The organism is Paenibacillus sp. FSL R7-269 (assembly GCF_000517865.1).
Classification (GTDB): Bacteria; Bacillota; Bacilli; order Paenibacillales; family Paenibacillaceae; genus Paenibacillus_AQ.
The window spans coordinates 57672-115342 of sequence record NZ_ASPS01000025.1; the positions used below are offsets into that span (position 1 = coordinate 57672).

A 57671-nucleotide genomic window follows, 5' to 3' on the forward strand; every position below is an offset into this window, starting at 1 on the left:
ACTGCTATTAAATCTACCAATTGGGGAAATATAGAGATTAGCTCGAAGGTAATCGAAGGATATGTTCAGATTGAAATTCGGGATACAGGAGTGGGGATAACGCCGGAGAGGTGTGAAATCATCGAGAGCTGTGTAGAAGCGGATACCCAATTCTTTGCTGATGGAGGAGTAGAGGAAGTAGGTCTGGTAATCGCTAAACACTTGGTTCAATCCCACGGCGGCGACTTTCATCTCATCTCAGACCTGGGAGCGGGAACCACCGTGATATTTACACTCCCCATCTTTTCGGAGCCTAACGGCTGTTCGGTTCACCTTCCTGAGGAAGGCATAGCTGCAGATACATATGATATGACGGACCCGGCTGCAGAACACAATCTGCCTAATGATGCTGGATATTCTCAGAAAACGTTTATTCTCATTGTTGATGATGAGCCAATTAATGCTCAAGCTTTGCTCAACTTTTTGTCATCTGAGCAATATCTGGTTATGTTCGCATTAAGCGGGAGTGAGGCCATTGAGCTGATCAATAAAGGATTTGAGCCTGATCTGATTATATCGGATATTATGATGCCGCAGATGTCAGGATTTGAACTCTCCCAACGATTGAGGCAGATGTATTCTCCTAGAGATCTGCCAATCATTATGTTGGCTTCCTCCAATCTTGAGCAAGACCTGGCAAAGGGCCTGGATGCCGGAGTAAACGATTATTTAGTCAAACCCGTGTCAAAGCAGGAGCTGTTGGCACGTATAAAAATGCATACCCAGTTAACCAAGAGCAACAAAAATATAGAACTTATGCTATCTGAAAGAATAAGTAGAATCAGAAACATGTTAGATCATGCGGGACAAGGATTCTTGCAATTTGAAGACGATCTTCAGGTTCAAGCGGACTACAGCCGGGAATGCCTGGCGATATTCGGTTTTTCTATTGAACAGTATGATTTCCCCAGATTAATTTGCCCGCATCATGCGGAGAATCAACAATTTGTTAGGGATCTTCTTAAGAAGCTTTTTCATTCACAACTTAAAAAAAATCAGTTAGATACCTATCTTGCCCTATTGCCGGATACGTATGAAGCAGATGATCTGCTCTATAGAATTCAGTACCGGTTCTTTACTTGCAAACAGACAAATAAAAAGATTTGCCTAGTTACCATCAAGGACATCACCCAGCAACGATTGTTGGAGCAGCATCTGGAAAAGGAACGGCAGCAATTGAGAATGATAGTACAGGTAAGAAGCAATCATAATCTCTTTTGTGATTATTTACAGCAATACCGTGAGTACTCCCTTTCTCTAAACTACCTGATTGAAGGCAGACACGAATTGTTGTTAGAGGAGGTGATGGGGATATATAAGACCATACATACGTTCAAAGGATATTTTAAATCATTTCATATGCATACAAGTTCATCCAATATTTACGAGATGGAGAAACGATTATATGAATTCACAAGGAGAGCACATAAGGAGCAAGGCGATTTAACAACAATAATAGATGAATTGAAATTATTTGATACATGGATTCAGAAGGATATGGAGCTGCTTGAAGAAATTTTTGGGGAAACCTTCTTGGAGCAGGCGCATGTGTCTGGGAATGAAACAACAAGCTTAAAAAGTATTTCAGAGGTAACAGATTTAAATTCAAAAGAATTGTTAACACTGGCAAGAGAAATTGGCAAGAACATAAATCCGTTAGTCGTTACAGGCGCGGATATTGAAATTAATGTGGACCTTCACCGCGGAATCTCACAGATCCTGACCCATCTGCTGCGAAACTGTATTGTACATGGAATTGAGATTTCGGGTGAGCGGATAAGCAGGGGCAAGAGCCCTTACGGCACCATTCAATGTCATTTTTCACTACACCACGATAATGAAAGGCTTCACTGCATAATTATGGATGACGGACAAGGCATTCGAGAAGACTTAGTCAACAATATTTTTGAAGAAGGTGTTACAACAAGCTTTGGGCTGAATTCTTATGCTGGTCATGGGCTCGGGTTATCAGTAGTCAAAGAATTGATTGAACGGCTAAATGGTTCTATTATAGTGATCACCGAACCGGGTGCAGGAACAGAAATGCTGATAGACCTTCCGTACCTTATTCATGATTATTCAAGGCGAAAGCTTAACGTATATTAAAAAAATTCAAATAAGAGAGTGGGAGAATATCCTGCTTTCTTTTTTTATGGAGTCTTCCGAAGCATCCATTCTACCGAAAGAGGTCGAATTTCCAGCCTAATTGTCCATTTTTAGTCCTATCTGGACAAAGGGGTTATTTATACCTACTTCTCCCTTTATAGTTAGTACATTGGGAGCGGAATACAGATTTTTCTGGAAAGAGGGAGGAGGTCACTGGTATATGAAGTTATTTTGCTTTTCTTATGCAGGCGGCTCGGCCATGTTTTACGGGAACTGGAAGGATTATTTTCAAGGCGTGGTATCCGTTATTCCAATGGAATTGCCAGGTAGAGGCAGCCGTTTTACAGAACCGTTATGCCGCAGTATTGAGGAAATGGTGGATGATGCCTTTAATAAGGTTCGGAGGCAGCTGGATGGCTCTGCGTACATATTATTTGGTCACAGTATGGGGACTATTGTCGTTACTGAGCTTATTAACAGGTTATTGCTTGCAGGATACTATGAACCTCAGCATGTATTTCTCTCCGGGAGATTTCCGCCACATTTGGGTACTAAACGTCCTATAAGTGAATTCCCTGAAGAGCAGTTCATCGACGAAATCTACCGGATAGGAGGAACTCCACGGGAGCTTATTGAGAACAAGGAGTTATTTCAGATGTTCATCCCGATTTTGCGGGCCGATTATAGAGCGTTAGAAACATATTCATATAGAGATAGGGGCTTTCTCTGGAACTCGGATATCACTGTATTAACTGGGGAGGAGGATGCAACACTTACCGAATCCGATAACAAAGCCTGGAAGAACTATACTCTTGGAAGCTGTAGCTTCATCGAATTCCCGGGAGGGCATTTCTATCTTTTTGAGCAAGCCAAGAGCGTTACAACATTAATTAATGAGACACTGCTGAGCAGAAAATATGCTGAAAGGAGTATGAGTTACTAATGAGAACAATAACTGCGCATAAAAAAGAAACCGCACCACTGAATTATCTTTCGGATGAGGAGAAGAAGTTTCAGAATCATGTAAAGCATTTTGCCCAGATAGAAGTTAGCCCGCTTATCCATCAAATGGATAATGACGCGAAGATGGATAAAGGACTTATAAATAGTCTGTTTACAGAAGGGCTGATGAATATAGAAATTCCTGAGGCGTATGGGGGATCAGCACATCCCTTTTTCTATTCGATCCTGGCGATTGAGGAAATGGCAATTGTTGATCCGGCAGTAGCCGTCTTTATCGATGTGCATAATACACTGGTAGTTAATGCACTTATACGCTGGGGAACCGAGTTGCAGAAAGAAAGGTTTTTGCCAAGATTGGCGAACGGCACTGTAGGTGCATTCTCCATTACGGAAGAAGAAGCGGGCAGTGATGCGGCCTCTTTGACCTGTCGGGCAGAGAAGGTAGACAACGGGTATATTTTGAACGGTAAAAAACACTGGGTAACCAATGCGGCTGAAGCCGAATTGTTCATCATGTTCGCGAAGGTTCCTTCCTCCAATCCAGCACAGTCATCCAGCAGCGGGCATTTAACCGCATTCATCATTGACAAGAACGTATCTGAAGGAATAACTGTTTGTGAGCCGCAATTAAAAATGGGAATCCGGGCAAGCTCCACCTGCGACATGATTATGGATAATGTGTTTGTACCCGATGAGAATGTTTTGGGTTCTCGAAGCAAAGGGCTAATGATCCTGCTTGAGACGTTGTCAGATGGAAGAATTGGTATAAGTGCTCAAATGTTGGGCCTTGCGCAAGGCGCTTTTGATGAAGCTGTGAAATATTCAGGAGAACGAATTCAATTTGGAGAATATATCTCCACTTATCAGGGGGTACACTTTCCTCTTGCTCAGCTGGCAACGGAAATTCAGGCAGTTCGATTAATGATCTACAATGCGGTGCGGATGAAACAAGCTAAATGTAACTTTAGAGAGCTTGTCCTTCATTCAAGCATGGTTAAGCTGTACGCTTCTCAGGTGGCGGAAAGAGCTGCCTCGCAATGCCTGGAGATTATTGGCGGGAAGGGATACATGAAAGGAAATGTATTAGAAAAGTTATATAGAGATGCTAAAATCGGAACGATTTATGAAGGCACATCGAATATACAGCTTAGTAATATAGCAAGGCATTATGTGAAAATTAAATAGTGGAGGGTATATTGCATGAGAGACTTATATGCTGTGGTCCAAGCGTCGGATACTCTTGATTCTGAGGAATTGAAAAAGAACTCAACAATTGTCGAGATACTGCAAAAACGTGCAGCGATCCACCCGGATCAACCAGCTTTTTGTTTTCTCACATATTTGAGTAACAAAAGACAGGAGCATAAGCTGAACTTTAAACAACTGGATACAGGAGCACGCAAGGTAGCTGCTTATATGCAAAGCTTGGGGTTGTCCGGGAAACGGGCCATTCTAATGTATCCGGATGGTTTGGATTTTATTGTCGCTTTTTTGGGTTGTCTTTACGCGGGAGTAACTGCCGTCCCTCTCTATCATTTCATTACTAGAAGAAAGTCTGACCGGATGTTGTCTATCATAGAGGACTGTGATCCCCAAATCTTTATGAGCGATAGCAAGCGCATTTCAACGATCAAAAAATTTACCGATAATCAATTCTCCGGCACAACCTTTAATTGGTTAACAGTGGAACAGGCGGAGGAAGTGAATCCGGACGATTTCAAGCCAATGAACTACCAGCGAGATGAACTGGCTTACCTGCAGTATACTTCAGGCTCCACCTCTACACCTAAGGGAGTCATGATCACGCATAACAACATCATGCACAATATGGATGTTAACCAATGGAGCTTTGACCTTACACAGGATTCCATTGGCGTGTCATGGATTCCTCATTATCATGATATGGGACTTGTGCTCACGATCTTACAGCCCATTTATTCAGGATATCGCCAAGTCTTCATGCAGCCGGCAGATTTCGTATCAAGACCGTTCCGGTTTTTGAAAGCGATATCCGATTTTAAGGGTACCATGACACTTATGCCCAACTTTGCCTATGAACATTGCGTTCTCCATGCTACAGCCGAACAGAAGCAGGAGCTAGATTTATCCAGCATTGTTATAGCCATTAACGGTGCTGAACCTGTTCAATATTCTACTCTGGAAGTGTTCAATCAGGCCTTCCAAGTATGCGGCTGGAAGGAGAATGCTATGGCCCCTGCATGGGGTCTGGCAGAGGTGACACTTACGGTAACAGCCCATAAGCCGACGGGTGGTCCGGTCCGGGTATTGGATGTAGATCAATATAAGCTTGAGCAGAATATCGCTGAACCGGCCGGCAAGGATTCAGGTACGATACGTTACTGCAGTGTGGGAGCAGCGAGAGCGGATACACAGGTGGTGATTGTTAACCCTGATACCCTGACAGAGTGTCCCGAGGGGCATGTCGGAGAGCTTTGGGTATCATCAGATAGCGTCGCTATTGGATATTGGAATAAACCTGAGAGCACTAACGATACGTTCGCAGCTTATTTGGCTGTAACGGGAGAAGGACCTTTTATGCGTACAGGCGACTTGGGTTTTGTATGGGAAGGGCAGCTATACATTAGCGGCAGAATAAAAGACGTAATTATTATCCGGGGTTCGAACTATTATCCAAATGATATTGAGTTTACGGCAGCCCATTGCCATCCCCAGCTTGTACCTAACAGCTGCGCAGCATTTGCTGTCACGGAGGGGAATCAGGAATGCTTATATATCGCCCAAGAAATTAAACGGACGGAGACCAACCGGATAGATGCACTGGGGATCTGTGACAGCATACGTAAATCTGTTGCTGAAATTCATGGATTACAAGTACAAGGGATCTTGTTATTGCGCTTTGGAGGGATACATAAGACATCCAGTGGAAAAGTTCAGCGCAAGCAGTGTAAAGAAGCCTACTTGCAGGGTGAGCTTGATGTGTTGCATACCAGTATCGCCGGTCAGGACAATAATGATGTGAAAGAACCATCCGCTGAATTAAAGCAAATCGAGAAGTGCCTCCTTGAGCTAGTTGGCAGTTCAACCCGTATAGACTGCAAGCAAGTCCGTATTACAAGCAGTATGGTGACTATGGGACTCGATTCAATGGCGATGATGATGCTCAAGCAAAAAATCGAAGATATGTTCCTGTGCCAGCTTGAACTGGCTGATCTATTCAACTGCACGTTAGCGGAATTGGCATGTATTATTAAGGATTTCACCCATTCGAAAGAAGGGTCAATACATCCATTAGAGGATTTGGCAGCGCTCGGTTCTATTAAGGACGTAGAGAGTGAAACCTTCCCTTTGACGGAGCTTCAGAATGCCTATTGGATGGGGCGTAATGAAGGCTTTGAGATAGGTGGAATTGCCGCTCACGGGTACCTCGAAATAAAGGTGAAACGAATGGATGTGGATCATAAGCGATTAAACCTTGCATGGCAGAAAATTGTAAAGCGCCATGAAATGCTCAGAGCTATGATCACTTCAGACGGAAAACAGCTTATAGTAGATTCGAACTCAAGCTATGATATTACTTACCACGATTTAAGTACACTGCATTCAACCCTTCAACAAGATCACTGCGAAGAAATAACACGCAAACTCAGTCATCAGGTTATCCCTCTGGATACTTGGCCGATGTTTGAAATTCATCATAGCAAGCTAGGCCCACAGGAAAGTATTTTGCATTTCAGTATTGATCTAATGATTGCGGATATCTGGAGCATCAATCTGCTATTTAAAGAGTGGTACCAGACGTATGTAGATCTGGAAACATCGCTCAATGAATTAAATTACACCTTCCGGGATTATTGCCATGCGTTAGAGCTGCTTAAGGGAACTGAGTTATATCGGAAATCTGAGATTTATTGGAAAAATCGTGTGGAGCAGCTGCCTCAGGCCCCCGTCCTGCCATTGGTTAAGTCGTTAATGAATCTGGGTGAAATCAAATTCCATCACCGGAGTTACACACTTCCTTCACACCTGTGGAACAAGTTAAAGGAACAGTCTTCCTTACACGGAGTGACGCCCTCTGTAGTTATTCTTTCGGCGTACTCCAAAATACTCGGAATGTGGAGCCAATCGGCACAATATTCACTGAACTTGACGCTCTTTAACCGGCAGCCCCTTCATCCCGATATTCACCTGCTCGTTGGCGAGTTCACTTCAGTTCTGGTATTTGGAGTAGACCTGGCACGAGCCGAATCCTTTGCGGACTATGCGCAACGGATACAGCGCCAACTGGCTGAAGATATGGATCACCGTTATTACAGTGGTGTTAATGTAGTTAGGGATCTTGGTCATAAGTGGGGGAAATCACCATATGAGTCTGTTCTGCCAGTAGTCTTCACAAGTGCGATATCCAGCGAATCCTCCATGGTATTCGGTGGAGGCGACAATTTTTTTGGAAAGGTAGAGACCCAATCCCAGACGCCTCAGGTGTACCTGGATCACCAGGTGTATGAAGAGGGAGACGATTTGATTCTAAGCCTGGATGCCATAGAAGAATTGTTTCCAAATAAGATGCTGGATGATCTATTCCATGTGTACATTAAATACCTGGAGGAACTGGCCTTACATTCAGAGAGATGGAGCAGTCTGGACGGCGGTCTTCTGCCTGAGAAGCAGCTGGAGCGGAGAACTACGTATAACCGGACCGAAGCACAGTTGTCCGAAGTGCCTGATGAGATGCTGTACAGCCGGTTTGTGAAGCATGCGATTCAAAAGCCGGGGAATGCAGGAATCATTACATCTGCACGTACATTAACGTATGGGGAAATATTGAACGGTGCCAGTTTTATTGCAGCTTCATTAAAAGCACAGGGAGCTAGGCCGAATGAATTAATTGCTGTATCTATGGAAAAATGCTGGGAACAAATCGTAGTTGTTCTAGGAGTTGTAATGGCAGGAGCCGCTTATGTGTGCATAGATCCTGCATTGCCTAAAGCGCGTCAAGAATATGTGATGGAGCATAGCAGTGTCAGGTTTATTTTCGCCCAACGCCTCCTTAAGGGCCTGCCTCCCGGCATAACCTGTTGTGTCGTGGATGAGACTATTTTACAGGAGCAGGTCAAAATTGTAGAGACTGATGCCAGTCCGGATGATTTGGCCTATGTGTTATATACTTCGGGATCAACAGGACTGCCTAAAGGGGTGTCCATCTCTCACCTGGGAGCACTTAATACGATTCTGGATATTAATCATAAGTTTGAGATTCATGAAAAGGATCGGATTTTGGCATTGTCTTCTCTCAGTTTTGACTTGTCGGTGTACGATATTTTTGGAATTCTCCTGGCGGGAGGAGCTATTGTTATCCCTGATCCGTCTACGGAACGCAACCCTGCACATTGGTTAGAGATGATGAAGCGGCATAAAGTTACGATTTGGAATTCGGTTCCATCCTTGATGGAGATGCTGGTGGAGACAGTAGAAGCGATGCGATGCAGCATCCAATTAAGGACGGTACTAATGAGTGGTGACTGGATTCCATTACATCTTCCTGAGCGTATTTGGCGGCTTGGGCCTGCTACGGAAATTATCAGTCTCGGCGGAGCTACTGAAGCATCTATCTGGTCGATCTACCATCCTCTCCGTTATATAGATTCTTCTTGGAGCAGTATTCCGTACGGGAAACCTTTGTCCAATCAAAAGTTTTACGTGCTTCACCCGGATTTAAGTGATTGCCCGGAATGGGTGACAGGCGAATTGTACATTGGCGGTGCCGGAGTCGCTTTGAATTACTTTGGGGATCAGGAAAAGACGAAGAGGTCATTTGTGCAGCATCCTGTTACAGGTGAACGGATCTATAGAACAGGAGATTTAGGGCGTTTTCATCCTGAGGGTCATATCGAATTCCTGGGCCGTGAAGACTTCCAGATTAAGCTGGGCGGCTTCCGTATTGAACTGGGCGAAATCGAGAGCGTGATTCATCAGCATCCGAAGGTAAGAAGAGCTGTAGTTAAGAAGGTCTTAGGTAAAGAAGGAAACGCCAGCTTAGCCTCCTATCTTGTTCTGCATTCAGCGGTTGAGTCAGAGGACATGGCAAAACAAGGCGGAGATGATTTCGGCCGCAATATGTCACAAGAGCTGCGGGACGACAGCTTCATTACTGACAAGCAGGAAAGGATTCTTTTTAAACTAAGCCACAAGGGACTTAGAGCGCCTGAAATGTTAATGCGTGAATCCGGAGAAACGGGAGAACACACGATAATGCTGGAGGCGCAACCATTCGATCATGACGATTATATTAAACGGTCCAGCTCCAGACGTTTTCTGGATACTCAGGTGTCTCTGCGGACTCTTTCCAGCTTCTTAGGGTGTCTGCAAGGCAGGGAAGTTGGGGATGCAGAACGTTTCCGCTATGGTTCGGCAGGACATTTATACCCTGTGCAGGTGTATTTATGTATTAAGGACAATAAGGTAGCTGGATTAAGCGGAGGTACTTATTATTATCATCCTTTGGATCATACGCTGATTCCTCTCCGTACCTCCAAGGAAATGAATGGGGATCTGCATGTCATTGAGAATAGAATGATATACGAATCGGCGGCCTTTACGATTTTCCTGATAGGAAAGCTCCCGGCGATTGAACCCTTGTACGGCAAACGTTCCAGAGACTATTGCCTGATTGAAGCGGGTCTAATCATACAGCTGCTGGAGACCTCTGGTATTCAGAATGAAATTGGAGTATGCCAAATCGGTGCATTAACCGATGAGCGTCGGGTTCCCGAACTATTGGCGTTGGATTCAGATCATATCCTTCTTCATACTTTATTGGCTGGAGGGGTTGATTATGCAGATCCGCTGCGGGGAGTTCCTACGGAAGCGAAAGACAACTTACCCATTGAGTCCTTCCCAGAACGAGTAGAAGAGGAAATTCGTAAATATTGTACTCAAAAGCTCCCGCATTATATGGTGCCTTCATCCTTTACATTTATGGACAGATTGCCGCTCACGCCGGTTGGCAAGGTCGATTTGAAGGCATTGCCGGAACCGGCAATTGAACGGCCAACGGATCAGGGGAACACGAACCCGGCAATGAATGAGATGGAAGCTCTAATCCATCGTATATTTTTCGCGAAATCAGGCATGAATGCCCAGCTTGATGTCCACAAAAGCTTCCTGGAGCTTGGGATTGATTCATTGACAATCACCCGGGCTTGGAGAGAGATCGTACAAGAGACCGGGATTCAGTTCCCCGTTGTCCGCGTTTTTGAAAAACCTACGATCGCCAGCTTGGCCGCGTTCCTAATGCAGCAAGATGCAGAATCGCAGAGTAAACTGCTTGTAAATGAAGCCATTGCGGATACAGCTGTTAGCGAGAAAGCGGCGAAACAGAGACAAGCATTAATCAATCGAAGCAAACGCCGCTGACATTATATGGGCAAGCCACAGAAAAGGAGAGAGTCATGGATAATAATTTTGGTGCATTAGATATAGCCGTAATTGGTATGGATTGCCGATTTCCTGATGCTGCAAGCCCGGAAGAGTTCTGGGGTAACCTGGTAAGCGGATTAGAGTCTGTAATTCCCATATCGGATGAAGAGCTACTATACTCAGGCATTCGGCAGGAGACGTTAGAACATCCGAATTATGTGAAATACGGCTCCTTTATAGATCATTATGATAAGTTTGCCGCCTCCTTTTTTGGATACAGTGCCAAAGAAGCGGCTATGATGGACCCCCAGCATCGAATATTTCTGGAGCTGTGCTGGCATGCTCTGGAGAAATCCGGTTGCGATTCTGAGCAATACAATGGAAGTATCGGGGTATTTGCCGGCTCGACCTTTAATTCCTATTTGCTGAACAATGTACTGAATGGAAGGGGGGCAGGCAGTAGTGCTGATAATTTCTTTGTACAAATCTCCAATGATAAAGATAATTTGGCAACCCGTGTTGCTTACAAGATGAACTTATCGGGTCCTGCTCTATCCATTCAGACAGCGTGTTCTACTGCCTTGGTGGCCATCCATTACGCTTCCCAGAGTCTGCTGAATCAGGAATGCGATGTTGCATTGGCGGGCGGAGTTACTGTGCGCAGTCCTCACAAGACAGGTTATATGTATCAGTCAGATATGATCTTATCTAAAGACGGACATTGTCGCCCTTTTGATGCTGATGCTTCAGGAACTATATTTGGCAGTGGAGCAGGGGTAGTCGTCTTGAAACGGTTGGAAGATGCTGTTCGGGATGGCGACATCATTCATGCTGTGATCAAAGGTTCCAGTGTTAATAATGATGGCGGCGAAAAGGTGGGTTATACTGCACCAGGAAGAAAAGGGCAGGAGACGGTTATTAAGACTGCGTTGGCACTCGCGGACATTCCGCAGCATAGTATTACCGCTGTTGAGGCTCATGGTACCGGTACCTTTTTGGGAGACCCGGTCGAGTTCGAATCGCTAAACCAGGTGTATGGTTCCAGTCATCATCAACAGCAGATTGCTCTCGGCTCGGTAAAAAGCAATTTGGGACATTTGGAGTGTGCAGCGGGAGTTGCGAGTTTTATCAAGATGGTGCTGTGCCTGAAGCATAAAATACTTGTTCCGAGCCTGAACTATCAGACGCCTAATCCTCATTTGCAAATCGAGAAATCACCGTTTTATGTGAATACGCAGGTCAAGGATTGGGAGCGGGTAGAGGGAGAACCGCTAAGGTGTGCCATCTCATCTTTTGGGATCGGAGGAACGAATGCACACTTGATTTTGGAGGAATGGACCGAAACGAAGAACTCCGCGGCTTCCTCTCCAGAGCTTGTGCTGCTGTCTGCACGAAGCCAGCACGCATTAAGCGAAATGTCAGCAAGTATGGCCTGCTTTTTAAGGTCAAATCCAGAGGTGAATTTGGGCGATGTAGCTCATACCCTAAGAGTTGGGCGCAGAGCATTTGAGTATCGGCTGGCAGCTGTTGGCTCCACTGCCTCAGATTTGGCTGGTGTACTTGAGGATTACGAGACAAAAAATAAATGGATAGGCTTCATCAAACAGACTAAACCGAGAATTGTGTTTATGTTCCCGGGACAAGGTTCTCAATATATTCATATGGCGAAGGAACTGTACGATAGTGAGCTTGTATTCAAACAGTTGATTGACCAGGGAGCTGATCTGTTACAGGAATTTATGAAGATTAATGTGCTGGCCGTGCTCTTTCCGTCAGAGGGGGAAGAAGCAGAGGCAGAACGTCTGCTCACATTAACTCATATTACACAACCGGTGATATTCCTGATTGAATATGCGCTAGCCAAGCTCTGGATGAGCTGGGGAATCAACCCGGATGCATGCATAGGACACAGTATTGGTGAATATGCTGCTGCCTGTCTGGCAGGTGTATTTACATTTGAGCAGGGACTGATGCTGACGGCTAAAAGAGGCGAGTTCATATGTAATCTTCCCGCTGGCTCTATGTGCGGTATTTCGGCCTCTGAGCAGGATATAACTCCTTACTTGACTGAGAAACTATCTGTTGCTGCTGTGAATGGGCCGGGGTTTACGGTTGTAAGCGGACCGGAGAATGACATAAGAAAGTTCATGCAGACCATTGAGGAGAATGGCATAAGCTGCAGTAGGCTGCACACCTCTCATGCTTTCCATTCATGGATGATGCAACCGGCTTATGAGCAATACTTACGGTTTATGCAAGGAATAACACTCAATCAGCCAACAATTCCTTACCTGTCTAATGTAACCGGTGATTGGATTGAAGCCGGACAAGCTACATCACATGAATACTGGGCCAGTCATATTATCTCTTCGGTACGTTTCAGTGATGGGGCGGACAAGTTATTGGAGAATGAGGAGAGTCTCTTTATTGAAGTTGGGCCTGGAAACGTCTTGAGTATCTTTATGAAAAATATTCAACCGACGACTAAGGTGTTCGCTTCTCTGCCGCATGCCAGGGAAAAAAGCCATTCTGTGAAATACATTTACGGTTCAGCCGGGAAGCTGTGGACTAATGGTGCTGTATTCCATTGGAATGAATTCTCGGAAGAAGGCACCCGGCGTAAAGTTGAACTTCCTGTGTACCCGTTTGAGCGGAGACGGTATTGGATGGAGCCCCACACCCATGACCTGGACACTGATTTTGATGTGGTGATAAGCGATTCGGAGTCCGGGCTTGATGAGCAGGATAAGGTGCTGTACAGCAGCGGACAAGCCCCTCGTAATGAGCTTGAACAGAAGACGATGTATGCTTTTTCAGCTGTGCTTGGCTTCCATTCCATCGGCATTTACGATAGCTTCTTTGAACTGGGCGGACATTCTTTATTGGCAATTCAATTGCTGTCCAGGATAAACGAGCAATTCGGAATTGAAATTAAATTGAATGAGTTTTATAAATTTCCTACGGTTGAAGCTTTAGCACAAGAAATCGGGCTTGCTATTTCTTCAAGAGCAGATCAGCCTTCTGAACCCGCGCAAGAGCTTTGGAAGCTCAATAATGTTATTGAGGATGTGGAAAGGAGAGCTGATCCGTTCCCATTAACCGAAATGCAAGAAGCACAATGGCTGGGACGGATATCCAGTTTCGGTGTGGGCAACATAGCGGCGCATGTCTATTACGAATCGGAGAAAGAGGGACTTGATATTCAGCGACTGGAGCAAAGCTGGCAAGCGTTGATCGACCGCCATGAGATGCTTCGTTCAGTCCTGTTACCCGACGGAGGCCAGCGCATCCTTACGGAGAGATTAACCTATAACATTCGGAATTTGGATGTGCGGAAACTGGATCACGAGTCGGCTGAGGCAGAAGCGCTAGTTGTCCGGTCCCAAATGGACCACGTTGTCCGTCCTGTAACGGAATGGCCTCTCTTTGAGATTCGTACAACGCAGTTACCCGAGAACAAGGTGCGTATTCATTTCAGTATGGATTTGGTGATTTGCGATGTGGGCAGCATGCGGATTCTGCAGAGCGAGTGGGCGCAGCTGTACAGGGGAGAAGCTCTTCAGCCTGCGGTGTTAGACCTTTCCTTCAGGGATTATGTTCTGGCAGAGAAGCAACTGAAGGATTCACCGCCATACGTCAAAGCGGATGAATTCTGGGAGCAGAAGATAAAGAGTCTGCCAGCGAATACAGCTCCTGAGCTGCCAGTGGCTAAGGATATTTCATCTATAACAGAAATCCGGTTTAAACGTTGGAGTTTTGTTGTTGAAACCTCCAGATGGGATCAAATTAAAGAGGCTGCTGTAAAACGGGCGTTATCTCCTTCCAGCGTGATTCTAACCGTGTTTGCTCAGGTACTCGGTCTTTGGAGCAAATCCAATGAGTTTTGTATTAATACACCGATCATTAACCGCTTGCCTATTCATGAGCAGGTCAAGCAGATTGTAGGGGAATTTGCCTCCTTTGCTCCGGTTGTTGTCAGCCTGAATAAACAGAAGACCTTTGAAGAATGTGCCAGAGAATTACAGCAGAATAGTTGGGAGAATCTCGATAACCGGTATATAAGCGGAACTTCTATCTTACGTAAGCTGGCAAAGCTGCGAGGCGGGAGTTCAGGACCAGTGTTTCCGGTTGTCTTTACTAGCACCATCGTACAAAAGGTTGCAGGTGAAAAAGAGTTCTTCGAGACATTGGGTGATTATTCCTACCTGATATCTCAGACTCCTCAAGTATGGCTGGATCATACGGCAATGGAGATGGAGAATGGCCTCTTGCTAAGCTGGCATGCGCTGGAAGAGATGTTCCCGCAAGGAATGCTGGACCAAATGTGGGAGACTTACGAAGGAATTATGAATCGGTTAGCTACTGATGAGTCTACATGGAGCAGTACTTATAATCAGCTACTTAGAGAGGTTGATCTGTCTATCGTTCTTGAGGCCAACGCCACGGATCAGCCAATAGATTGTGAATTGTTACACGATCCAATCTTCCGTTATGCCAAGGCGAATCCCAATCAAATCGCGTTAGTGACCTCCCGGAAGGAAATAAGCTATGGAGAATTGGATAAGCTGGCAACAGCAGTAAGCTGCAAATTGATGGAGAAGCAATTACGGCGTGCGGAGTTGGTTCCTGTCATCATGGAGAAAGGGTACGAGCAGGTAGTTGCGGTATTGGGCATTCTGCAAGGAGGCGGGGCTTATCTGCCGCTGGACCCGGAGCTGCCCCGGGAAAGATTGCAATATATATTGGAGAGCAGCGCGGTCAGAGTGATTCTGATACAGGAGAAATATCGTGCTTCTCTTCAGTGGATTCAGGACTTGGGAATTGCAGTCGAAACGATTACCTCACATAATGCAGTGTCCCCGGATAAGGTTACACGGCGGGATTCTTGTCAGGAGCTGGATGATTTAGCTTATGTCATTTTTACATCGGGTTCTACGGGAATGCCCAAAGGCGTTATGATCACCCACCGGGCAGCACAAAATACGATCATGGATATCAATGCCAAATTCCAGGTTAGTTCAGAGGATATAGGGTTTGCACTCTCCGAGCTGAATTTCGATTTATCGGTATACGATATATTCGGCATCCTGGGAGCAGGAGGGGAATTGGTGATTCCTGATGCCCATTCCTCACGTGACCCTAAGCATTGGCTGGATATGCTAAGTCTTCATAAGGTGTCTGTGTGGAATTCTGTTCCTGCACTGATGGCGATGCTGGTCGAATATACAGCGCTCTTAGAGGCCAGTCTTCCCTTTAGACTTGTTCTTCTGAGTGGTGACTGGATCCCGTTGAATTTAGCTTCCCGCATAAAGAAGCAGGCGGCATTGGCGCAGGTAATGGGTCTGGGAGGTGCGACGGAGGCTTCAATCTGGTCCAATTATTACCCGATTCAGGAAGTAGACCCTTCATGGAGGAGTATACCTTACGGTAAACCGTTATCCAACCAAAAATTCCACGTATACAATAAGGAGTTCGTTGATTGTCCGGTGTGGGTACCTGGCGATCTGTATATTAGCGGAAGAGGGTTGTCACTGGGATATTTGAATGATGTCACGCTCACAGACCAAGCTTTTATAACCCACCCTGATACAGGTGAACGGTTGTATAGAACAGGCGATATGGGGCGTTATCTTCCCGATGGGAACCTGGAGTTTATGGGACGCGAAGATTTTCAAGTGAAAATTTCCGGATTTCGGATTGAGCTGGAAGAGATTGAATCCGTGTTGTTAAAGCATATAGCCGTAAAAGGGGTCGTTGTCCATCTTGCAGGCAAGGATACGGATAAGAAAACTCTGACCGCTTACATCCTTGTAAAGGACGGAATGACGCTTGATACGAAAGAACTGAAATTATTCACTGCAAATGCTCTACCCAATTACATGGTACCGAATCAATATATGATTCTTGATGAATTCCCGCTTACTGTGAACGGTAAAATTGATCGTAAATCGCTTCCCGTTCCGGAGAATACCGGCAGAAAGTCGAAAGCTCAAGACCTGTCGGACAATAAAGTACTGAATATCTTAATCCCCATATTTGCAGAAGTGCTTCGTCTAGCGGAGGAGAAGGTTGATATCCATACCAATTTCTTTACGCTTGGAGGGGATTCGATTAGGGGAATTCAAATTATTAGTCTTGCTTCCAAGGAAGGCATAGAGATTTCACCGCAGTTATTCTTTGAACATTCTACACTAGCTGAGCTAGCAGAGGTTCTGAACAATAGTATGGTTGAGCTGGAAGATGGAGAGGAGCAGTATGTTGGAGAATTGCCTTTAAGTGCTGGTCAACAGCTTCTACTGGAAAGGTATGAATCTCTCCCAGCCTTAAATCAATCGCTTCTGTTCAAGGTGGAAAAGTTAATGGAACCGGAAAAATTGGAAAGTGCGTTTCAGTATGTAGTATCCAGGAATGCAGCATTGCAAATGCAGTTCAACCATAGTGACGGAGTCTGGACACAAGCTCTTTACAGTAAGGTAAAGAAGCCAGAGATTGATTATGTAGATTTGAACGGCCTGGAGGAAGAGGAGGTTCATAAATTGACCGAACAGATTCGTTCTGACCAGGAGCAGCAGTCAGCAGACATCCTGATCAAGCTAATTTTGTTGGATCAGCCAGATCAGAGATTGCAGTATATACTGCTGGTTTGGAATGAGCTGATTATGGACCAGCGTTCCGTAGGGCTATTCCTGGAACAGATCTATGATTGCTACAATCAGATCTCTGCGGGAGAGAAGATTAAGCAAATTCACCGTACCAAGCAATTTAGGGATTGGCTGAATCTGAACAGGGAGGAGCCTGCAGAACAAAGCCTGCAAGATTGGGATGACTCATCCGTAGCCCTTCACTTGGGTAATCCAACAGAAACCTCTGACCGTATGTGTACCCTAAACTTTACATTTATGAAAGAACCCGTCTGGAGTGCCGTGCTTGAGGAAGCAAAATTACAGGATTATGAGCTTCTCCTCATTGCAATGGGGTATTCAATGCAAGAGCTGGGTTATGCGCAGCAGCTTTGGGTTGATTGTATGTGTGAGGCGGAGCAGAAGGTGCTCGTGCAAAATGAAATGAATCATATCTTGGGCCAATTAGGCAGCATACATTCCGTTCTCTTCCGCTCAGATTATAGATCAGGATTGAGCGAATACATTCGAGCAGGCAAGACAACTATGCGTAATTGTAAAAAGTGGACAGAGGGTAAGCCCTCAATCCATCCAGAGATCAAGTTCACCTACAGTGAAGCACTGGAAAGGTTGAAACCCGGAATTGGTGTGAGCAGCGCAGTTTCATTGATCACGTCAACCAGCGAAAGAGCTTACCGTAGTCCCTACTTACTAGAAATAAGTGCATCTGCTGATCAGGAAGAATTGTTATTTCAAATCCAGTTTAATGCTGCCCAAGTAGATGATAGACGAATGGAGAAGCTGGGATACAGTCTATTACAGAATTTGCAGTCCTTATTCCTGTCTATCAAAAGTGAGGATTTGGATATGTATGTTGCAAGTGATTATCCTGACATGAGTTGGAGCGATGCAGAATTTGAATCATTCATGGGGATATTGGCAACCAGCCATTAAGAAGGGGAGGAAGTTTATGATGTCAACTGAACTTGCAGAAACAAGGAGTCCATCTGCAGCGATGAGGAACCTGGAAGATATTTATGAGTTAAGCCCATTACAGCTGGATAACTTTAACCGCTACCTTACTTCTCAGGGGGATGGTTTGTTTCACGAGAATCTGATCTTTAACTTTGTTGGGGAAATCGACGACAGGATTTTTACTCAGTGCTGGAACGAAATATTGAAGCGTCATTCGATTTTACGAACAGCCTTTATTAATAAAGGTATTGGGAAGCCTATACAGGCTGTATTAAGGAAGGCCCTGTTTCCTATTCAAATACACGATTGGACAGGCATAAGTGAGGAAGAACAAGCACACAGGATGGAGGTGGTGATAGAGGCGGACCGGTTAATCCCATACTGCATGGAGGAAGCGCCATTAATGAGAGTAACGCTAATCCATCTTAATGATCGTAAGTTCCGTCTCTGGTGGCGTTTTCACCATATGATCATGGATGGATGGGCGTTTACGGTAGTATTGTTTGATTTCCTGCAGCTCTACAAGCAGTTAAGCAGTTCAGGGGAGGTAGCACTCATGCTTCCAGGATATCCATATAAGGACTACATTCGTTATCTTAAAAATAGGGATACTGCTGAGGAAAGTGCTTTCTGGCCCGAATATTTACAAGGATGCACGCATCAGCCTCCGCTGAGCCTGCTGAAGCCTCCAGCACCAGAAGCTCCTGTGAGTCAGATACGCCAAGGAAGGCTCGATTATCATATATATGAATTGTTTCAACCTTTACAAGAAGTGATCAAGGCGAGCAAAGTAACGATGAATGGTGTATTTCAAGGGATCTTCTCGTTATTAATAAGTCATCTGAGCGGTGGGGGAGCTGACGTTGTCACCGGACAGACAGTAGCAGACCGGCCGATGCTGCTTGAGAATGCTCAAGCACGCGTAGGTTTGTTCGTTAATACCTTGCCGATTCGTTGTCAAATTCGGAAGGAGGAGGGTTTCGTTGAGTGGGTCAGAGGAATTCAGACGTCTATGATGAATACGTTTCGCTTTGCTTCTTCTTCAGAGCAGGAGATTAAGCATTGGTGTGGTATGTCCGATGACCGGGACCTGTTCCATAGTGCTTTGGTATTTAAGAATATCCCGCTTGCTGATGATCCGTTTGTAGGTTTGCCCTTCCGGACGGATGATTACAATCTGGAGAGTCGCCCGCATTTCCCGCTTTCATTATTTGTGTGGCCGGAAGCTAAGCTTGAGCTTAAGCTAATTTATGATAATAGTCTTTACAGCAGCGAATCTGCTTGGAGTGTTCTGAACAATGTCAGAGCTGCGCTCGTGAAATTTATTGAACATCCTGACATCTCGGTCTCATCCATGATGGATTTCGATATTTAGCAAAAGGAGTAGAGATGATGCGAGTACGTACTAATAACGGCAGGCTCACGGTAACATCCAGCCCATTATTTGTTGCTCCAAAGCTTAATCCCCAGGCGACTTGTCGTATATTCTGTCTGCCCTATGCCGGAGGGATGGCCGAGATTTATTGTCCCTGGTTGAATGTTCTTCCGGAAGAGTTCGAATTGGTGGCAGTGCAATACCCGGGTCATGTCCCGGGAACTGGGGATGAACTGTATACCTGTCTAAATTCGCTTGCTGAAGAGATAGCGAATGAGATTAGCGCCTTCAGTGATAAGAAATATATTATATTTGGACATAGTATGGGTGCTCTCATAGCATATGAAGTAACCAGACGGTTAGCCGGGAAAAAAGTCAGACAACCGGAGCATTTATTTATTGCTGCCCGCACTCCGCCGCATCTTCCTGTAGTTGCCCCCATGATCCACAAAATGTCGGACAGCGAAATTATTCAGATTGCGAGGGCTTTCAATGCTCTACCCGAAGAGGTGCTTCAGAATGAAGATATCCTCCAAATGATTATTCCTACATTAAAAGCTGACTTCGAGATGATTGGGACATGGAAACATGATCACAATGCACCTCCGCTTAATATTCCGCTGTGTGCCTTTACGGGGGTGTTTGACAGTTTAGGGTTTCCAGAACAGATGAAAGAATGGAGCAACTATACCAGCAATTCATTCAGGATGATAACGATGCCGGAGAAACACTATTTTATTCTAAACCCCGCTGTTCAGGAAGACATTATTCGTATTATTCAAGATTGCATACGTTAGACAACAAGGCTGGAAGGAGGGAAGATATGAACACAAATGATAAAAAAATATTTATACTTGGGGAGGAGGCCATTCCTAAGGCACTGTTAAAGCTCTCCACACCAATGATATTGGGAATGCTGATAAATGCAATCTACAATGTAGTTAACGCTTTGTTTGTAGGGGGACTTGGAACAAGCCAAATGGGGGCCGTGTCTGTTGCCTTTCCGATCTCTATGCTCGTAGTGGGGGTGGGCTTGACCTTCGGGAGCGGGGCCGGATCTTATATTTCGCGTCTTCTTGGTGAAGGAAGACATGATCAGGCGAGCAGGACTGCATCTACCGCAGTATTAACTAGTATAGTAGCCGGCGGGTGCTTGATAGCGGTCATATTAGGTTTTCTGGAGCCTGTGCTTACTTTCCTGGGGGCAACGGATACTATTATGCCTTATGCGACGGCTTACGCTACCCTTTATATCGGAAGTTCGATGCTTAACGTATTTAATGTTACCATGAATAACATTGTGGCATCAGAAGGCGCTGCAAAATTTAGTATGATTGCAATGCTGCTTGGTGCAGGGTTGAATATTATACTGGACCCCATTTTTATATATGGTCTGAACTGGGGAATAAGAGGTGCAGCAATTGCCACAATGGTTGCCCAGGGAACCACTACCATCCTTTATTTATGGTACATTCTGAGCCGGAAAAGCTTCGTGAAGATTTCATTTCATAACTTCTCCCTGGATGGAGAAATCTACCGACAAATCTTGAAGGTTGGTGTTCCTACCTTTATTTTTCAGATCCTCACCAGTGTGTCCATAGGGTTGACTAACACGGCAGCAAGTCATTATGGAGATACAGCTGTGGCATCTATGGGCATCGTGACCCGGATTTATTCCATTTTTTCTTTTGTGGTATTTGGATTTACCAAAGGATTTCAGCCGCTTGCCGGATATAGTTATGGCGCTAAAAAGTATGACCGTCTGCAAGACACGATTCGAATTGGGATTAAATGGTCAAGCTGGTTTTGTGGAATAGGGGCGTTCATCCTAATTGTGTTCTCAAGGCCGATTATTGCTCTGTTCTCTAACGATCCAGATGTAATTCGAATAGGGAGTCAAGCTCTAATTGCAAACTGCTCGATGTTTATCTTCTTTGGGTTCCAAATGGTATACATCACCTTATTTCTGGCTATTGGAAAGGCGAAAGAAGGAGCCATGCTCAGCATGTGCAGGCAAGGCGTGTTCTTTATTCCGACCCTATTGATCTTGCCCCAATTTATGGGGCTGAACGGTGTCATTATTTCACAGGCTGTAGCTGATTTCCTGACAGTGCTCTTAACGGTGTCTTTTGCCTGGAAGATGAGAAAGAACGTTTCTGGGGTGGTAACAGGATAGTTGGTAATAGGATAATTAAAGAGAACCAGCCAGTCCTCCATTATTGGGGATTGGCTGGTTCTTTGTTTATTCAAATACCAAGGTCTCTTTAACCTTCATCTTGGCTGCCTTACGTGAGGAGAAGATACTAGACATGTAACCGACGAGAAGCAGAATAACAAACCAAATGATATTTGGCAATATGAACGAGAATAGGTCAACAGTCAACGGAGTTTTGATTGTAACGTTCCCGATGACTATGGAGCCTAGATATTCAATCGGAATCCCCAGAATCAATGTGATACTCCAACTGATCAGGGCGATGAAGATGCTCTCCGCGGTTATAATTCGTTTGATTTGTTTCGTGGTAGAGCCGATAGCCTTCATGATCCCGATTTCTTTGGTACGTTCGACTACTTGAATGCTCATCGTAGAGGTGAGTCCAATGGCCCCTACAATCACTACAATGATAGCGACGAATAGAAAGGTGTACATCGTCATCAGTGAATGTTTTTTGACGACCGTGTAGAAATTCGTCTTACTCTCGCTGGAGTAAGTGTTGATTCCTTCTTGTTCGAGTTTCTCCTCAATGAGGGAAAGGCCGCTGTCTTGTTTTACGAGTTCGGGTGATGTCATTATTTTAATATGATTATTCGTCTCAATAGCGGGGCTTAACTGGTCAAAGCCTTGCTTGTTGATGAACATCGTAGAGCCACCCAACTCTTTAACAATTCCCACAATGTGGAGTGAATGAATCTCTTCTCCGATCCTGACGTTAATCTCGTCTCCCATCTTTACCGAAGGCTCCGAGTCGAAGAATCTATATCCGATAACGACCTCATTGGTGTCGCCCTCCTTCAGCCAACGGCCCTCCATTACATCAGGAGTATAGGTTTTCGTATCGAAGGGAGGGGCTAAAAGGTGGTAACGGCTACTCATCCTTCCATCAGCATTAATCAGATTTACGCTGCCGCCTCCCCATAATTCATGATTCTTTATTTCTGGAATATTTTGCATTACCTGATCTAAGGTTCCGCTATCTACAGGGGCTTTGGTATTTATTTCATAATCATAACCGAGCTTATCCATCGACTGGTCTATTGTATAATTCAGGGAAATGATTGAGGTCACGACAGCTATAAAAAGTGCTCCCCCAAACGTTAACGTTACAATATTCAGATAAAAACGTCCTTTCCGCTTCACTGCATTTCGAATAGAGAGACGGATGGGTCTGGACAGAAACCTTATCCCTGTTGCCCACTTCATCATAGGTCCTTCTTTAATATAAGCATCATCGCTTGAATGGCTGTTCAGCGAATCTTTCACTGACATAGCGACCCCTTTTCGTATAGGAATGAAAGCTATTACCAGAGGGACGAATAATGCCAATAGAGCAAATAACAAGAGCAGGCTGTTAGGGATACTGGAGTTTGGAAGGTCCATATTACTGATTCTCATCAGAAACTTGGAAAAGCTCTGGCTGAGTACGGAAGAGAGTGGTAATGAAATCGCGATGTTGCCCGCAACCAGCAGCAGAATAATACATAAGTAGGCTGAAAATATGTTATTGGTCTTTGCGCCGATAGCCTTTAATATACCAATCTGCTTAACCTGTTGAGTCAGAATAGTTGAAAGCAGACTGGTAATAATCATGCAACCTAATACAAAGGCCAGGCCGCTAAATATCCGAATTATAAAAAGCACGGCATTGTACTCAGCCTTGTGGGGGCTTTGTCCAGGAGTAAGAGAAACCTCAATGTTACTCACGGCGTATCCCTTGTTAACAATCTCCTTCATGTAATCTCTGGTTGTGCTCAGAATATGCTCACGGTTATAAGGATGTTCGGACAAGGTGATATCTAATCGGTTGGGTGTGAGGCCAAGCTGGGCAAGAGTCTCAAATGACACATAAGCGTATACCGTTTGATGCATAGAGGCAGGGTGAACATGGATATCATTAACCGAGCCTACGACCTTCAACTCCTTGATGCTTGAATCCGGTAGGGTGAATACGATGTTTTCATTAATAGCTGTTTTGGCCACACCCAGCGCATCCCGCTCAATTAGTACTTCATTTAGACCCGGGTTGAAGGAGCCGTCAATACTGGAGATTTTATTGCTTTGAATATTCTTGAAATCTTTTATCCCGTATAAATAAAGGGTTTTCCATTTATCCTCCCCGATCTTGATGCGCAGCGGGTATACCGCCTTTTCTTCAACTTTACCAATGCCTTCAAAGTTCTTGGTCAATTGGATCAGGTTGTCTTCAACACGGTCTAACATAATATTTGCTGATGAAGGCTGGGTGGGTACGAATACATCCACTAGCTCCCGGTCTAGAATGAAATAGGTGAACAACATGATCCCAAAAGCTGAAGTGCCGACTAGCATGGCGAGCAACGACAGGATCGTTCGGAATTTATCCTTGGCTAAATCACGAAAAACTTTTAAAAGTAATAATTTCATATCGCTGCTTCCTCCAGCTGAATTGTTTTATCTTCTATGATAGCGCCGTCCTTCAGCAGAATTTTTCGGGAAGCCCCCTGAATCATTTCTCTTTCGTGTGTAACCATAATGATGGTCTTCCCCTCCTGCTGAAGTCGCCCAAAGAGCGTGTGAATAATTTCCGCATTTCTGGAGTCCAGATTACCTGTAGGTTCATCCGCTACAAGAATCTTCACATCGTTTGCGATGGCTCTGGCGATGGCTACGCGTTGCTGTTCCCCGCCTGAGAGAGCACTGGGTCTTTTATTGGCGTGATTGGCAAGCCCGACTTTATGGAGCAATTCAAGGGCGCGTTCTTTTCTAAGCTTAGGCGGGATTATATTGACCAGATCCATAGGGAGAAGGATATTCTCAATGACGGACAGTGTAGGGATCAGTTGAAAGAATTGAAATACAATGCCTATGTTCTGTCCCCGCCATTCAGCCATCTCGCTTTCATTTAAAGGATTGATGAGTTCTCCGTTTACCCGTACTTCTCCTCCGCTAGGTTTATCTACTCCAGTTAGAATATTGAGCAAGGTTGATTTTCCGCTTCCGGATCTCCCCATGATCAGGGTGAACTCTCCTTGAGGGATCTCCAGGGTAATATTCTTAAGTGCAGAATAGGAGCCGGCTTCAGTGCAATAGTTTTTCTCGACATTATTTAAGCTAATCATTCGTGTAACCTCCGTTTGGTTTGATTTGATTTGATCTCAGAGTTGCTGCTTCAAAAGCTTTAATATACGGCTACCGGAATATTCCCGTATTTTACGGATTTAGGAAGCTCCAGGATTTGGGTAACTGTACCTTTAGCCAGATCTACCCACACCTCTACAATCCCTTTTCGCTCACTGACTTGGGTGAGGATGTCCTTACCTTCTACATTTCCCCCGGATCGCATGGTTGCTTTGGTGAAAATAATCTTATACAGGTTGTGATCATAGTCTGCGGGAGACTTATGACCTGCTCTATATTTAACGCCATTCATTGGAATCTCGGCGGCAAACCAGGTGGTAGGCAGCACATAATTTAGCAGCTTGGCGGGATGGTCTTGCTGAATCCTTGTCTGGACCCGTTCATCCGAAAGGGCAGTCTCAAGGACCTGATCCAATATAGCTGTATCAGTGGTGTTGATGGAGATAGTAGCTGAATCGCTGCTGTATACCGCATAGAGGCTGTTGATTGTCAGTTTTTGAACTGCACTTACCAGCAGGATGCCAATAAGCAGAGCCGCCAGATAAGTGAGCAGAGGAAGGATGAACCTGCTTTGTCGGGTAGCCGTCCGCTGCCGTATGTTCATAGAGAAGGGGATTCTGAAGGGAAGGAACATACCCGTTCTGTTTCTATATTCGGAATAACTTGATCCGAACTTGGCTTCACATTCCCGTTCCTCTGCTCTTGCAAGCATGTAATAGACGAACAGCATGGTGATGAACATGATCAGCACGATATACCGGGGCCACAGAATCAGCAGTCCAAAGCTGCAAATGATGAATGAGGCATATTGCGGGTGTCGTATATGGTTGTAGATTCCTCCTGTGACGACTCCTTTTTTGGCTAATTTATAATAGTAAACGTGGACTGCGCCTACCAAAAAACCAATGAAGCCTAATAATGCCAGGATTCCGCCAATGATATTGTGTGCATTTACCAAGGATGATGAGGTCTCGCGGACCGCGTGCGGCAGGAAAAATTGAATTAGCCATGACAAAAGTGGGGATTGATTAAAAAAATTCAATGCAGGCTTATACACCGAATAGAAGTAAACCGCAAAGGGACTGGCCATATAAAAGAACTCAAAAGCCACCAGAAAGTAAAAAAGGAAGGACCCCCGGAACGTAAACTTTGCAGATTTAATGGATTGCATGTCTCACACTCCTTATCTTGTTACAGGAATCATGACATGCGAGTCTTAGAATTGGATTAGAGATTGAGTCTTGTAAGCGAACATTTCTTGAAAAAAGACACATTCTAGAAAATGGAAGTGTCTTTTTTGTACTTTTTAGAGCAAAACCCATAAATAGTGGTATTTTTCCCAATGAGGGGTTCCTTATGCCGAAGAGGGACAAGCACTATAATATGAAGGCGGTTACAAAAAACCGAGGATGAATATAAAAGGGGAGGCAAAGTATGAAAAGTATGAAGCGTGTTTTAGCGGGGCTCTCAACAGTACTCGTGATGTCATCTGCTCTGGCAGGATGCGGCGGGAACTCGGGTAATAGCTCGTCCGGCGCAGCTGCAACAACAGCTCCGGCATCGAATGCGGCAGAGGCAACCAAAGCTCCGGATGCGGGTAGCGGTGAGAAGGTAACGATCAATCTGTGGAGCTTCACCGACGAAATTCCAAACATGACTAAGAAGTATTTGGAAATTCATCCAGAGGCAAATGTGGAGTTCAAAACTACGATTGTTGCAACTACAGATGGCGCTTATCAGCCTGCGCTTGACCAGGCTCTAGCTGCCGGCGGCAAAGATGCGCCTGATATTTATGCTACTGAAGGCGCATTCGTACTCAAATATACACAAGGTGATGCATCCACTTTTGCAGCCAACTATGCGGACCTGGGCCTTACTGATCAAATGGTTAAGGATGCAGGCATCGCTCAATATTCTGTTGATATCGGCAGCAAAGAGGGTCAACTTAAGGGTCTCGGCTATCAGGCTACAGGCGGAGCCTTTATCTATCGTCGCTCGCTTGCCAAGGATGTGTTTGGAACTGATGATCCGGCCAAGATCAAGACAGAGGTTGGACCCGGCTGGGATAAATTCTTCAGTGCAGCAGAGAAGCTGAAAGCTAAAGGATATGCCGCAGTTTCCGGTGACGGCGATATCTGGCACGCGATCGAAAACAGCTCTGATAAAGGCTGGATTGTTGATGGCAAGCTGCATATTGATCCGAAGCGTGAAGAATTCCTTGATCTCTCCAAGAAGCTTAAAGACAATAACTACTATAACGATACGACAGATTGGCAAGAAGCCTGGTTCGCTGATATGAACGGCACTGGTGAAAAACCAGTCTTCGGTTTCTTCGGTCCTGCTTGGCTCATTAACTATACGTTAAGCGAACATGCCAAAGATACAAAGGGTGACTGGGCAGTTACTGAATCACCAACAGGATTCTTCTGGGGAGGCACTTGGTTGCTCGCTAACAAAGATGTAGTCAAGGACGAAGCCAAGAAAAAGGCTGTTGCAGACTTTATCAAGTGGGTAACACTCGACACTACTGAAACCGGACTCCAGTACTACTGGGCTAACGGAACGTTGAAAGATGGCGAGCAAGGCGCGAAGGACAGCGTTGCTTCCTCCGTTGTTATGGATAAGTCAAAAGGTGACTTGGAACTCGTAGGCGGACAGAACATTTTCGATATCTTTGTTCCGGCGAATGCCAACGCTTCCGGTAAGAACTTGACTGCATTCGACGAAACGATCAACAAGCTCTGGCGTGATCAAGTACGCGAATATACTGCAGGCAATAAGGCCCGTGATAAAGCAATCGAAACCTTCAAACAGCAAGTCAAAGATCAACTTAATATCGATAGCGAATAAAAATCAAACGAAGGGGCGGGGAGTCATCCCGCCCCTTCATATCAACTAAAGGGGTGAGAGCATGCGCCGCAAAGGTGTGAACTACTCTAAATTTGGCTATATTTTTACGTTTCCGTTTGTTTTGGCATTTCTGATCTTCTCACTCTATCCGATTTTGTACACCGCATTCATCGGGTTCACTGATTTGCAGGGATTAATACCAAAACCCATACATATTTTGGATAATCCTTTTCAGAATTTCAAAGATTTGATCCTTAGTAATGCCTCCTTCCGGAAATCTCTGATTAACACCGGGTTGCTCTGGTTCCTTAACTTCGTTCCCCAGATCCTTCTTGCACTCTTACTCACTGCATGGTTCACTAACCAGCGTCTTAAAATTAAGGGACAAGGCTTTTTCAAGGTTCTGCTGTACATGCCAAATGTTATTACTGCGGGTACAATCGCCTTGCTATTCAGCACTTTGTTTGGCTATCCGATGGGTCCGGTAAACAGCTTTTTTCAAATGATGGGCTGGTCCGACGCTCCAATCTTCTTCCTTCAGGATAAGACGGTAGCGCGGGGCATTGTGGCATTCATCCAGTTCTGGATGTGGTACGGAAACACCATGATCATCCTTATCGCAGGTGTTATGGGTATCAATCCTGCGCTCTTCGAGTCTGCGGCGATTGACGGTGCAAACGGAGTTCAGACGTTCTTCCGGATCACGCTGCCAAGTTTACGTACCATTCTGTTATTTACGCTGATTACATCGATGGTCGGTGGCTTGACTATGTTTGATATTCCGCAGCTCTTCCTTGCAGGCGGACCGGATGACTCTACGCTTACCACGTCCATGTTCATTTATGGGCAAGCCTTTAAAGGAAGCTATTTATACAACCGCGCTGCTGCTGCGAGTATGATTATGTTCTTGATTTCAGGGATATTGTCTGCATTTGTGTTCTATCTAATGCGTGACCGTGACGCGGCAAGACTCAAAAAAATCGAAAAAATGCATCGGAAATCCAACAAGAGCAGCCAAAAGGGGGGCGTAGTACATGGACAATAAACAAAAAGACGGAAATGTCACCCGGACGATCAATAAAACGATTATCTATATCGTTTGTATCAGCCTGGCGGTGCTCAGCATTTTACCGTTTTGGATCATGTTTGTAAACGCCACCCGCTCTTCAGCACAAATCCAAGGCGGTCTCTCACTATTGCCTTCATCCCATATGATGGACAACCTGCGGGTGCTGCTCGAAAAGAGCTTCGATCCGATTCAGGGGTTCATGAATTCATTTATTATTTCGGCTTCGGCCACTCTCCTGACTGTCTATTTCTCATCCCTTGCGGCGTACGGTTTAGTGACTTATAGCTGGAGGCTGCGCGGGGCATTCTTTACCTTTATTTTGTGTGTAATGATGATTCCCTCTCAGGCAAGTGCCATTGGTTTCTATCAGTTCATGTATAAAATACATTGGACCAACAGCTTCCTTCCGCTGATTCTTCCTGCAATTGCTGCGCCGGCGGTAGTGTTCTTTATGCGCCAGTATCTGCTGGCCACGCTATCTATAGAGATCGTGGAAGCAGCACGTGTGGACGGTTCGGGCGAGTTCAAAACCTTTAACCGCATTATCTTGCCGCTGATGGTTCCGGCAGTCGCGACGCAGGCAATCTTCGCCTTCGTGGGCAACTGGAACAACTTGTTCATGCCGTTAATCCTCCTTACTCAGAAGGAGAAGTATACGATGCCGATCATGGTCAGCTTGCTCCGAGGGGATATATACAAGACCTCATTCGGCTCGATTTATATGGGGCTGGCGCTGACCGCATTACCGCTGTTCGTAGTCTACTTCCTGCTGTCCCGTTATATTATCGCAGGTGTAGCACTGGGCGGAGTCAAAGAATAACCGGATCAGGATTGCTGTGAAGACAAACCATACTGCAGAGAAGGCCCATTCCGGTGGATCATTCTACTGCAGTTTTTTGTGTGCGGCCGGTTGAATGAACATCCGGCATCGGGTAAGGTTGAAGGATCAACGGATAGGGGGTAGCAGATTGAAAATCGGATTATTAATTATTGATCTGCAAGAGGTCCATGTGAGCGAGGTAGAGCAGAAGAAGATTGACCGCGCCTGTGAGTATATCAATTTTGTCTCGGGATTGCTGCGCGCCAAGGGGCATGCCGTCATTCATATTCAGGACATTGAGGGCATGGAGCCGGCGGAGGAAGCGAAGTTCGCGATCATCCCCGGAGTTGAGGTTCAGGAGACGGATTTCAACGTGAAGAAGGAATACTCGAATGCCTTTTGGAAGACGGATCTGGAAAAGCTTGTGCGGGAGCAGGAAATTGATCTGCTGATCCTCTCTGGATATGCCGCAGAGCATTGTGTTCTGTTCACCTATAATGGTGCTGCCGAGAGGGGAATTAAGGCGGTGCTGTTGCAGAATGGGATTCTAAGCACGCACAAGGATGTAATTACGGCGGCTTACCGAGACCGGAATTTGATTTCGTATCCTGTGATTCAGGCCCTGGTGCAATCTTAGCTGGGAAGGAACGACGGATGATTGCGAAGATATGCTAGGAAGCTTGAGATGATGTGAGCAAAAACACCTCCGGCGCCGAATGGGCCTTGAGGTGTTTTTGGTATGCTGTGCTGTGCTTGCGTGCAGTTATTTACCCTCAGTACGGGCTAACTCCGCATGCACGATAGGGGCCACCTTGGTGCCCAGCAGCTCAATGGCACGCAGGACCTCGCGGTGCGGCATGTAGCCGACATTCACATGCAGGAAGAACCGTGTCACGCCGAGATTCTTGCGCAGCAGGATGAGCTTCTCGGCCACGTATTCAGCATCGCCGACATAGAGGGCGCCGCGTAAGCTGCGGGCATCATCGAAGGCTGCGCGGTTATACGTGCCGCCCCAGCCGCGTTCGCGTCCGATGACATTCATCTGGGCTTGGGTAGACGGGTAGAACAAAGCCGCGGCCTGTTCATTAGTTTCACCTACGAAGCCATGGGAGTGTGTGGCAATCTGCAGCTTGTCGGGATTATGCCCCGCGCGTGCTGCGGCTTCCTTGTACAGGTTCACCAGCGGAGCGAACCGCTCCGGCATTCCGCCGATAATGGCGAAGGCAATTGGCAGACCCAATGTTCCGGCCCGCACGGCAGATTCGGGATTGCCGCCGCTGGCGATCCAGACCGGAAGCGGGTCCTGAACAGCGCGGGGATAGACCGGAAGATTGTGAATCGCCGGACGGTGCCCGCCGCGCCAGGTGACCTTCTCGGAGGCGCGGATCGCCAGCAGCAGCTCCAAATTCTCCTCGAACAATTCATCGTAATCCTCCAGACTGTAACCGAACAGCGGGAAGGACTCAGTGAACGAACCGCGTCCGGCCATAATCTCTGCCCGGCCGTTCGAGAGGCCGTCCAGCGTAGCGAAATCCTGGTAGACCCGCACCGGGTCATCTGAAGACAAGACGCTGACCGCACTGGTCAGTCTAATCCGCTTGGTAGTCGCTGCCGCTGCGGCGAGGATTACAGCCGGGGCACTCCCTGCATAATCCTTACGGTGATGCTCGCCTATTCCATATACGTCCAGGCCCACTTGGTCAGCGAGCACAATCTCCTCAACAGCTTCCCGCAGCCGTTCTGCATGGCTGATCGTCTGCCCTGTCACCGGGTCAGGTGTTGTCTCCAAAAACGTGCTTATCCCAATTTCCATGATTCTCTTATCCTCGGCCATAATGATCCGCCCCTTTCTTCATGTCATCATTCTACTATACTTTTTAATGTTTCTCAACTTTAGTAAGTGAAATGAGTAATATTTATTATTATATACGGAAGACTCCTTAATTAGCAGGACGCACCAATGTAATCGAAAAACCGATTACAATTGGACCGGACGCGGCGCGTAGGCGAAATGTAATCGAAAAACCGATTACAATTGGACCGGATGCGGCGCGTAGGCAAAATGTAATCGAAAAACCGATTACAATTGGACCGGGTGCAGCGTGTAGGCGAAATGTAATCGAAAAACCGATTACATTAGGTAGGTACCTGCGGTCTGCGCATCTTCCTACGCCAAAGAGACCGGGTTGCCCCGGCCTCTTTGGCGGCCTGCTGTCGTCAGGATTTATCTTTCTTGACGGCAAGCTGTACAATCATAATAACAAGAACGAGCAGTGCGATGAGCTGGTCTGTACTCATGGTAGTCCGAACCTCCAATCCCGTAACAAGGATGGCTCTTCTGGACCTGCATCTCCTCTCCAAGAAGCTGCTTCGTTCCCCATAATCCAGCCTATGTATTCATACATACACTTAGTACTTAAGCATATAAATATTATTGCAGCAGACGCCAGCTGGGCGGGGTGGCAATGCTGCTGAACAGCCTAGTGCTACGCAGGTGAACCTTCCAGCTATTTTTATCTTGTACTTCGGATGAGGCTGCTTTAGTATATATAAATTGGCTTATATTTATATCTACTGTAAGGAGTGCATCGGGGAATGCTGCAGATCAAATGGGGGGCTGAATTATGGTTGTAATAGCCTGCCTGATTTTTGTTGTGACTTTAGTTTTTGTGATCTGGCAGCCGCGGAATTTATCGATTGGCTGGTCCGCCTGCGGCGGGGCGATTCTCGCGCTTGCGGCAGGAGTGGTCAGCTTCGGCGATGTTCGTGATGTGACGCTGATTGTATGGAATGCAACGCTTGCCTTCGTAGCGATTATTCTAATATCCTTAATTCTCGATCGTGTCGGCTTCTTCGAGTGGGCGGCGCTGCATATGGCGGCGGCGGCACGCGGCAACGGCACGCTGATGTTCATCTATGTGATCGTGCTGGGTGCAGTCGTGGCGATGCTGTTCGCCAATGACGGGGCAGCGCTGATTCTGACACCGATTGTGCTGGCGATGGTCCGGGCGCTGAATCTTGACGAGCGCAAAGTCTTTCCTTTTATTATCGCCAGCGGCTTCATTGCCGATACCACCTCGCTGCCGCTGACCGTCAGCAATCTGGTTAATATTGTATCCGCCGATTTCTTTGGTATCACCTTCATGCAGTATGCAGGACATATGTGGCTACCGACCTTGTTCTCGCTTGGAGCAAGCATTCTGGTCTTATATCTGTATTTCCGCCGCAGTATCCCGAAGGAGTATGACACCGCTGGCATGAAGCTTCCGGGCGATGCTATCAAGGACCAGCGGATGTTCCGGCTATCCTGGTTCGTACTCGCGCTTCTGGTAGGCGGATATTTCGTCAGTGAATTCCTGGACATTCCGGTATCCGTGGTAGCAGGAGTAATCGCAATCTGTTTCCTGCTGATGGCCCGCAGAAGTCCTTACGTGAAGACGATGGAAGTGGTCAAGGGAGCGCCTTGGGCGATTGTTTTCTTCTCCATTGGCATGTACGTGGTAGTGTATGGACTGCGTAATGCGGGACTGACGGATGTGCTCGCAGAAATGATCGGCGGAATTGCGAAGCACGGGCTGTTCGCAGCCACGATGGGGATGGGCTTCCTGGCCGCGCTGCTCTCCTCGGTGATGAATAATCTGCCGACGGTGCTGATCGGGGCGCTGGCCATTGATACCGCACATGCCGCGGGTCTGGTGAAGGAGGCTCTGATCTACGCCAATGTTATCGGTTCGGATCTGGGTCCGAAGATTACACCGATCGGTTCACTGGCCACCCTGCTGTGGCTGCATGTGCTGTCCGGCAAGGGTGTGAAGATCTCCTGGGGCACCTATTTCAAAATAGGCATTATCCTCACCGTTCCCACACTGTTGATCACGTTACTGGGTCTATATCTGGAGCTGAGGTGGCTCTGATCAGGAGCTGCATAAGCGAACAAGGGGCCGCGACCCCATGTCACAATATACAAGGAGCGGTCCAGACCTTAGTCTGACCGCTCTTTTTTTACATTCTAAGCCAGATCATTCCTTCTTTCCGTGTTCCTGCTCCGGGTACTTCACAACAGGCCATTTCACCTTGCGCAGGGCGTTCATCAGCTCCGGCCCGGCATGAAGATTGCTGCTGACCAGCTCATGGGGCGTGAGCGCCATCCATTGGTTGAGGGAGACGTCGGCGAAACGGTCACTGCGGAACATTTCCAGGAACCAGAGCGTCTCTGTGCCGGTATTCTGAACATAATGCCCCTGTGCAAAAGGCACGTAGCCGACATCCCCGGCTCTTACATTGAAGGTACGCGCATCGCCGTTGCCTCCGAAGACGGTCATTCGTCCTTGGCCGCTGAGGTAATACTGCCACTCGTCGTTGTTCGGATGCCAGTGCAGCTCCCGCATCGCCCCAGGCTCAATCTCTACCAGCGCCGCGGCGATATTCCGGGAGATGGGGAAATTGCTGGAGTCGACTATCCGCACACTGCCTCCCGGAGTCTTGAGCGGCGGCTGGGCCATCAGCCGATGCTTGAAGCTCAGCGGAATCTCCCCGTAAGGCGATTCGATCCGCTGGCTCGCAATTGGACCGGGCACCTGATCCTGATAGATGTACACCTGCTCCGTGGGAAGATAGGCGAATGCGGATTCAGGTACACCGAAATTCGCGGACAGGACTTCGCGCGGCGTATGGGCGAACCAGTCGGAGATGGACAGGGTGTTCAGATCCGAGAAGCCTCCGTCGTCGAACACAAGCAGGAATTCACATCCCTCAGCCAGACCCTGAATGGAATGCGGGATGCCTGGAGGGAAATACCACAGATCGCCGGGACCGACATCGGCAATGAAGTTGCGGCCATTCTGGTCCACTGCTGTAATCCTTGCGCTGCCCAGCAGCATGTAGGACCATTCCGCCTGCTGATGCCAGTGCAGCTCACGTACGCCGCCCGGCGTCAGGCTCATATTCACGCCCGCAAGCGTAGTGGCTACCGGCAACTCCCTGACCGTCACCTCACGGGACCAGCCGCCATGATTCAGCTGCATATGGGCGTCAGAGAATGAGAACTTCAGGTTCGGGATCAGCCCGTTGTCCGTGACCGGAGGAAGGAACATGTCGGGATTCTCCCGGTCGCGCATGACGTCACGTGGACCCAGGTCGATATTGCCTGCACCGTCACTGCGTATGGGCTGGGGAATGACGGGCTGGCCTGGAGAACGGGGATGCTCAGGATTCATCATATAGGCTCCTTTCTGGAACGCACAGCATTTCAAGAAAATATATGCGCAAATGTGATAATATTTGACTACCGGACAAAGATCCGTACGATAATCAGAGAGCAGGGTTAGAACCAATGACATTAAGTGGACAAGAACGCTACCGCTTCAGCGAAGCGCCTATATGGGAATTGCAGCGCACCTATTATGAACAGCTGGGTCTCCAGGCTTGGGCCAATGACCAGGTTCCGCAGTATATTACAAGCAATCCGATGATTGGAACGGCGTATGCGGAGATCATCTTCGGCTTTCTTCAGGACCGTGCGCAGAAGGGATTCACTACAGAGACGGTAGTGGTGCTGGAACTGGGTGCAGGAGTGGGGCGTCTGGCGTTCCATGTGCTCCAGCAGCTGTGTGAGCTGATCAAGTATGCAGGCGTGCTGCTGCCGCCGTTCCGTTACGTGATGAGCGATTTGCCCTGGAAGAACATTGAGGGCTGGCAGCAGCATGAGGGGCTGAAGCCTTTTGTAGAGCAGGGAATGCTTGACTTTGCCCGCTTTGATGCGGTCCGGGATACGGAGCTCTCCTTAACGCAGAGCGGATTGGTGATTAAGCCCGGGGAGCTGGGGCAGCCGCTGATGGTGATCGCCAACTACTTCTTCGACAGTATCCCGCAGGAGCTGCTCTATGTGGATGAAGGCAAGATCTATGAATGTGAGGTCTCGCTGAAATATCCTGAGCAGTCTGCTACGATGGGGCCGTCCGAGGTGCTTCGTGATCTGGTGCCGGAATACCATTACAAGCATGCAGCGGGCTATGAAGACAGCTCGTATCCTTATCATGAAGTGATCTCGTTCTATCTGGACAAGCTGGAGGATTCACATGTGCTGTTCCCGGAGGCAGCCCTGTCCTGCATGGAGCGTCTGGGGGCACTCTCCCGGGGAAGCTTCCTGCTGCTCACTGCCGATAAGGGAGACCACCGGCTGGAGAACTGGGAGTTCGCCGAGCCGCCGAAGCTGATTCACCACGGCAGCATCTCGCTTACGGCGAATTATCATGCGCTGGTGCATTATTTTGAACGGAAGGGCGCACTGTCCCAGTTCACGCAGCATCATTACAAGAATCTCAATGTGGGCTGCATCCTGATGCTGGAGGAGCCGATGCTGCATCCGCATACCCGGCTGGCCTACCGGCGGTTTGTCGAGCGGTTCGGGCCGGATGATTTCTTCAGCCTGAAGGTGTGGATCGACAAGAATTACGACACCATCGGCATGCAGCAGATCCTGGCCTTCTGGCGGCTGGGGGGATATGACGCGGAACTGTTCATTCAGAGCGCCGAGCGCATCTCAGCGCTGCTGCCGGATGCCAGCGACGAGGAGCTGCTGGACCTTCAGCGGGGGATCGACCGGATGTGGCGGGGCTTCTACCCGATGCCGCAAAAGTATGATCTGGCGCTGGACTGCGGCCTGCTGCTGTTCGAGATGGAGCAGTACGGGGAATCCCGCCGTTTCCTGGAGCATTCGCTTGCGACAAGTAGGGAGGAGCCGGTAATTACCGTGCTGTACTGCCTGGCAATCTGCAGCTATGAGCAGGAGGATGATGAAGCGGCGCTGGATTATACGCGCAGGTCCCTGCTGATCGAGCCGGAGCATGAGGAAGCGCTGGAGCTGCTGGCTGCATTGAGCCTGGACCCGGCAGACGCTTAGGATGCTGCTCCCGGCAGCCCGGCGTAAGTACTTTACACCCGGCGTGAGATTTGATATTCTGTATCCAATAATTTAAACGCGATGATGAGAAGAGTACATTCAGGTTCTTCCCTCACAGAGAGCTCCGGCTGGTGTGAAGGAGCAGGGAGGACTGAATGGAAACAAGCCTCTGAGCGGCTTACCGGAACCAGGCAGCAGCCGGGGATGGTACGACAGGAGCTCCTGTTATAGAGCTAGAGTATAAGCCCTGCCGGACGGCAGCGCCGTACTTGATGAGATTAATATGGTGACATATTAATAAACCTGGGGTGGTACCGCGAGAATTTCGTCCCCAAGACTTACGGTCTTGGAGGTGAGGTTCTTTTTTGTTGTATCCAGATAAAAGCGGCGTACCACCCATGAACAGGAGGAGATTGGAATGACAGAGAATAATGGACCGGCTCTGCCGGAGAATTATATGGATAGGCTCATTAGAGAAGATGTGGAGGCGGGAGCCTTCAGCCGGGAGATCTGCACCCGGTTTCCACCGGAGCCCAATGGCTATCTGCATATCGGGAGTGCTTTTGCCATCCACACGAATGTGGGGATCGCCCGTAAATATGGCGGATGCTTCCACCTGCGCTTCGATGATACCAACCCGCTCAAAGAGGATAAGGAATACGTGGAGGCGATCATCCGTGATCTTGAATGGCTAGGCTGCAGTCCCGGGGAGCACATCTACTACGGCTCCGATTATTCGGAGGAGATCTACCGCAGGGCAGAGACGCTCATTCTGAAAGGCAAAGCCTATGTCTGTGATCTGACGGCAGCGGAGGTGACAGCTTACCGGGGGAGCTTAACCGGGCCAGGGCAGGACAGTCCTTACCGCAGCCGCACGCCGGAGGAGAATCTGCGGCTGTTCCGGGCGATGCGCAAGGGGGAATATCCGAGCGGTGCCAAAGTGCTGCGGGCGCGGATCGACATGGCTTCGCCGAACATGAATCTGCGAGATCCGGTGCTGTACCGGATTATTCATGCAGGGCATTACCGTACAGGCAATGCCTGGTGCATCTATCCCATGTATGACTTCGCCCATCCGATTCAGGATGCGCTGGAAGGGGTGACACATTCGCTGTGCTCGATCGAGTTCAAGGATCACCGGCCGCTGTATGAGTGGGTGCTGCGGGAGCTGGAGATCCCGGAAGCCCCGAGGCAAAGGGAATTCGGCCGGGTGAACCTGACGGGAGTGGTCACTAGCAAGCGGTATCTCCGGGAGCTGGTTGCCGGGAACTATGTGGACGGCTGGGATGATCCGCGGCTGCCCACGCTCAGCGGGCTGCGCAGACGGGGATTCACGCCGGAGAGCATCAGGGATTTCGTCCGGGAGATCGGGATGGTCCGGAATACGGCCATGGTGGATTTCTCGCTGCTGGAGCATTGCCTGAGACAGGATCTTAAGGCCAAAGTGCCGGCTGTCATGGCTGTGCTGGACCCGCTGAAGGTCGTGCTTACAAATTACGCAGCCGGGGCCTCTGAGCTGCTTCCGATCCCTAACAACCCAGAGAATGCTGAGCTGGGTTCAAGAGAGGTACCATTCTCCGGTATGCTGTATATCGAGCGGGCTGATTTCATGGAGGTGCCTGTGAAGGGCTTCCGCAGATTGGTTCCAGGCGGCGAGGTGCGGCTTAAGGGCGGTTATATTATCCGCTGCCATGAGGTGATTAAGGATGCGCAGACGGGGGCCATCCTCGAACTGCGGTGCACCTACGACCCGGAGACCAAGAGCGGCGGTACACTCAGCGGCCGGAAGGTGAAGGGGACCGTGCAATGGGTCTCGGCTGCTCATGCGCTGAAGAGTGACGTATATCTGTATGAGCAGCTGCTGACGGATAACAACGGGCCGAAGGAGGAAGGCGAGAGCTGGGAGGAATACATCAATCCGGGTTCCGTAACCCTGCTTACAGATTGCCTGCTGGAGCCGCTTGCGGGTAACCCTAAGCCCGGGGATACCTACCAGTTCCTGCGTCATGGCTATTTCTGCATCGACAGCAGGCATAGCACAGCTCAGAAGCTGGTGTTCAACCGAATCGTCCCGCTTAAGGATACCTGGAGGGGCAACACGGCCACATCCGCTGAAGCGTAATAAATACAAGACCTCTCACACACATTCTGCGAACGCTGTATGCACTGGCTGCGCCAAGGCAATTTATTAAAAGCTTAAAAAGTTACACAATCAGCGATGCCCCTGTTACAGGAGCATCGCTGATTTGCATATGTGTCTGCCAAGCTGCCTGCACTTTGTACATTAGATTTCATTAAAATCGACCCCAATACAGCTTCTATTGTATTTTATACAGCAGATTATTGGAAAATGGTCTTTGATAACAAAAAACCGGCAATCAAATGTATGAAATACAACAGAGTGTGTTATATCGCAATTTATTGTGTAATCAATTGCACAAAGTACAATCACCTCCAGCAGAGGAGTCCACCCGATTGTAGGAGCGGGTAATAACATAAGGCATGAGCCTCACTTTATAGGGGTGGATTACATAATATGGGTGGAGGATAGGCGAGTAGGGCATAGCCCAGGCAGCGTATGAAAACCCAGTGAAAATACATTTACAATTCTCATTCTGAGGATTATAATAAAACCAGATCGAATGTTGCACCAGGGAAACTTTCGTGTATATAGACAACTTTTTCCGGGCAAGAGGAGGACAGAACATGATGGAGCAAAATACCGCAGTAGAATCATCCCCTATACTAAAGGGTCATACAGTTCATACTAACAAACATTCGGCACAATCGGTGCTTAACGGAGATGTCAAAGGACTGAAGAGACTTCTTCCTTTTCTGGGCCCGGCATTTATAGCTTCCGTAGCTTATCTGGACCCCGGCAATTTCGCCACTAATATTACCGCAGGCTCGAAATACGGGTATCTGCTGCTCTGGGTCATTTTCGCCTCGAATCTGATGGCCGTACTAATTCAATCCTTATCCGCCAAGCTAGGCATTGCTACCGGCAAGAATCTGCCTGAGATCGCGCGGGAGCAATTCCCGAAGGGCGTGTCGATCTTCCTGTGGATTCAGAGTGAAATCGTCATTATCGCCACCGATCTTGCTGAATTCATCGGCGCAGCGCTCGGACTCTATCTGCTGTTCGGCATACCGATGCTTCCGGCTGCATTGATTACCGCTGTAGGGTCATTTGCCATTCTGGAGCTGCAGCGGCGCGGTTACCGCACGCTTGAGGCCGGAATCGCCGGTATGGTGATGATTGTTGTGCTGGCTTTTGCATTCCAGGTCATTATGGCTAAGCCGGATGCAGGCAGCATCCTTACCGGAATGTTTACTCCCAGATTCGAAGGTGTGGACAGCGTGCTGCTGGCTGCGGGGATTCTCGGTGCAACGGTCATGCCCCATGCAATCTATCTACATTCTTCGCTGACCCAGAGCCGTGTAATCGGAATTGATGAGCGTGAGAAGAAGCAGATCTTCCGGCTGGAATTCATCGACATTCTGATTGCTATGCTGATTGCCGGTGCAGTAAATATGGCTATGGTCATTGTAGCAGCCGCACTGTTCTTCAAGAACGGTCTGGTGGTCGAGGATTTGGATATCGCCTTCGAGCAGTTCCGCAATCTGGCGGGGCCTGTTACGGCAATCTCCTTCGGCCTCGCCCTGCTGATCGCAGGTCTGTCCAGCTCGTCGGTGGGCACAATGGCGGGTGATGTGGTCATGCAGGGATTCATTAATAAAAAAATCAATCTCTACCTCCGCCGGGCGATCACTATTATTCCGCCGCTCGCCATCATCGCCTTAGGCGTTAACGCAACCAGCGCACTGGTAATGAGCCAGGTTGTCCTTTCCTTCGGGATTGCCTTCGCCCTGATTCCGCTCGTCATCTTCACCAGTGACCGCCGGATCATGCAGGGGCTGGTGAACCACCGGATCACCACCATCCTTGGCTGGATCATCTCCGCTCTGGTGGTCGCGCTGAACCTGTTCCTGATAGTGGAGATGTTTGTGTAAGTTGTGCATGGAATTGAATGCTGAAGTATGGGCTCTATGCTTCACAGCCAGTAACCTTTTCGAGAAATCCTGCAAGAAGTGCAACAATACTGCCCCATAGAAGCGACTGATGCTGAAATCCTGCAACAAATGCAACAAAGCCAGCGCTAACTTGCCCTAAACACCAGAATTCCTGCAAACGATGCAACAATCTAGCGTAGCCAGTAACATTTATAGAGGAATCCTGCAAAATGTGCAACAATGCGATCCATACAAGCGATCCGTGAGAGGAAAGTCTCGGAATTGGCGAGAGATAGCGGCGAACGTAAATGAAGAGCAGAAGTGCATTTGAATCTGTGTTTGTAACTCCCCCCCCCTCTTAAACAGCGGAGCGGGCGGAATGATTGTGGAGAAGCGGAGCGGTCGCCTTTGTATCCGGATTTTCACCGATTAGGGGAATGATAAAAATCTGGATACAAGAGCGATTGGAACAACGTTCCGTTTGCGGAGCGTGCTCCTAAGAGTCGCCGTAAATTATACGCATAAACAAAAAAAAGAGGTGTCTCATTTGCCGTTTGCCGGCTTCTGAAGACACCTCTTTTCTGTTAAAGGATCAGCCTGCTGCTATTGCTTCACAATATCCTGTACCGCTTTGTCCAGCTTCTCCAGCAGCTGGTCATGGTTCAGCTGGCCGCCAAGGTATTCCTGCATGGCTGCGCCGAAGCCCTGGGTGACGCCGTCAGGGAACATATCCCAGTTCCAGCCCAGCGCGTTCCCGGATTTCTCCTGCACGGCAACGGCGACCTGGCCGATATCAGCGGCGTCTGCAGTGATGTTCGCTTCCGCCGGGATGAACTTGAATTCCTTGGTCAGATACTTCTGACCCGTTTCCGAGCTGACCATCCAGTTCAGGAAGGCCTTGGCTTCCTCCGGATGTGCGGATTTGCTGTTCACGATATAGTTGTTAGGCACGCCCACCAGGATGGTGCCTTCTTCGCCGTTAATCGGGAGCGGGAGGAGGCCCAGGTTCAGGGCCGGATCGATTTTGTCGATATCGCCTTGTGTCCAGTTCCCTTGCAGCATCATGGCAGCTTTACCGGAGGCGAATTCAGCCACCTGAGTCGCATAATCGGTAGTCATCTTGTTGTCCTGGGCATTGCCTATGATCACATCTACGAGATCCAGCCATTGCTTGAAGACGGCGTTGCCCTTGATGGTCTGTTTGCCTGCCTTCACATCGTCAATGAACTGCTTCGGATCAGGCTGGTGCGCCATTCCTACGTTAACGAGGTGAATCCCCATGGACCACCACTCATTGGTGGCTTCAAACGGTGTGATGCCAGCGGTCTTCAGCTTGGCTACGGCGTCCTTGAGCTGGGGAAGTGTCTTAGGCTCTTCTGTAATGCCGGCTTTGGCGAACAGATCCTTGTTGTAGATCAGCCCGTAGCCTTCAACATTCATAGGCATGCCATAGAGCTTGCCGTCTACGGTTGCCGGTGTCTTGGCGGTCGGGATCAGCTGGGCGGCCCAAGGCTCATTGCTCAGGTCAGTGGCACGGTCCATATAAGGAACAAGGGCTGTATACCCGCCGTTATTGAAAATCTCAGGCTCAGAGCCGGAAGCGATCTCCGCCTTCAGCAGTGCACCGTAATCCTCACCGCCTCCGTGCGTTTCGACCTCCACCTTCACGCCTGTCTCCTTCTCGTATTCTTCGGCGAGTGCATTCAGTTGCTCGGCAATTTCCACCTTGAACTGGAACATTTTAATCGTAACATCCTTGGCAGGCGCTTTGCCGGCTTCCGGTGCTGCCGATTCGGTTGACGCGTTAGGAGCATTCGTAGCGCTTCCATTGCCTGCGGAATTCGTATTGCCGCTGTTCCCGCAACCTGCGATAATGAGGGTGCAAACGGTTGCCATGATGAACGCGAACTTTCTTTTCATAGAATAACCTCCCTGGTCTGTGGTTCCTGCTCTTAGAGCGTAATGGAATTGATAGATGACTTACACTTCATATGTTGCTCGAAAAAGTGGATATTATTGCTGCAAAGGAAAGCCGATCCTAAGATCATCCCTTAATGGAGCCTGCCGTCACGCCTTCCACAATATAACGCTGGAGCGACAGGAAGAACAAGAGGATAGGCGTGATCGCCATAACGAGACCGGCAAGGGCCAGATCCCACTTCTTGGTGTACTGTCCGAAGAACTTGGTCACAGCTACGGGCAGGGTCGTCAGATCCTTATTCCCGCCGATCACCAGGACAGGCAGCAGATAGTCATTCCAGATCCATAGTGTATTCAGGATAATGACGGTTACAATAATCGGCAGCAGCAGCGGGAAGACGATCCGGAAGAACACGCCGTACGGATTCGAGCCGTCCACCCGCGCGGCTTCCTCCAGCTCAAGAGGCACCGTTTTGATGAACCCGTGGAACAGGAAGACCGACAGCGGCATCCCGAAGCCGAGGTAACAGGCCACAATGCCGTACAGCTCGCCGCGCAGCGCAAGCAGGCTCGTCACCCGGACCAACTGCAGCATGAGTGACTGGAACGGAATGATCATCGCCGAGACCAGCAGCAGGAACACGAAGGAATTGAAGCGTGTCGGCTTGCGCACAATCTGGTAAGCGGCCATCGAGCTGAACAGGACGATGAAGATTACACTTAGAATCGTAATTGTCAGAGAGTTGAAGAAGGCCTGCGGGAAGTTAATGGCATCCCAGACCTTGGAATAGTTACTCCAGTGGAACACCTGCGGCCAGGAAGCGGCATCGATCAGGATGTCCTTCAGTCCCTTAACCGAGTTGCTCAGGACCAGATAGAACGGTGACAGGAAGACAATAGCCAGCAGAATGGCGGCAATTTCGAGGATGAAGTTGCCCGGGCGGTAGCGGCTGCTGTTCATTAAGCGGACACCTCTTTTCGTTTGGTAAGCCAGACCTGGGTAACGGTGATCAGGGAGACGGCGGCGAAGAAGAGCAGTGCTTTGGCTGTACCCAGGCCATACCGGTTGTTGATCAATGCCTCCGCATAAATGTTATAGGCCAGCGACTGGGTCGAGGTGCCCGGCCCGCCTTTGGTCAGCGACAGGTTGAGGTCGAACATTTTGAAGGCATTGGAGGTCGTCAGGAACAGGCAGATGGTAATCGCCGGCATAATCAGCGGGATGTAGACGCTCTTGAACAATTGGGGAGCGCGGGCACCGTCTATGCGGGCAGCTTCAATGAGATCCTTCGGAATCCCGGCCAGCCCGGCGATATAGATGACCATCATATAACCGGCCGTCTGCCAGACGAACACGATGACCAGACCCCAGAACCCGGTGCTTGGCGTGCCCAGCCAGGGCAGCTGGAAGAACGAAAGCCCCGTCAGCTCGCCGATTGTAGCGAAGCCCTTGGTGAAGATGAACTGCCAGATGTAGCCGAGCAGAATGCCGCCGATCACATTGGGCATGAAAAAGACGGTACGGAGCAGCTTCTTCGTCTTCAGCGTCGTCATTAGAATGAAGGCCAGCAGCAGCGCAAGCACGTTGGCAGCCACAACTGAGATCACGGTGAAGCGCAGGGTGAAGACCAGGGACTCCCAGAACTTATCGTCATTCATGAAAATCCGTTTCCAGTTGGCCGCGCCGGTCCAGACCGCTTTGTCCAGATCCAGCCCGTTCCAGTCGGTGGAGGAGTAGTAGAAGCCAAGGAAGAACGGGGTGACTACAATGGTCAGGAAAAAGAGCAGACAGGGGCCGAGAAATACGATTTGCTGTCCCCAGCCTCGCTGCATACCTAGAGTTTTTCTCATATGGACTCTCCTTTGGGTAAGTTTGGGTAAGATATCTACGGGTTCACAGCTTGATTATAGAAAGCCCGGGCCACTGCCAACACTTCATTTCATGCCGGAAAAAGTGGATTATATTGCAGGATATACGGCTCACACAACTTGTAGGAGGTTCCCCCATGTTCAAGAACAGCATCCGGACACGGCTGATGGCCTTAGTGCTGCTGGCGTCAGTGATCCCGTCAGGCATCTCTGTGACCTTCTCTTATCTCTATACGAGGCAGTCGGTTACGGACCAGTCCGTGAAGCAGAATACGAAGCTGCTGACGCTGGGGGAGGCGAATCTCCGGAGTTATTTCAGCGGCATGAACCAGCAGGCGATGTCGCTCTACAGCGGGATCAATGTTCCCAGCTCCTTCTACACCACTCTGCTTACCGCCAAAAGCCCCGCCCAGGCCCCGCCCGGCACCATACTGCCAGACACCCGGGCGATCATCTCTACCCAGCTGTACAATCTGTTTCTCTCCGACCGCAATACGTATCAGATTCATCTGTATGTGAGGGCCGCCAGGCAGTCCAATCTGCTGCTTAAGGGATTTTTCCGCCGTGAGGATAATGCAGACTATGCCGCCAAGGGGCAAGCTGGAGGGACTTACCGCCCGTATCTCGAAGTGACGCATATGGATCATCAATACGGAGTGAAGTCCGGTTTCCCCAATCTGAAGCCGGGGAGCGTGCCGGTCTTTACGGCCCATTTTCCCATTTACCGGACCCCTAGTGACAGTGTACTGGCAGATTTGTCGATCGATTATACGCTGGGGGAGCTGGAGGGGATTGTGGAGTCGATGTACACTTCGGACACAGAACGCCTGTATGTGCTGAATGAGCAAGGCGAGGCGCTGTTCGCCTCCGATCCGGACTGGATCGGGAAGCCGGTGGCAGCGGGCTGGAGCCGTCTCCCCGCAGAGCAGGACAGCGGGCATTTCACCTGGAAGAAGGACGGCTTCCAGGGGATTGTAATGTTCAAGCAGATCAAGGCCCCTTTGTTCAGCGGAAGCATTATCAAGCTGGTGCCCTATGAGGATCTCTACACAGACGCAAGGGTGATTACCCGGTTCAACATGGGTATCGGACTGCTGTTCCTCCTGATCGGGGGCATCAGTGCCGTGCTGATCTCCATCGGCTTCACCCGTCCGATCAAGAAGCTGATTCACTTCACGCAGAAGGTGCAGACCGGCCAGCTGGATGCGCATATGGATGCCGAGCGGGAGGACGAGTTCGGGCTGCTCACCCGCAAGATCACCGGCATGACCCGCACGATCAATGAGCTGATCGTCAAGGAATACCGGCTGGAGCTGGCGAACAAAACGAATCAGCTGAAGGCGCTCCAGGCCCAGGTGAACCCGCATTTTCTCTACAATGCGCTGCAGTCCATCGCCAGCCTGTCCTTGCGCTATAATGCGCCGAAGGTGTATGATCTCATCTATTCCCTGGGCAGCATGATGCGTTATTCGATGAATACCGAGCGGACCCAGGTGCCGCTGCGGGATGAGATTGAGCATGTGCAGAACTATATGATTCTCCAGACGGAGCGGTTCGGCGAAGAGAATCTGCGGCTGGAGATTCAGGCGGGGCCGGAGGCTCTGGAGCTGATCCTGCCGAAGATGATCCTGCAGCCGATTGTGGAGAATATCTTCAAGCATGCCTTCGCTGACGGCATAAGCGGGGGGCTGATTCAGATAGAGTGCAGGCTGGAGGGGGCGGCCAGACTGGTGCTTGCCGTGAAGGATAACGGCCGGGGCATGAGCCCGGAGCGGCTGGAGGAGATTACGGCCTGTCTCAGAGGCAGCAGCCAGCCGGACCAGGAGGAGATCGGCCTGTACAATGTGCTGGCCCGTCTGCGGCTCCAGTTCGGCAGCGCAGCGGAAATGCAGCTTAAGAATAATGAAGACGGCCAGGGGCTTACCGTTACGCTGATTATTCCGCTGGAGGAGATAGACGGTTAATTCCGGCGGCTTTTGCGAATAGAGAACAGAGACTATCCTTGAAGGAGCGGCTGAGATGAAGGTGCTGATTGTAGATGATGAGAAGCATGTGCGGGAGGCCATCCGATATTTTGTTCCGTGGGACAGCTATAACATCTCCGGGATCTATGAGGCGACCAACGGGCAGGAGGCGACACGGATCATGCAGGAGCATCAGCCGGCTGTCGTGTTCACGGATATGCGGATGCCGCTGATGGACGGGGCGGAGCTGCTGGAATGGCTGCACCGGCATTATCCGCACACGAAGACGATTGTCATCAGCGGGTATCAGGATTTCAATTACGTCAAGCCGGCCATCGTATACGGCGGTACGGATTATCTGCTGAAGCCGCTGAACAGCAAGCAGCTGATTGCCTCTGCGGAGCATGCCTTCAAGCTGTGGATGGAGGAAGAGGCGGAACGGAAGCGGCGCCAGCGCCAGAACATGCAGCTCAACGCGCTGCGTCCGCTCTACTGGGACAAGATGCTGTCCGATCTGGTGAGCGGACAGGCCTCGTTCCATGAGCTGAAGCTGGCCCTCTGTGAAGAGCTGGGGATGCCGATTGGGGCGCAGGAGTGCAGAATCGCCGTAATCCCGTTGCAAGCTGCAGACTGCCATCTGCTGCGGAGATTCCGCGGGGATGTGGCCTTGACGGCCTTCGTGCTGGCTAATGTCTGCAATGAAGTGATGGCCGCAGACCAGAGCGGCTATGCCTTCCGCAACTGGCAGGGCGGAGGCGAGCTTGTAGTTCTGCTGTGGAGCGCTGTAGCGCAGGCGGAGGAGATGCTTAACCGGATGAATGAAGCCATCCGCCAGGCGTTCGGCGTTCAGCTGGATATCGGGCTTAGTCCGCTGAACCCGTTGCCGGAAGGGCTGCGGTCTGCTTTTGAACAGGCAGGTCAGGCGCTTGAGGAGCGGAATCTATTGCAGCGGGACGGGCGAATCCATCCCTTCAGAGCGCACGGGGACGGAAGTAGACCTGCAAACGACTACGGCCTGGAGGAACGGCTGGATAAGCTTAGAATCGCCGTCTTGTCCGGCGATCTGGAGCGGATGGAGCGGGTGGCAGAGGAGTGGGCCGGACATCTGGCCGGGCTGCCGCTGCTCACGGAGCACGTTCTGCTGCATCAGGAGACGGAGATTCTGGACGTTCTGAAGCGCTGGCGGCCGGAGGAGGAGCTCAGCCTGGAGCGCTGTTATGACGCCGAAGGGCTGTTCTCGGTGGAGAACTGGCAGTGCCGGCTGAAATCGCTGCTGCACCGCTTATCCAAGGGCAGCCCGCAGGCCCCGGACAGCCGGCTCGTCCAGGAGATCAGGGAGTACCTGGACCAGAACTATGCGCAGGAGATGACGCTGCAGCATATTGCGGAACGCTTTTTCATCAGCAGAGAGAATGTGTCGCGCAAGTTCAAGCAGATCACCGGAGAGAATCTGTCGGATTATCTGACCGGCCTCCGGGTGGAGAAGGCGAAGACGCTGCTCCAGAATACGAATCTGCGGCTGTCGCAGATCGCGGAGCTGGTGGGCTATGAGGATGAGAAGTACTTCAGCCGTGTCTTCAAAAAAACCGCCGGCATCACGCCAAGAGAATACCGCAAGCAGGAGGAAGAAGCCTGAGTATGTAAGGTTCACGACTGCCTGTCAGCATTTCCCGGCCTGCAACCGATAATAGCTATATGGGCAATAAATACATAGCTGCGGTTATAGGGGAGGGCTGGATAGAATGGACAATGATCTGGGAAGAACGATTAAGAATGACCTGATTAATGCCTATGGAGTGACTGTAATTCCGGCGGGGAGCAGGCTGAATGCCGAGCATCTGGAGCTTATCCGCAAACAAAAAATCGACAGGTTCGACATTCTTTTTGCAGATGAGGCTGACCAGGCGCCCCCCTATCAGAAGATGGTTAACAGTACAGTGGACCTGTCCAAGGAATTATTCGAATCCTATAGAATCTCCCGCAAAATCCCGCTGGCGGATATCCGCAAGGATGTTCTTCCGGTCATTCAGGAGATCTCGCGCAACCCGGATATCTTCGCCTTATTCCATTCAGTGCAGGGCAAGGATGATTATACATATCAGCACAATATCGGTGTTGCAGTACTGTCTACCCTGATCGGCAGGTGGCTGGAGATGAGTGAGGCGGAGCTGTCCGTGCTCTCCATGGCTGCAACCCTGCATGACATCGGCAAGCTGAAGATTCCCTCAGAGCTGCTGAATAAGCCCGGCAAGCTGACGGACGAGGAATTCACCCAAGTGAAGAAGCACACGGTCTACGGCTACGAGATCCTCAAAGAAACCACCGGAGCCAATTCACGCATTGCCCTGGTGGCGCTTCAGCATCATGAGCGAAATGACGGCAAGGGGTATCCGCTGGGGCTGACGGACGAGCAGATCGATCCTTACAGTAAAATTGTGGCCGTGGCGGATATTTTTCATGCGATGTCCAGCAAGCGCCCGTATCATGAGCCGATGCCGTTCCATATGATTGTGGATCAGATGAGAAGAGGCAGCTTCGGCGCGCTGGACCCGCATATTGTAACCGTTTTTCTGGAGAATGTCGTGAAGCGGTCCGTGGGGCGTGATGTAGTCTTAACCGATGGCCGGGTCGGTGAGATTGTCTATCTGAACCCGCATGATATCGAGACTCCGCTAATCCGCATCGGGGATGAATATATTGATCTCAGCAAAAGAACGGAGCTTAACATCCGGGAGATCAGCATCTGATTCTTATCTATTTGTTAAAATAATCGGCCACTCCCTCGGCAACAGCCTGAGCCGCCTTCCGCTGATAAGCCGCCTTGCGTACAATCGCTTCGTCGTAAGGGTTCGACAGGAAGCCCAGCTCTACAAGGGTGGCCGGCAGCGGATTCTCCCGCAGAATATGGTAGTCGCCGAAGGAGAGGCCGTTGCTGCGCAGGCCAATACCCTCACCCAGACGGGTCTCCACTGCCCGGGCCAGCCGCAGATCATTCTGCTGCGAATAGAAGAAGGTCAGCGTGCCGGAGACATTTTTCGGCGATGAATTATAATGAATGCTGACAAAAGCGTCCGCACCGAGCTGCCGTCCGAGCTGCACCCGCTGAGAGAGCGCAGGCTTCTGATCCCCGCGGGTCCGGGTCATCTCCACTCTGGCTCCCTTGGCGGTCAGATAATCCCGCAGGTAGAGAGAGGTCTGGAGCGTCAGATCCTTCTCCATCGTGTCATAGGTTGTCCCGAGCATGCCGGGATCGGTGCCGCCGTGGCCGGGGTCCACAATGATCAGCTTGCCCCGGATACTGCCGGATTTCCGTACGACACTCGGAGTCTGGCTATTCGAGCTGACTGTACTTGCGCTGTGGACGGTTCCGTCTGACAGATAGCCGGAGGATACCCAGCCGGCCGTTCCTCCGGCGGTGCGGACCCGCGACCACTCTCCCTGACGGAGCAGGAGCGTAACCTTGTTGCCGGATTGCAGGGAGCCGACCACCTCATAACCGGTTCCCGGACCGCTGCGGATTCGCAGGGACGACGCGGTCACGACAGCCGTTCCGCTGGAGGCCGAGGTGGTCTTAACCGCCGCCTTGGCCGATGCCTTGGAGATGGTGGAGCTGGAAGAGGTGCTGGCGGACGAGCTTCCGCTGGTGCGCTTCAGATAATAACCGGCTACCCATCCGGAGACAGAGCCGGCCCGGACTTTGAGCCAGCCGTGCTGCTCCTCAGTGACGGTAACGGTGGCTCCGGCAGCCAGAGTGCCTGTGACGGCGGCGCTTGCAGCAGGCTCACTGCGTACATTCAGGGAGCTGGCGTACACTTTGGCGGTGTAAGCAGTTGCAGCATAAGCGGTAGAAGACGGCAGGACAGGTGCCAATATGGATGAAGCCAGCAGACAGGCTGACAGAACTGCGGTATGTATTTTTTGTCGCATACAAATAAAGCCCCATTTCCCCTAGAGATAACATTCTATTACCCGTTTCATCGGCAGGAGAATACCGAAAAATTAAAATTGAAGATAAATACCTACTTCAACTACTGCTAACAACGCTACTGATTACATTCCTCTTATCTTCTTCTGCGGCTGCCCAATATCGACTAAAGCCCTATTCGTTGGCAGGAAATGTCTGTATAATTATTACATATTGGGGAAACAGACAAAGGAGTGCCGCCGTGATCAGACCTAGATTATTCATTGGTTCTTCCAGAGAATCTATCCGCTATGCCAGGGCTATCCACGAACAGCTGAAGCGGACCGCCGAGGTTCATCCGTGGTATGCCGCTGCTTTCCGGCCGAATGAATACACCATGGAAGCGCTGGAGCGGAATCTGGATATCAGCGATTTTGCCGTCTTTGTGTTCTCGCCGGATGATGTAGCCCGGATTAGGGGTAAATATTATTATGTGACCCGGGACAACACGCAGTTCGAAATGGGCCTGTTCTGGTCGAGGCTGCGTCGCGGCAGGGTCTTCTGCCTGCTGCCGGATCAGGTGCCTGCCCGCAGTGATCTGATCCCGGGTGAGAATGTGGAAGAGTATCATCTGCTGTCGGATTTGTCGGGACTAACCCCGCTGGAATATGAGTGGCAGCATGAGAATGTTACAGCGGCGGTGGATGTGAGCTGCGGCAAGATCATTGACATTATTCAGGCACAGGGGATGTACCACGACCCGGCTGTAGAGCTGTTGCAGCTTCGGGCAGAGCTTAGGCGAAAAGAAAGTATCCTTCACTTCTTTTGGCAATATAATAATAATGTAACCCCGCCTCAGGCAGCCGAGAAATATCAGGCACTGAGCGAAGCCGTCCGCAATTCATTCCTGCCTCCGGAGAATTGCCGGGTGATTGGAGCCGCCATGTGGCGTGCCGAAGCGGAAGCGGGCCTGAAGCAGGTCGGCGGCAATGTGGGACGCGGGCAGATGTATCCGTTCTCCGCGTTCGAGGACGGGGGCGTGAAGCCGGGGGTGCTGGATGCTTTTTTGGCAAAAGAATGGACTTTTTTACAGCGTACGGAAGTTGCGGAGGTATATATCCTATGCTATCCTTTAGGTAAGAACCATGTGCTGTCCGTGCACTTCTCGGGAAGTCAGGGATTATCGGCAGAGGATATTACAGCAGTCGTGGCCTATAACCGGGATTTGTTCCGCACCGTCAATCATTTAGTGGGAGGGGACTAACAGGATGAAGAATATGAAGAATGCCGTTAGTGTATCCAGTACTGTCCGCCGGTCTGCAAGCGGTGACGGCAACAGCGCGGGAGGCAAAGGCCGCTCCAGACGCAAATCCGGCCCCAAGCTTACGCCCTCAGCGTCAAGCGTGTATTTGGCACCATCCCTGGAGGGTGGCGACGACGAGTACAAGAAGCTGGTCAGCGGTAAAGTGGATAATAACAAGCCATCATTTGCCTGAACATTGGCTAATTCATACTATTGAACAGGTCCCCAGCAATCGCTGGGGGCTTTTTTTGTCCATTGAACGAATGGCGGCCTCTACTTAGGTAATGTGAAGTTATGCGCTCTCCTGATGAGCCTGCTCACTCACATCCGTGGCATTCTCCGTCTGCCGGGTCTGGAATTTAAACTAATATAAGGAATTAGGGTGACTATGTGGGCTCCACTGGAAGCGGGCCGATTGGTGCGGGGTGGATTAGAAGGGGGAAGGGGATAGGGAGAGGGAAAGTGAAAGGGAGAGGGAGAGGGAGAGTGAAAGGAATAAATCCCTTTGATGGTGCTGAAAGTGGGCTGGCTGAGCAAATGAAAGGGATAAATCCCCTTGATGGCGATGAAAGTGGGGCGGATGAGTAAATGAAAGGGATAAATCCCTTTGGTGGAGCTGAAAGTGGGCTGGACGGGGGAGGGTAAGTTAGCTAAATGAGCGAATGAGGAGCACAAGTGCACCTGAATCAAGGAAAAGTTGGCTAAATGAGCAACTCAGGTGCAGAAGTGCACCTGATTTGAGTAGAAGTTGGCTAAATGAGAAAATCAGGAGCACAAGTGCACCTGAATTGAGTAGAAGTTAGCTAAATGAGCGAATGAGGAGCACAAGTGCACCTGACTCAAGTAGATGTTAGTTAAATGAGCCTATCAGTTAGGCGGAACCCCATCCAGCGCAATAGACAACTATTGCGCGGACGATATCCCGTGCTGCTTCTTCGCAACCTCGCGGCGCACCACCGGGGCGACCTCGGTTGCGAGGAGCTCGATGGCGGCGGCTACCTTGGGGTAAGGGAGGCCGCCGATGTCGAGCTGGGTCATGAATCGGTTATGGCCGAACAGCTCATGTTGATAGAGAATCTTCTCGATAATCTGCTGCGGACTGCCCACCGCCAGGGTATTGTCGGGCGAGGTGAACCGGCCGAATTCACTGCGGGAGACCCGGTACTCCTGACCGGGGCGCGGGCTGATGCTATTACGGTAGCTGTAATAATAAGGATAATAGTCATCCAGTGCCTGCTGAGAGGTCTTGGCAATGTAGCCATGGCTGGTGATGGCGATCTTCAAGTCCTCCGGCTGGTGGCCGGCGGCTGCCCCGGCGCGGCGGTAGGTGCCGGCCAGATTCTGGAAGGGCTCCGGGCTGCCGCTCAGGATCGCGATAGCCATGCCGATGCCAAGAGTTCCGGCCTTCTCGGCACTTTCGGCTGACCCGCCGATGCCGACCGAGAGCGGCAGCTTCTGCTGGAGCGGACGCGGAGCAATCTCGGCGTTATGCAGCGGAGAGCGGAATTTGCCCTTCCAGTTCATAACCTCATGCTGGTTCAGTGTGAGCAGCAGGTCGAGGTTCTCGCTGAACAGCTGCTTGTAATCCTCCAGCTCATAGCCGAACAGCGGGAAGGATTCCAGAAAAGCGCCGCGTCCGGCAATGATCTCGGCCCGGCCGCCCGACAGCAGGTCCAGAGTGGCGAAATCCTCGAAGACACGAACCGGATCAATGGTACTTAGCACGGTCGTAGCGCTGGTGAGCTTGATCCGCTGTGTAACCTGGGCAATAGCCGCCAGCACAACGGGCACCGATGAGATTACGAAATCCAGCCGGTGATGCTCGCCTACACCGAATACATCCAGCCCGGCTTCATCGGCCAGCTTCGCGGCTGCAATGACTTCCTGCAGGCGCTGGGCGGGGCTGATCCGCTGCCCTGTATGGCAGTCGGTAACGATATCGCCCAGTGTATAAATGCCGAATTCAAACTCCGGCAGGCTTACTTCTTTTGCTTGAGCATCCTCTTGTGCGTTTGCCAGAGTATCCGCTTGCGTATTCCCTTGAATATTAGTATGAGCATTCCCTTGGTTGTTCATGGTACAGACCCCTTATAATCCAGAATATTGAGTAGCAGTTATCTTGTAAGCTTGTCCGTTAGTGCAAGGATATAGCCCAGTATATCACAATTACTTACTAATTGTAAGTATATGAGTGGAAGTTTGCAAAGCTTGTCCTGTGGTAACTTGTAATATTGGGCGTTCTATTATAGAAGCTTTTGTCTCAGCAATCGGAATGTCTGGGAAATATCCCATAAAGTTTTATATATACGAACCGGACGGTTGAGATTATACTAAGTTGAACGAACCGTTTCTTCAGCAGGCGGAGCGTCTCCCCAGATGTACACACACAGACACTACAATATTATGCTGGAGGAAATTGAATGAGCATTACAGAACTTACTAGCCAACTTTCCAGTTTCACAGGAAGGCTATTGCGGGAACGCTTCGGGAAAGGTCCTGAATCGATACACGCCTCCATCGGGGAGCAATGTATAGCCCTGCATATCCGTAATTTTATCGGGCCTGTGGAGAGGTTTTTATTGAATAAGGAAGAAGAACAGGCGTTTCGTTATACACGGGAGCTTCTGATGAAGTCCCTGCTTCCCGAGCTTGCAGCGTATCTGAAGGAGAGCATGGCTGTTGAGGTCGGCGAGCTTTTTTATGATTGGGGCATTCATAACGCCTCGGGGATGATCGTGGCACTCATCAAGAATGACGATGTACCGATTGATGATTATGCCGGGCGCGAGGAAGTCCATATCCAGATTAACGAGGTAACCAGGAAGGTTCAGAAGGAGCCGGTCTATACGGACTCCTGGTGGCTGGGACCCCGCATTCTGATTATTAAGCGCGAAGGCATCATGATTCCTTTGGAGAAGGAATTGATTGGCCTCGGCTATGAGAATACGCTTAAGACCACCAAGCGCAAGATGGAAAAGCGGTATTTGGACGATACCACCACGATAGCCCAGATGCTCGGCAAAGAGCTGGCGGATATTTATGTGGATTGGGATTTCGACAAAGATACCAGCGTGATAGCCTATACTTTTCACTGAAGTCTAAATATATATGAGGTGGAAATGAGTCGGACATGCAAATGAGCCGAACATGAGCCGAAGAAGGGGGAATGGTCCCTTTCTTCGGTTTTTTTATTTTCTGCCCATCTGCAGGCAAGGGGGCTGAGACTTTTTAGGAGGATAAACTGGATGGAGGAAGGCAAGTGGACGGTACTATATGTGGAAGATAATCAGCTCAATATGGCCTTAGTACACCATATTTTCAAAAGAAATCTGCCCTCTGTATTGCTGCTGAAGGCTGAAACGGCAGAGCTTGGACTGCAAATAGCCCGGGAAGCTCTGCCGGATCTGATCATCCTGGACATCGGGCTTCCCGGACTTAACGGATATGAAGCTCTGGAAATACTGCAGCAGGATCAGGCAACTTGTCATATTCCGGTGCTGGCGACCAGTGCGTTTGCACAAAACTCGGATATTGAAAAGGCCCGGAAGAAGGGCTTTGCCGAATATATCACCAAGCCCTTTCAGGTTAAAGCGTTCACCGAAACCGTGAAAAGGCTGCTCTACGGAGAAGACCTGCAGAAAATTTAGTTCGAAATAGCAACAGGGGATTCATTAAGGTGGGGAGCTGGGGAGATCTCTGTCTGGCGGCGGGTTCACGAACTGCTGTAATCCGCTGAATAAGGAATAATTTTTATTCGACATAATGATTTGACTTTCGCCCGATTATGCAAGATATTTATATTGCAGATTTAATATAAAGGAATTGCATCTAATACTTCACAACGGGCGGTGGATCTTATGCTAGGGCAGCATACGGAGACGTCTTCTCCATTTGAACAGGCATTTAAGACAGGAACTGCCGGAGTAGCCTTTCTCTCCATGGCTGAAGAATGGATGAAAGTGAATCCGGCGGTAACCCTCTTACTGGGATATTCCGAAGAACAGTTGCTGGGACACAGCTTCACAGCGTTCTGGGATGAAGATAGCTTGCACATACATAGTTACAGGATGGGGAGCCTTAGGAGCGGAGCAGCCCCTTTTTTTGAAGCCGAAATCAAGCTGCGCCATGCGGACGGCTCTGCCGTTCCGGTGCTGCTGCATGTGGCGAGGGTAAGCGAACCTTCGACGGGAGAAGGGCTGTATTATATTGTTCACTTGGCCGGAAGGCCGCTTGCGGCACCGGCGGAGGCACTCCCCGGGACACCTGAGCGGCTGTACCAGCTGATTGCCGGCAACATCAGGGACATTGTCTACTATACGGCGCCGGGTTCAGTCTGTCGCTATTGCTCCCCTTCAGTAGAAGAGGTGCTCGGGTATAGACCGGAGGAGCTGATCGGCCAGGACAACAGCAGACTGGTTCACTCTGAGGATCTGGCCTTAATCAGTGCGCAGCAGATGGCTGACTCGCCTGATGTCCAGCTGCGGATCTTACATGCGAACGGCCAATATATCTGGATTGAGTTCTCCCTGAGAACGGTGGAAGATGGCGGGGAGCGCGGGGTGCTGGCTGTCGGCCGCGATGTGACCCGGCGCAAGATTGTGGAGCAGAAGCTTCAGGAGTCGGTCGAGCGGTATACCTCGCTGAAGAAATATAATCATGACGCGATCATATCGCTGGACCTGAAAGGCCATATTATTAACGGGAATGAACAGGCGGTACGGCTGACAGGGTATACGATCGCTGAGATGGTGGGCTTGAGTGTCAGCCGGATAATAGGCGAGCGCCAGTTGCAAAATGTAATCGGTCCCCGCTGGCAGAGCGGCTCCGCGGGACAGGATATCAACCTGATCTGGCATAAGGACGGGCATTCTGTGGAGGTTCTGACCACCCTTGCACCGATTATTATCAACCAGTCTACCGTAGGCTTTTATATTATCGTCAAGGATATTACCGAGCAGAAGCAGCTGATGATTGCCAAGGAGACCGCAGAGAATACGAACCGCGCCAAAAGTGAGTTCCTGGCCATGATGAGCCACGAAATCCGTACCCCGATGAACGGGGTGATCGGGATGACCGACCTGCTGCTGGAGAGCAGTGAGCCAGGTTCGCAGCAGCGGGAGTTCCTGGAAATTATCCGCCAGAGCGGCGAATCCCTGCTCAATATCATCAACGACATTCTCGATCTGTCCAAGATTGAGGCAGGCAAAATCTCACTCCAAGATGAGCCGTTCATTCTCCGGCACTGTATGGATTCCGCGCTGGAGCTGCTTCAGCTCAAGGCGGAGCGCAAAGGGCTGACCCTTAGCGTGGAGAGCGGGCCGGATGTGCCGCAGCGGCTGATCGGGGACAGGGAGCGGCTGAAGCAGATCCTGCTCAATCTGGCCGGCAATGCTGTGAAGTTCACCTGTACCGGCGGGGTAAAGGTAGGCGTAAAGCGCATTGCCGATGGCCCGGCAGGAGTAACGCTCCAGTTCACCGTGGCAGATACGGGAAGCGGCATTCCTGAGGAGGCCCGCAGCCGCTTGTTCGAGCCGTTCTATCAGCTGGAGCATTTCAGGGGCCGCCAGGGAGAAGGCACCGGTCTGGGGCTGGCAATCAGCAAGCAATTGGCCGAGCGGATGGGCGGAGGGATCTATCTGGATACAGCGGCCGAGCAAGGGGCGACCTTTGTGTTCACCGTGGTCCTCCGGACAGAAGCGCAGGCACTTCCGGCTGACGGGACGGAGGGGAACGTGCCGGAGCCACAATCAGCAGGCCGGTCCCTGCATATTCTGGTAGCCGAGGACAATGTGATCAATCAGATCGTCCTGCGCAAAATCCTGGAGAAGCGCGGCTTCGCTGTCGATGTGGCCGAGGACGGGCGGCAGGCAGTCGATATGGCGGTCCGGCACGGCTATGATCTGATCTTCATGGATGTGCAGATGCCCGGGATGAACGGCTTGGAGGCTACAGCTGCCATCAGGGCAGAGCAGCGGGCAGACCAGCAGCCGGTCATTGTTGCAGTGACGGCCAACGCGCTTAAGGGCGACCGGGAGCTATGCCTCGAAGCAGGGATGGACGAATATATCAGCAAGCCGCTGAGAAGCGACAGCATTGACAAAGTAATCGGGAAATTTTTTGCGGAACAGGAATAAGTAGTCAGCTCTTCACAAAATAATCACATTACTGAGTTAAAGCTGCAATGCAGTGCTGAACTATCTTGCATCTGGAAGTCTTTTTGATTAAGATAGCAGAAACTGGTGCATA

34 protein-coding genes, 1 pseudogene and 1 other annotated feature (1 of these 36 only partly in view) are annotated in these 57671 nt (G+C 49.6%); of the genes and pseudogenes, 25 read left to right on the forward strand and 10 right to left on the reverse strand.

From position 1 onward, the window contains the following. The 8 genes from C162_RS34355 to C162_RS12925 form a co-directional block, all read left to right on the forward strand. A protein-coding gene (locus C162_RS34355) for an ATP-binding protein (protein WP_051493440.1) crosses the window boundary here: on the forward strand, positions 1-2145 show its 3' portion. 1677 nt of this gene lie to the left of the window's left edge; only the last 2145 of its 3822 coding nucleotides appear in the window; its start codon lies off the left edge, out of view; it ends in the stop codon at positions 2143-2145. Between the two features lie 220 nt (positions 2146-2365). Continuing rightward, a complete protein-coding gene (locus tag C162_RS12895; RefSeq protein ID WP_036694872.1) occupies positions 2366-3088 on the forward strand; it encodes a thioesterase II family protein in 723 nt (240 codons plus the stop codon). Further along, the gene (locus C162_RS12900; RefSeq protein ID WP_051493441.1) at positions 3088-4293 is read left to right on the forward strand and encodes an acyl-CoA dehydrogenase family protein; all 1206 of its coding nucleotides are present in this window, start codon (positions 3088-3090) and stop codon (positions 4291-4293) included. The genes C162_RS12895 and C162_RS12900 overlap by 1 nt, the downstream gene beginning before the upstream one ends. Before the next feature lie 15 nt (positions 4294-4308). Continuing rightward, a complete protein-coding gene (locus C162_RS12905) occupies positions 4309-10503 on the forward strand; it encodes a non-ribosomal peptide synthetase (protein ID WP_051493442.1) in 6195 nt (2064 codons plus the stop codon). 35 nt (positions 10504-10538) lie between these two features. Then, the gene (locus tag C162_RS12910; protein ID WP_051493443.1) at positions 10539-18080 is read left to right on the forward strand and encodes a hybrid non-ribosomal peptide synthetase/type I polyketide synthase; all 7542 of its coding nucleotides are present in this window, start codon (positions 10539-10541) and stop codon (positions 18078-18080) included. 16 nt (positions 18081-18096) lie between these two features. Continuing rightward, positions 18097-19476, forward strand: a complete 1380-nt coding sequence (locus C162_RS12915) for a condensation domain-containing protein (RefSeq protein ID WP_036694873.1) — start codon at positions 18097-18099, stop codon at positions 19474-19476. Positions 19477-19490: 14 nt separating this feature from the next. After that, a complete protein-coding gene (locus C162_RS12920; RefSeq protein WP_083678110.1) occupies positions 19491-20273 on the forward strand; it encodes a thioesterase II family protein in 783 nt (260 codons plus the stop codon). Positions 20274-20299: 26 nt separating this feature from the next. Beyond that, complete coding sequence (locus C162_RS12925; protein ID WP_036694875.1) at positions 20300-21652, forward strand: MATE family efflux transporter; 1353 nt, start codon at positions 20300-20302, stop codon at positions 21650-21652. Between the two features lie 66 nt (positions 21653-21718). On the opposite strand, the gene C162_RS12930 is transcribed toward C162_RS12925, so the two are convergent. From C162_RS12930 to C162_RS34360, 3 genes are read right to left on the reverse strand one after another with little or no spacing between them, the layout of a single operon-like run. Beyond that, the gene (locus tag C162_RS12930; protein ID WP_036694876.1) at positions 21719-24097 is read right to left on the reverse strand and encodes an ABC transporter permease; all 2379 of its coding nucleotides are present in this window, start codon (positions 24095-24097) and stop codon (positions 21719-21721) included. Then, positions 24094-24792 (reverse strand): ABC transporter ATP-binding protein, encoded by a 699-nt coding sequence (locus tag C162_RS12935; RefSeq protein WP_036694877.1) that lies wholly within the window; start codon positions 24790-24792, stop codon positions 24094-24096. Before C162_RS12935 ends, C162_RS12930 begins: the two co-directional genes overlap by 4 nt. Positions 24793-24851: 59 nt before the next feature. Then, positions 24852-25982, reverse strand: a complete 1131-nt coding sequence (locus tag C162_RS34360) for a methyltransferase family protein (protein ID WP_051493444.1) — start codon at positions 25980-25982, stop codon at positions 24852-24854. 263 nt (positions 25983-26245) lie between these two features. Between C162_RS34360 and C162_RS12945 the strand changes: the two genes are divergently transcribed. The 4 genes from C162_RS12945 to C162_RS12960 all read left to right on the forward strand — a co-directional run bounded on the left by C162_RS12945 (position 26246) and on the right by C162_RS12960 (position 30187). Beyond that, positions 26246-27661, forward strand: coding sequence for an ABC transporter substrate-binding protein (locus tag C162_RS12945; RefSeq protein WP_083678111.1), 1416 nt, complete (start codon positions 26246-26248; stop codon positions 27659-27661). Positions 27662-27722: 61 nt separating this feature from the next. After that, complete coding sequence (locus tag C162_RS12950; RefSeq protein ID WP_036694878.1) at positions 27723-28706, forward strand: carbohydrate ABC transporter permease; 984 nt, start codon at positions 27723-27725, stop codon at positions 28704-28706. Then, positions 28696-29550, forward strand: a complete 855-nt coding sequence (locus C162_RS12955) for a carbohydrate ABC transporter permease (RefSeq protein ID WP_036694879.1) — start codon at positions 28696-28698, stop codon at positions 29548-29550. Before C162_RS12950 ends, C162_RS12955 begins: the two co-directional genes overlap by 11 nt. A 148-nt stretch (positions 29551-29698) precedes the next feature. Then, positions 29699-30187, forward strand: coding sequence for a cysteine hydrolase family protein (locus C162_RS12960; protein ID WP_036694880.1), 489 nt, complete (start codon positions 29699-29701; stop codon positions 30185-30187). A gap of 126 nt (positions 30188-30313) precedes the next feature. On the opposite strand, the gene C162_RS12965 is transcribed toward C162_RS12960, so the two are convergent. Continuing rightward, complete coding sequence (locus C162_RS12965) at positions 30314-31363, reverse strand: LLM class flavin-dependent oxidoreductase (protein WP_036694939.1); 1050 nt, start codon at positions 31361-31363, stop codon at positions 30314-30316. Positions 31364-32174: 811 nt separating this feature from the next. Between C162_RS12965 and C162_RS12970 the strand changes: the two genes are divergently transcribed. Then, positions 32175-33464: an arsenic transporter gene (locus C162_RS12970; protein WP_036694881.1), complete on the forward strand. Its 1290-nt coding sequence runs from the start codon at positions 32175-32177 to the stop codon at positions 33462-33464. 105 nt (positions 33465-33569) lie between these two features. Here the strand turns inward: C162_RS12970 and C162_RS12975 are convergent, their stop codons facing one another. Further along, positions 33570-34766: an oxalate decarboxylase family bicupin gene (locus tag C162_RS12975; RefSeq protein WP_156949624.1), complete on the reverse strand. Its 1197-nt coding sequence runs from the start codon at positions 34764-34766 to the stop codon at positions 33570-33572. 116 nt (positions 34767-34882) lie between these two features. On the opposite strand from C162_RS12975, the gene C162_RS12980 reads away from it, so the two are divergent. The 3 genes from C162_RS12980 (at position 34883) to C162_RS12990 (ending at position 40465) form a co-directional block, all read left to right on the forward strand. Beyond that, a complete protein-coding gene (locus C162_RS12980) occupies positions 34883-36451 on the forward strand; it encodes a tetratricopeptide repeat protein (protein WP_036694883.1) in 1569 nt (522 codons plus the stop codon). A gap of 72 nt (positions 36452-36523) precedes the next feature. After that, positions 36524-36787 (forward strand) — a binding site (T-box leader). An 82-nt stretch (positions 36788-36869) separates the two neighbouring features. Then, a complete protein-coding gene (locus C162_RS12985; RefSeq protein ID WP_036694884.1) occupies positions 36870-38573 on the forward strand; it encodes a glutamine--tRNA ligase/YqeY domain fusion protein in 1704 nt (567 codons plus the stop codon). 584 nt (positions 38574-39157) lie between these two features. Next, positions 39158-40465, forward strand: a complete 1308-nt coding sequence (locus tag C162_RS12990) for an Nramp family divalent metal transporter (RefSeq protein ID WP_036694885.1) — start codon at positions 39158-39160, stop codon at positions 40463-40465. A gap of 603 nt (positions 40466-41068) precedes the next feature. Here C162_RS12990 and C162_RS12995 read toward each other — a convergent pair. The 3 genes from C162_RS12995 to C162_RS13005 all read right to left on the reverse strand — a co-directional run bounded on the left by C162_RS12995 (position 41069) and on the right by C162_RS13005 (position 44236). After that, the gene (locus tag C162_RS12995) at positions 41069-42385 is read right to left on the reverse strand and encodes an ABC transporter substrate-binding protein (protein WP_036694886.1); all 1317 of its coding nucleotides are present in this window, start codon (positions 42383-42385) and stop codon (positions 41069-41071) included. A gap of 124 nt (positions 42386-42509) precedes the next feature. After that, positions 42510-43346 (reverse strand): carbohydrate ABC transporter permease, encoded by an 837-nt coding sequence (locus C162_RS13000; RefSeq protein WP_036694887.1) that lies wholly within the window; start codon positions 43344-43346, stop codon positions 42510-42512. Beyond that, positions 43346-44236 carry a carbohydrate ABC transporter permease gene (locus tag C162_RS13005; protein ID WP_036694888.1) on the reverse strand — a complete coding sequence of 297 codons (891 nt, stop codon included), beginning with the start codon at positions 44234-44236 and terminating at the stop codon, positions 43346-43348. The genes C162_RS13000 and C162_RS13005 overlap by 1 nt, the downstream gene beginning before the upstream one ends. 155 nt (positions 44237-44391) lie before the next feature. On the opposite strand from C162_RS13005, the gene C162_RS13010 reads away from it, so the two are divergent. The 3 genes from C162_RS13010 (at position 44392) to C162_RS13020 (ending at position 48965) form a co-directional block, all read left to right on the forward strand. After that, positions 44392-46218, forward strand: a complete 1827-nt coding sequence (locus C162_RS13010) for a sensor histidine kinase (RefSeq protein ID WP_036694890.1) — start codon at positions 44392-44394, stop codon at positions 46216-46218. A gap of 55 nt (positions 46219-46273) precedes the next feature. Then, positions 46274-47854: a response regulator gene (locus C162_RS13015; protein WP_036694891.1), complete on the forward strand. Its 1581-nt coding sequence runs from the start codon at positions 46274-46276 to the stop codon at positions 47852-47854. A 106-nt stretch (positions 47855-47960) separates the two neighbouring features. Beyond that, entirely contained in the window at positions 47961-48965 is a 1005-nt protein-coding gene (locus tag C162_RS13020; RefSeq protein WP_036694892.1) for an HD-GYP domain-containing protein, read from the forward strand. Positions 48966-48972: 7 nt separating this feature from the next. Here C162_RS13020 and C162_RS13025 read toward each other — a convergent pair whose 3' ends face one another. Then, a complete protein-coding gene (locus tag C162_RS13025; protein ID WP_051493445.1) occupies positions 48973-50145 on the reverse strand; it encodes an N-acetylmuramoyl-L-alanine amidase in 1173 nt (390 codons plus the stop codon). 239 nt (positions 50146-50384) lie between these two features. On the opposite strand from C162_RS13025, the gene C162_RS13030 reads away from it, so the two are divergent. Both C162_RS13030 and C162_RS13035 read left to right on the forward strand, forming a co-directional pair. After that, the gene (locus C162_RS13030) at positions 50385-51386 is read left to right on the forward strand and encodes a TIR domain-containing protein (RefSeq protein ID WP_036694893.1); all 1002 of its coding nucleotides are present in this window, start codon (positions 50385-50387) and stop codon (positions 51384-51386) included. 4 nt (positions 51387-51390) lie between these two features. Then, entirely contained in the window at positions 51391-51618 is a 228-nt protein-coding gene (locus C162_RS13035; protein WP_036694894.1) for a hypothetical protein, read from the forward strand. A 710-nt stretch (positions 51619-52328) separates the two neighbouring features. Here the strand turns inward: C162_RS13035 and C162_RS13040 are convergent. After that, positions 52329-53501, reverse strand: a complete 1173-nt coding sequence (locus tag C162_RS13040; RefSeq protein WP_084648916.1) for an LLM class flavin-dependent oxidoreductase — start codon at positions 53499-53501, stop codon at positions 52329-52331. Between the two features lie 344 nt (positions 53502-53845). Between C162_RS13040 and C162_RS36895 the strand changes: the two are divergent. The 4 genes and pseudogenes from C162_RS36895 to C162_RS13055 form a co-directional block, all read left to right on the forward strand. After that, positions 53846-53935: pseudogene (locus tag C162_RS36895) on the forward strand (Na-translocating system protein MpsC family protein); the annotation flags it as partial. Between the two features lie 69 nt (positions 53936-54004). Continuing rightward, on the forward strand, positions 54005-54520 hold the full coding sequence (locus C162_RS13045) for a Na-translocating system protein MpsC family protein (protein WP_235218423.1): 516 nt from the start codon (positions 54005-54007) through the stop codon (positions 54518-54520). 150 nt (positions 54521-54670) lie between these two features. Next, positions 54671-55072 (forward strand): response regulator, encoded by a 402-nt coding sequence (locus C162_RS13050; RefSeq protein WP_036694896.1) that lies wholly within the window; start codon positions 54671-54673, stop codon positions 55070-55072. A 210-nt stretch (positions 55073-55282) separates the two neighbouring features. After that, positions 55283-57559 (forward strand): PAS domain-containing sensor histidine kinase, encoded by a 2277-nt coding sequence (locus C162_RS13055; protein WP_051493446.1) that lies wholly within the window; start codon positions 55283-55285, stop codon positions 57557-57559. The last annotated feature ends 112 nt before the right edge of the window (positions 57560-57671 follow it).

Excerpts from the sequence above, each read along its gene's own strand:
- C162_RS12895 (WP_036694872.1), top strand. The coding sequence starts at position 2,366 with ATGAAGTTATTTTGCTTTTCTTATGCAGGCGGCTCGGCCATGTTTTAC.
- C162_RS12900 (WP_051493441.1), top strand. The coding sequence starts at position 3,088 with ATGAGAACAATAACTGCGCATAAAAAAGAAACCGCACCACTGAATTAT.
- C162_RS12905 (WP_051493442.1), top strand. The coding sequence starts at position 4,309 with ATGAGAGACTTATATGCTGTGGTCCAAGCGTCGGATACTCTTGATTCT.
- C162_RS12910 (WP_051493443.1), top strand. The coding sequence starts at position 10,539 with ATGGATAATAATTTTGGTGCATTAGATATAGCCGTAATTGGTATGGAT.
- C162_RS12915 (WP_036694873.1), top strand. The coding sequence starts at position 18,097 with ATGATGTCAACTGAACTTGCAGAAACAAGGAGTCCATCTGCAGCGATG.
- C162_RS12920 (WP_083678110.1), top strand. The coding sequence starts at position 19,491 with ATGATGCGAGTACGTACTAATAACGGCAGGCTCACGGTAACATCCAGC.
- C162_RS12925 (WP_036694875.1), top strand. The coding sequence starts at position 20,300 with ATGAACACAAATGATAAAAAAATATTTATACTTGGGGAGGAGGCCATT.
- C162_RS12930 (WP_036694876.1), bottom strand. The coding sequence starts at position 24,097 with ATGAAATTATTACTTTTAAAAGTTTTTCGTGATTTAGCCAAGGATAAA.
- C162_RS12935 (WP_036694877.1), bottom strand. The coding sequence starts at position 24,792 with ATGATTAGCTTAAATAATGTCGAGAAAAACTATTGCACTGAAGCCGGC.
- C162_RS34360 (WP_051493444.1), bottom strand. The coding sequence starts at position 25,982 with ATGCAATCCATTAAATCTGCAAAGTTTACGTTCCGGGGGTCCTTCCTT.
- C162_RS12945 (WP_083678111.1), top strand. The coding sequence starts at position 26,246 with ATGAAAAGTATGAAGCGTGTTTTAGCGGGGCTCTCAACAGTACTCGTG.
- C162_RS12950 (WP_036694878.1), top strand. The coding sequence starts at position 27,723 with ATGCGCCGCAAAGGTGTGAACTACTCTAAATTTGGCTATATTTTTACG.
- C162_RS12955 (WP_036694879.1), top strand. The coding sequence starts at position 28,696 with ATGGACAATAAACAAAAAGACGGAAATGTCACCCGGACGATCAATAAA.
- C162_RS12965 (WP_036694939.1), bottom strand. The coding sequence starts at position 31,363 with ATGGAAATTGGGATAAGCACGTTTTTGGAGACAACACCTGACCCGGTG.
- C162_RS12970 (WP_036694881.1), top strand. The coding sequence starts at position 32,175 with ATGGTTGTAATAGCCTGCCTGATTTTTGTTGTGACTTTAGTTTTTGTG.
- C162_RS12975 (WP_156949624.1), bottom strand. The coding sequence starts at position 34,766 with ATGAATCCTGAGCATCCCCGTTCTCCAGGCCAGCCCGTCATTCCCCAG.
- C162_RS12980 (WP_036694883.1), top strand. The coding sequence starts at position 34,883 with ATGACATTAAGTGGACAAGAACGCTACCGCTTCAGCGAAGCGCCTATA.
- C162_RS12985 (WP_036694884.1), top strand. The coding sequence starts at position 36,870 with ATGACAGAGAATAATGGACCGGCTCTGCCGGAGAATTATATGGATAGG.
- C162_RS12990 (WP_036694885.1), top strand. The coding sequence starts at position 39,158 with ATGATGGAGCAAAATACCGCAGTAGAATCATCCCCTATACTAAAGGGT.
- C162_RS12995 (WP_036694886.1), bottom strand. The coding sequence starts at position 42,385 with ATGAAAAGAAAGTTCGCGTTCATCATGGCAACCGTTTGCACCCTCATT.
- C162_RS13000 (WP_036694887.1), bottom strand. The coding sequence starts at position 43,346 with ATGAACAGCAGCCGCTACCGCCCGGGCAACTTCATCCTCGAAATTGCC.
- C162_RS13005 (WP_036694888.1), bottom strand. The coding sequence starts at position 44,236 with ATGAGAAAAACTCTAGGTATGCAGCGAGGCTGGGGACAGCAAATCGTA.
- C162_RS13010 (WP_036694890.1), top strand. The coding sequence starts at position 44,392 with ATGTTCAAGAACAGCATCCGGACACGGCTGATGGCCTTAGTGCTGCTG.
- C162_RS13015 (WP_036694891.1), top strand. The coding sequence starts at position 46,274 with ATGAAGGTGCTGATTGTAGATGATGAGAAGCATGTGCGGGAGGCCATC.
- C162_RS13020 (WP_036694892.1), top strand. The coding sequence starts at position 47,961 with ATGGACAATGATCTGGGAAGAACGATTAAGAATGACCTGATTAATGCC.
- C162_RS13025 (WP_051493445.1), bottom strand. The coding sequence starts at position 50,145 with ATGCGACAAAAAATACATACCGCAGTTCTGTCAGCCTGTCTGCTGGCT.
- C162_RS13035 (WP_036694894.1), top strand. The coding sequence starts at position 51,391 with ATGAAGAATATGAAGAATGCCGTTAGTGTATCCAGTACTGTCCGCCGG.
- C162_RS13040 (WP_084648916.1), bottom strand. The coding sequence starts at position 53,501 with ATGAACAACCAAGGGAATGCTCATACTAATATTCAAGGGAATACGCAA.
- C162_RS13050 (WP_036694896.1), top strand. The coding sequence starts at position 54,671 with ATGGAGGAAGGCAAGTGGACGGTACTATATGTGGAAGATAATCAGCTC.
- C162_RS13055 (WP_051493446.1), top strand. The coding sequence starts at position 55,283 with ATGCTAGGGCAGCATACGGAGACGTCTTCTCCATTTGAACAGGCATTT.